Source organism: Geomonas propionica (assembly GCF_016458235.1).
GTDB lineage: Bacteria > Desulfobacterota > Desulfuromonadia > Geobacterales > Geobacteraceae > Geomonas > Geomonas propionica.
Genome location: NZ_JAEMHK010000006.1, coordinates 229,426 through 272,046, shown reverse-complemented (window position 1 = coordinate 272,046; position 42,621 = coordinate 229,426). Strand labels below are relative to the sequence as shown.

Below are 42,621 nucleotides of genomic sequence, written 5' to 3'. Positions count from 1 at the left end.
CGAATGAGCAGGAAGGCTGTCTTCACCCGTGCCTTCAGTGGTTCTACGGCGACCTTCGCCTCGGAGATCACGGATGTCTTGAGAGACTTGACGAGGTGGCGGCGGCTCCCGAAATGGGATCGGATGTCGGTGGGAATCGACATGAAAAAGTAGAAGTGTGATCCCCTGCGGTACAGGTATTCGGCTACGGAAACCATGAGTCCAGCCTCCCCAAAGTTGTACAATTGATAGTACGCATTGGAAAGCTGGACTGCATGTCAGCCTGCAACCAACTGGAATCACTATGTAAAATTGGCCGTCAGATCCCGAGCGTCAAGCTACTTCAACCGCACCAAAGAGCGCTTCTTTCCGGACGGGTTCGAGAAGGGGTGGCCGATCAAGTGATGGCCAGGCGCCGTTGACAACTGACAACTGACACTCGAGTGCCTGATACGAGAGGAGCCGCCATTTACCAATGGCGGCTCCTCTTTTTTCGGGATCAGATTATGCGTTTATCGGGTGACGGGATTTATTTCAGCAGCGGCTCCAGCCTCTTCAGATCAAAGCCTCGCACGATGCTGCCGTTAATGATGAAGATGGGAGTGGCGTTCAACCCCAGATCCTTGGCGATCTGTTCGTGTGCCTGTTGCAACGCGATCCCCTCGGGCGTGATCTCCGACAGCTTCCACTTGTCGAAGCTCCCTGTCGCCACCTCCTGGTAGACCTTCTCCTTGTCCTTGGCGGAGAGGATGTACTGCACCTTTCCCTTGGATTCGGGATGGCTTTTCAGCGGGATGAAGAAGACGTAGCGGGTGACATCGCTGCGCTTTTGGAAGTAGGCCTCGGCCTTCTTGCAGAAGGGGCAGTCCGGGTCGGTGAACTCTACGACCATGATCTTGCCGTTGCCGACCTTGACGGCCTTGCTGAGGTCCAGCTCCTTGGCGGAAACCAAGGTGGCCAAGATCAGCACAAGGAGGGGGGCGACGAGCCAAAGGCCCAGTCGCTTCAACGTTGCACCGCTTATTGTTCGCATCACTATCCCCTTACCTGAAAACCGGTGAACTCGCCGGTGTATTCACCCTTTTTTTCGATCAGTTCATCCACCCTAGCCAGCTCCGGCCCCCGGCGGCACCACTGTACCATGGCGAGCACGTCCGCTTCCTCGCCCTCGAAACAGGCCTCGACCGAGCCGTCGGAGAGGTTGCGCACCCAGCCGCCTACCCCGAGCTGCTGCGCGGTACGGGCGGTGTGGTGACGAAAAGCCACCCCCTGGACCCTGCCCCGCACGATGAGGCTCGCCCTTATTTTCATTTTTCCCCCAGCTCCTTGGAGCGGGCCACGCAGACGTCGACGGCGTTGATGGTGGCGGCGCGGAAGCCGTCGCGGTCCAGCGAGTGCATGGCGGCGATGGTGGTCCCTCCCGGCGAAGCGACGTTGCTCTTCAGTACCGCCGGGTGCTCGTGGCTCTCCAGGAGCAGTTTCGCGGTGCCGTAGACGGTCTGGGCGGCCAGTGCGGTTGCCACGTCGCGGGTAAGGCCGTGTTTGACCCCGGCGTCGCTGAGCGCCTCGATGAAGGTGAGCACGTAGGCCGGCCCGCTTCCGGAAACGCCGGTGACTGCGTCGAGAAGTTTCTCGTCCACAACACAGGTGGTGCCGACCAGGTCGAAGATCCTGCGCGTGAGCACCAGGTCATCCTCGGTGGCGTTGTAGCCGCGGGAGATCGCCGATGCTCCCTGGAGCACCAGCGCCGGTGTGTTGGGCATGACCCGGACCACGCGCGCGCCGGAGCCGAGCATGCCCTCGATGGCGGCGCTTTTCACCCCGGCCATGATGGAGATGAACAGCTTTTCGGTGAGACCTGCGCCGAGGGCGCCCAATATCTGGGGCGCTACCTGGGGCTTGACCGCCAGGATGATGGTGTCGCTGATCCGGCACAACTCCGCGTTGTCCGCGATCACCTGTACGCCGTAGCGTTCGGCGAGCAGTTTGCGGCGCGCTTCGGACGGTTCGGACACGGCAAGTTCCGCAGCCGGCACGCCTCCGGCCAGAAGCCCCTTGATGATCGCCTCCGCCATGTTGCCGCCGCCGATGAACCCTGTTCTCTTCTCCATGTCCTCGCCTCCCTTTCCTGAAGGATTTAGTTCAAAGATAGGTAATAAATCCGGCACCAAATGTCAATAGAATTGATTTCTTTTAATTATCCAGTTTGTGGTGCGAGTGCCGGTTGTTGCCGGCTGTTATTGGGTTAGACTGAGACGCGGAGGTGCGACGTGTTCAAAGGCATTACCGGCAACGTGCTCGTGCTGGGACTGGTGAGTTTCTTCACCGATGTCTCCAGTGAGATGATCTACCCGCTGCTCCCTCTGTTTCTGACAGGCCAGCTCGGGGCGGGCCCCGCTTTTCTCGGCGCCATTGAAGGCGTTGCCGAATCAACAGCCTCGCTCCTGAAGCTGCTTTCCGGCATCGTGTCAGACCGGGTGCGCAGGAGAAAGCGCCTGGTACTGTTGGGGTACTCGATATCGAGTCTCATGCGCCCGCTTATAGGGAGCGCGACCTCGGCCCTGGCCGTGCTGCTGATCCGCACCGGCGACCGGGTCGGCAAGGGGATCCGTACCTCGCCCCGCGACGCGCTCATCGCCGACTCGGTCGATCCCTCGCTGCGCGGCAAGGCCTACGGCTTCCACCGCTCCATGGACCACGCCGGCGCCCTGGTGGGACCGCTTCTGGCCACCTTCCTGCTCGCCTATTTCGTCAAGGACCTGCGCCAGTTGTTCTGGCTGGCCGGGATCCCGGGGCTCGTCGCCGTGCTCCTGATCGTCTGGAAGGTGAGCGAGACCGAGCACTCGCCGCTGCCAAAGACGGGGCTGCGGCTTGCCATGCTGCCTCCCGGCAGGCTGAGAAGGTACCTGCTGGTCCTGTTCCTTTTCACCCTGGGCAACTCCTCGGATGCCTTCTTGCTGCTCAAGGCCGGCGCCGTCGGCACGCCCACCTATCGTCTCCCGCTTTTGTGGGCCTTCTTCCACCTGGTGAAGATGCTCTCCTCGATGCCTTTCGGCGCGCTCTCCGACCGCATCGGCAGACGGTCCGTGATCGTGGCCGGCTGGTGCGTCTATTCCCTCTCGTACCTGGGCTTCGGGATGGCGCATAGCGAATGGCAGATCTGGCTCCTCTTCGCCGGGTACGGTCTGTTCTTCGGGCTCACCGAGGGGAGCGAGAAGGCGTTCCTGGCGGACATGGCACAACCAGGAGAGCGCGGGGCGGCCTTTGGCTGGTACAACTTCGCGGTCGGCGCCGGCGCCCTGCCCGCCAGTGTCCTCTTTGGCTTCATCTGGCACAGCTTGGGCTCCGTAGCCTCCTTCCTGTACGGCGCTTCCCTCGCTGCCGTCGCCGCGCTCCTGCTGCTTTTCCTGGTCAAACCTGCCCCTGCCTGCCCCGAACGCGGTTGATCTTTGCGTCACTGTTACCGTTTCATCACGTACCAGCGGCGGCAGTCATCGTTCAGTTTCGGGGTTGCGAAAACCGAGGCTCCGTGACAATTGGATGAACCTCTCTCTCAACTGAGCTAAGTTCTCTCAGCACCCTTCTTGATCCCCGTCTAGTTCCTATAACAAAATCTACTGCTGTTTTCGATTTTTCCTAAAGTCACCATAACCGCTGCCGAGAAGTATCCCTGTGTCACAAAGAGCCGCTGATACAGAAAGCTGAGTCAATATCCCGGCTTGAGAACACTGTCACAGTCATACTTTTGTCACCATCAGGCTCCCAACAGAGGTCCATTGTCTGCAACTGATAGAGCCATAAGGGATTTTGTGTCATGGCCCAAAGGTTGCACAACTGGTTGAGCGAGGATGTACTGCGCGCGAGTATTCAGGGCATGCGCGAAGCCCTCGTACTGTCATAGGCTCCGGCTGCGGATTGTGTTAAATATGTTTAATTTTTATTCGTCTGATTGGAAAAAAATTTATGGTCAAAGCAAATAAAACCGGCATGAACTTGCGTAATGAAATTTCTGTTGTAACTTTGGCAACAGTGCAAGTTATGCCAATGTCCCAATTGTTAACTTCTTTTAGTGATAGTTAATGTGACAGTGGCCGCTGTGCTGCTCTCACCACACAGACCCGACCCAAAGTTTTTCCTGATTATATAACAGTAACAACCAGTCTGATAATGCAGGTATAGCGCATCCGGTTTCCTTCTGTCGCAACTCGACCGGGGCCGCGGCGCGTCCTGCGCGTGCAAGCTAAAAACACCACGAGGAGGTATCCGCAGCTTTTCCAGAAACAGGATCAAGAGACGTTGGAGATGCAATAACGAATGGAAAGGAGGTTGAATTAATGGGGATCAAACGGGTTCCACTAGTACTTCTGTGTATGTCCCTGCTCCCGGCCAGCGCCGGTTTGGCCGCGGAAATACATGGCAGAAGTTCCACCCAGTTCCAATCATTCAATAACCAATTGTTGAATGACACTCGTCAGGTTGAGCTGGCCGAATATCTGCGGTTCTCAATCACCAACATCGACAACGATGGAAAGTTCTCGATCCAAGGCTACGGCAGGGGATCGCAGGATTTCACCAATGGTGAAGGGCTGAACGGCAGGCTCTACTACCTCTATGGTGACTACCGCGGGTTGTTCGACAAGATCGACTTCAAGATCGGCCGCCAGTTCGTGAACCTGGCGGCGGGCAGCGCCATCATAGACGGCGCCCAGGTAGACCTGAAAAACGTGGGACCGGTGGCCTTCACGGTCATGGGAGGCCACGAGGTGGTTTACGGCCTGAACGGCGAGTTCGGCGACGCGAGCAACACCGTGTTCGGCCTGAGCGCGTACCTGACCGGCTTCAAGACCACGGACGCGGAGTTGAGCTGGTTCCGCAAGCTGGACGGCAGTAACGTCACCAGGGACATCGTCGGCGGCTCCTTCAAGCAATACGTGCTGAACAACCTGAAGGTCTACGGCAACGCCAAGTACGACACTACTGCCGAAGCCTTCAATGAGGTGCTGGGCGGGCTGAAGTACTTCCCCAGATCCGACCTCATCTTCACGGGCGAGTACTACAAGAGTTACGCCACCTTCGACGCCACCTCGATTTACTCGGTCTTCGCGATCAACGATTACCAGGAGGCGGTGTTCAGGGCCGACTACATCATGAACGACAAGCTGTCGCTCAACCTTGGCTACAACCGGCAGTGGTACGGCGATGACGGCCACGCCAACGTCTACGAGGCCGGCGCCAGCGTCCGCCCCATCGAACCGCTCAAGGTGAGCGTCGAGTACGCCAATCGCAACGGGTACTACGGCAGCACCAACGGCGTGATCATCGATGCGAGCTACGACGTGACCAAGGAATCCCAGGTCGCGGGCGGCTTCACCTACGACGTCTACCAGCGCGACTCCCTCACCGGCGAAGAGACGGCCCGCAGGTACTGGCTGGGCAGCAAGTACAAGCTCGCCAGCAACATGGCGGTTTCGGGCCGCATTCAGGACGACGTCAATGCGCGCTACAACAACAACGTCTCTGGCCGGCTGACGTTCGATTACAACTTCTAGAAAGGGGGTGCTACTGTGAGGAAATTGTTGTTTGTTTGCATGCTGTGCTTGATGTCAGCCTTGTATGCCCAGCAGGCGTTGGCCGAGAAACAGCAGCACAAGGAATATGCGGAGATGAAGGTCTCCGAGTGCAACGATTGCCACAAAGGCGACGGCGTTGCGCCAAACCACGACGGCGATTGGCTGCGCAACCACCGCAACCTGGCCAGCAAGGCCAACAATAACTGCGGTCAGTGCCATACCCAGTCGTACTGCCTGGACTGCCACCAGGGCGGTGGCATCAATGCCGATCTCACCAGGTCCACCTTCGGCCGGGACTACGTCCCCAAGAGCCACAGAAGCGACTTCGTGAACCTGCACCCGCTTAAGGCCCAGGACAACCCGCAACGCTGCCTGCGCTGTCATGACCAGAAGTACTGCAACTCCTGCCATGCGCGCTTCCCCAAAGGGAGCATGAGGATCAAGTCGCACCTGATGCTCGGCCCCAACAACCAGCAGTACGCGCCGGCCTTGGGCGAGCATGCCATCGAGGCGCGCCGCAACCTGCAGTCCTGCCAGACCTGTCATCCGGAAGGCGATGTCTGCATCCAGTGCCACGCCAGCGGCAAGACCAACCCGCATCCCCGCAACTGGAAAAGTATCAGCTCTAACTACAGGGACAAGGCCGGCAACAAGGTGTGTCTGAAATGCCACCTGCCGGGAACTTTTTAATCGCGTGTAACCAATCAACGAAGGAGGATTGAGCATGAGTAAAAGGGTATTCAAGTATTCAGCCGTAATCGCCTCGCTACTGATCACCGCCGTCTTTGCCGGCTGCGGTACCAGCAACAAAGAGGGGAACCTCACTCTTGGTGATGTCGCCAAAGTAAGTGAGACCGCATGCGCACAGTGTCACGGCTCTTCCATCAATAGCCAAAGTGGCATGCCCATCTACTCGGAGTACGTCCAGTCGAAGCACTTCCTCAACGGTGTCGGTGAAGTGGTCGGCTGCCAGGACTGCCACGGCGGCGGCGCTCAGCATAACGGCGTCGGCCCCCTGCCGTACGACGGCAAGGACGGTCGTCTCAACCCCGACCAGGCAGGTAAGTGCTTTGGTTGCCACAAAAACTCGTTCCTCGGGCTGTTCAACGCGAATAAGGTGCCTACGGCGATTCAGAAGGCCCATTTCTACAACATCACGGGTGCCGGCACCCATGATGCGATGTACGTGACCAAGAACTTCGAGAACGGCTGCACCGCCTGCCACGAGCCGCACAACCCGCTGCTGGGCAAAGGTGCGGCCGAGCGCAGTGCTTGGGCGACTTCCGGTCACGGCAAAGTTTCCAACGCACCGTTTGCCGACGAGGATTTCAAGGAGAATACAAGCTGTATCCGCTGCCACACCTCGACCGGCTACGTCAACTTCCTGAACTCCGGTTGGACCCTTCCCACCACCACCTGGGCAACCGCCGGGGACAACGGTCGTGAGGTCCTGACTTGCCGCACCTGCCACGTGAACGACAGCTTCGCGGTCCGTGGAACCACCGCATTCAAGATCCCGTACAACAACGGTAACTTCCCGAAACAGCTGCCGAGCATCGGCGAGAGTAACATCTGCGTCGCCTGCCACTCCGGCCGCGAAAACGAGGACACCATCGCCGCGGTTACCAACTTCACCAATGCCACCTTCAAGAACTCGCACTACAAGGCCGGCGCTGCCCTGATGTACCTCTCCGCGGGCTTCAGAAGCTTCACGTCTCTTGACACCGTGGTCGGTACCAGCACCTACCGGAAGACCCTCTATCCCGACAGCACCTCTGTGCCGGCCTACGGTGTTACCGGCGGCGTGACCTCGACCCATCGCAAACTGGGCACCACCGCAATCAACGGCGATGGCCACAATACAGCCTTCTTCGTTCCGGGTGTGCTGGACGACAACGGTCCGTGCGTCACCTGCCATCTCAACGCTAGCGGCGTAGCCGATCGCCCGGCTCATGGCCATACTTGGAAGATCAACCAGGATGCCGTCGCCCAGGTGTGTATCAATTGCCACGCATCCGAAACGACTGACAACGTCACCGGCTTCGCTAGCCAGGCTGCCCTGGACACCTTCCTCGAGGAGCAGGCCTTGGTGTCGGAGAACGCGCTGGGCCTGATCCAGAACCTCCTGCTGACCAAGTACAAGATCAGCTACAACCCTGATGTCTACCCGTACTTCTATGACGAGAACCTGCCGCTGGTCAATGGCAGCAAGCAGCAGGTAAAAGACTGGACCCGTGGGCTTGGTAACAACGCCGCCGGCAATCTGTTCGGGAAGAGGTTGATGGGTGCCGCGTTCAACCTGCAACTGATCGTCAAGGATCCTGGCGCCTTTGCCCATGCCCGCACCTACGTGCGTCGCCTGATCTATGACTCCATCGACTGGCTCGACAACAATAAGCTGGACTTCTCCGTAAGCGCTACCGCTACCGCCTATGATCCGGTTCTTTACCAGAAGGGTGCGCAAGCTTTCACTGGAGATGTGACCCTGCTAACAACGACCCTTTATGCTCCCACTACCGATGCCATGACGTACCTGCTTGGTTATAGCCGCGGCACTGGCAAATGGAACAATCCTGAACGTCCGTAGGTAGTTCAACGAAGGTTGTAAAACCCGCCCCGCCTCGCAAAGAGGCGGGGCTTTTCCATTGGTTGGCGGGTGCTGTCCTCGCCGTCGCGGCACCACGAGGCTCAAGAAGCGAACCATGATGCTCCATCTCCACAAAAACCGCATCGCACCGACTTGCATCGTCTTTTCCGTGGTGGCGCATCTGGTCTTGCTACTTCCCTTCTGGAAATACGGCAGGTACGACTTCGGCAACCCCGTTAGGCCGTTGCAAGCGGTGATGGTTGATCTGGCCCAGGCAAGCCCAAAGGCCGGGCTCGTGCGTCAGCCAAAGATGGCACAGGCCGTGAACGTTGCTCAGGTGCAGGCGGCAACAGCGACTATGGAGGATCACCCCAAAGGCGGCAACGCTTTTGAACCGCAGCGGGAACCGATACCTTTCGCAGCACCGAAAGGGGCCGCTGAGCCGACGGTACCACGTGTCCCCGAACCACGCGCGGAGAAGACAATTGCAGAGGTAAAGGACGCCGGCATGGGTGCGCCGGTGCACGTCCTGCGGAAAACGTCGGTTGCCTACCAAGTTCAACCGCCATTGCGGCAGGTTGATGAGTTCCTGGCGGCGGCCAAGGAGCGGCTCACATATCAGATCAGCATGTTCAACCTGCCGGTGGGGAGCGCCGAACTGGAGGCGAAAAGGGAGAACGGGGAGGTGCGCTTCACCCTGAAGGTGAAATCTTCGCCTGCGCTGTCGGGGATCTACCCCGTCGACGACCTGGTCGAGACCCGCCACATCGGGGGTAATTACATCCTGACCCGGATCCAGCAGCGGGAAGGGAGCTTCCGAAGCGACCGTGGCTTCACCCTGATGCTCCGTGACAAGAAGGTGTTCTGGATCGACCGTCTCACCAGCCGCAGCTCGAACGAGACCATCCCCAGTAGTGATGTGACCGACATCATCTCCGGGCTTTATTATCTGCGCAACCGCCCGCTGGAGGTGAGCGAGACGGAAACACTCCACGTCTACGACAGTGACACCTATACCGACCTCCCCATCCAGGTGCTGCGGCGCGAGCGGATCGATCTCCCCGGTTTCAGAAAGCTCGATACCATTGTGATCAAGCCGCTGCTGAAGACCGAGGGGATCTTCAAGAGGACGGGAGAAGTCACCATCTGGCTCACAGATGATGTTCACCGGGTGCCGGTTAAGGTGGAAACGCAGATCTCGCTTGGGAAGGTGACTGTCGCGCTGATAGCTTCTGACACTGAAACGGACGGAGCTGCCTCTGAAGCTGTCTCAGCAAAGGCTGACACAGAGTAAATAACCCGTGAACCTGTCATACCTTTTTGTTACACTATCGGCATGAGAGTTCCGATAGTTGCCGTTTTGACAGTCCTCTTTTTCACAACTCCGTCACCGGCGGCAGAAATTGGCGCGCCGAAACTCTCCAATCCCTTCGATTCCCCTATCCTTTCTAAGCCATCCGTGCCCGCCGCCTTCTTCGACACCACACGCTTTTTGAGCAACGCGGGGCTTACCTATGCCGCCTCCCCGGTCCTTATGCTGGAACCGGAGTTGGGGATAGTCTACCGCGGCATCGAACAGGAAATGCACGGGGGGCTCGAGCAGTCGACGCACCGGCTGCATGCACGGGCAGGATGGAAGGTTTCCCTTTCCGAAACCCTCTATTTCTCTGCCGCCGCCAAATTTTCCATCTTGACCATCGAAAACACAGGTGCGAGCACCGTGGATGAACTGGGTACTCGGCCGGGGAGTGGCGGGCATGTGGGCTACGACTTCAGCAACCCTGCCCGGGCGCCGCTGCGATGGACCGGCGAGGTGGGGGTACGGTTGTCGCCGCGCACGGACCTGATGCTGTACTATGACCAGGACCCCGTCACGGGGTGGTCTTCCACGGGACAGCACCAGGAAGAGCGCGTCGGCACCCGGTTCATCTTCAGGTTCAAATAGCGGACTGGCTCCGCCAGGTGCCTGACCCCTTAAAGGAGGACGTGTGAGCCAGCTCCTATCCATCGACCAGGGCACGACCAGCAGCAGGGCCACCCTCTACGGCAGCAGCGGCGAGGCTCTCGCCACCTTTTCCCAGCCGCTCACCCAGCACTACCCGAAGCCGGGGTGGGTGGAGCACGACCCGGAGGAGATCTGGCGCGGCCAGCTCGACTGCATCCGCGAGGCGCTCGCAGGGGCGGCACAGGGGGGCGTGGCCGGCATCGGCATCACCAACCAGCGCGAAACGACGGTGATCTGGGAACGCGCCACCGGCAAGCCCTTGCACCGGGCCATCGTCTGGCAGGACCGGCGCACGGCCGAGTTCACGGAAAGTTTGAAGCGGGAAGGGGTGGAGCCGATGGTACGGCAGCGGACCGGGCTGCTGCTCGATCCCTACTTCTCGGCCAGCAAGCTCTCCTGGCTTTTGGACACCGTACCGGGACTCAGGGGGCGCTGCGAACGGGGGGAGGTCTGCTTCGGCACCGTCGATTCCTGGCTCATCTTTAGGTTGACCGGCGGCAAGAGCCACGTCACCGACCTCTCCAACGCGAGCCGCACCATGCTCTTCAATATCCAGACCCTGGAGTGGGACGAGGAGCTGTTGCGGCTTTTCAAGGTCCCACGCGCCATGCTCCCGGAGGTGCTCGGCAGCGCCGCCCACTTCGGCAGTACCAGTGCCGATCTCCTCGGAGCGGAGATCCCCATCACCGGCGTGGCGGGCGACCAGCAGGCAGCGCTGTTCGGGCAGGCGTGCTTCACGCCCGGGATGGCCAAGGCGACCTTCGGCACCGGCGCCTTCGTGGTCATGAACTGCGGCGCCCGACCGGCGGGCGGGGAGGGGGTCCTCTCCACCATCGCCTGGCGGCTCCCGGGGGAGCCGGTGCAGTATGCCCTGGAGGGTTCCATCTTCATCGCCGGGGCCGCGGTGCAGTGGTTGGAGGAGGGGCTGGGGATGATCGCAGGCCCGGCGGAGGTCGAGGCGCTCGCCCGCAGCGTGGCCGACACCGGCGGGGTCTACTTCGTGCCCGCGCTCTCGGGGCTTGGCACCCCCTACTGGGACCCGTACGCCCGAGGGGTAATCGCCGGTCTCACCCGCGGCAGCGGCAAGGCGCACCTGGCGCGCGCCGCCCTGGAGGCGATCGCCTTTCAGACCCTGGATGCCATCCGCGCCATGGAAGGGGCGAGCGGCATCCCGCTGAGCGAGCTGCGGGTGGACGGCGGAGCGACGCGCAACGACCTCCTCCTGGAGATCCAGGCCGACCTTCTGGGCGTTCCGGTGCTCCGGCCCCGTTGCACCGAGAGCACCTCGCTTGGGGCGGCGTTCCTGGCGGGAATCGGTGCCGGGGTGCTGGACACGGAGCAGATCGGGAGGCGGTGGGCTCTGGACCGGCGTTTGGACCCCGCCCTTGCCGCCGAGCGCCGCGAGGAAATGTATCGCGGCTGGAAAAAATGCGTGCAACTGTCGCTTGGTTGGGCTAAGTAAGAAGGGCGCTGGAAGATAGGCGTTAAAGACAAACCGAATTTAACGCAAAGACGCAGGGTCGCAAAGAAAAACCGGCTCAGCAAGCCAAACCCAGTTGGGAATCAATCCCGGTGGAGGCAGCCGCAGTCCAAAAGATTTTCCTTTGCGCCCTTGCGGCTTTGCGTTAAAAAACCGATTTTGCTTTTGGAGGCTGTGAGTGACGGACCGCAGCGCGAATCTGGAGATACTGAAAAGCGGGCGCACCTTCGACATGCTGGTGATCGGGGGGGGCGCGACCGGGTGCGGCATCGCGGTCGACGCCGCCAACCGCGGCCTGTCGGTGGCACTGGTGGAACGGGGCGACTTCGGCTGCGGCACCAGCAGCAAGAGCACCAAGCTGATCCACGGCGGGGTGCGCTACCTGGAGTCGGCGGTGCTGCACCGGGACCGGGTGCAGTTCAACCTGGTACGCGACGGGCTGCGCGAACGCAACATCCTCTTGAAGATCGCCCCCCATCTGTGCCACCGGCTCACCCTGGTGACCCCCCTGTATGGCCTGGTCCAGGTCCCCTACGTCTGGGCCGGCCTGAAGCTCTACGACTTGCTGGCGGGAGAGGCGGGCCTTGGCCACAGCCGCTTCGTCGGTCGCGGCGAAATGCTGCGCCGCTTCCCCATGATCCGCGGCGAGGGGTTGAAGGGGGGGGTGCAGTACTGCGACGGGCAGTTCAACGACGTGCGCATGAACGTGGCCCTGGCCCAGACCGCAGCGAGGGAAGGGGCGGTAATCGGCAACTACGTGGAAGTGGTGGCGCTCATGCGGGAGAAGGGGAAGGTGGCGGGCGCCCTGGTGCGGGACCCGCTGGTGGGGGCCTCCTGGCAGATCCGGGCCCGCTGCGTGGTGAACGCCTGCGGTTCCTCCGCCGACATCGTGCGCCGCCTGGACGACCCGACCGCCGCTTCGCTGCTCAGGGTTAGCCGCGGCATCCACATCATCCTGCCCGGGCGCTTCGCCCCCGACGGTGCCGGGGTCATGGTGCCGAAGACCGATGACGGCCGCGTGCTCTTCATCCTCCCGTGGGAGGGGGCGTGCCTGGTGGGGACGACCGAGGAGCCGGCCGAGGCGGGCGAGGTGCCGGTGGCCAGGGAGAAGGACGTCGACTACCTGCTGCGCCACCTCCGGCGCTACTTCAAGTTGGGCGCGAAGGCCAGCGATATCACCGCCTCATGGGCGGGGCTGAGGCCCCTGGTGCACGACCCGTTCACCGCCGACACGGCCGAGCTTGCCCGCGACCATGTGGTGAGCTGTTCCCCGACCGGGCTTATCACCATCGTCGGCGGCAAGTGGACCACCTACCGCAAGATGGCTCTGGACGCCGTCGATTTCGCGGTGAACAAGGCGGGACTGACGCCGCAGCACCCCTGCCGCACCGACCGGATCGTGCTGCAAGGGGGGGAGGATTTCACCGAGGCCCTGCTGCAGGAACTGGAACGAAAACACGGCTTCCCCCCCGACGTGACCCAGCACCTGCACAGCTCCTACGGGGACCAGGCCCTTAAGGTGGCACAGTACTGCCAAGGGGCGCTCAGCGGCAGGCTCGTCCAGGGGCACCCCTACCTCAAGGGGGAAATTCTCTACGCGGCGCACCATGAGATGGCGCTGCGTGCAGTCGACTTCCTGGAGCGGCGGGTACCCTTGGCCCTTTTGGACCGCAGGGGCGCCCGCGCGGCGGCTCCGGAGGTGGTCGCGCTGATGGCCGCGGAACTGGCCTGGAATTCCGAGCGGCAGAGGCGCGAGCTCGAGGAGGTTGCCGACGCCCTGCGCGAGGTGTGAAGGGGCTGGCTCCGTTCCGGTGCCTGTCCCTCTGGCTGAACGCTCCGTTCGGCTCAGCCACCTTACTAAAGCCCTAAGGGGACAGGCACCTGGCGGAGCCAGTCCCCTCCTACGGAGGACACGGATCGCCAGTAGAGCGAAAAAGGGGGCTCCTGTCTTTGGACAGGGGCCCCCTTTCTCGTTTCCGGTTTCGGGTACTGCTAGATGTGGCAGGCCGCGCAGAGGCGTCCGGTGTTGGTCACCGTGACCTGGGTGCGCCCGGTAGTGAAGCCGACGAAGCCCTGGTAACCGAAATTCTGGGGGTTGGGCGTCGTCGGGGTGGTGCCGGTGATCCTGGTGCTGCCGGCGCCGGCGTTGATGGTCGGCGGAGACCCGTTGCCGTGGCAGACGGGGATGATGCATTCCGCCGCGCCGTAGGTCTGGACGTACGGGGCGTGCGCGGGGAGGATGGTGGGCATGGCGATTCCCGCCCGGACCGTGAACCGCGGCGGGAACCAGTCTAGCGGGTGGACGGAGAAGGCGTTGCCGGCGTGGCAGCTCGAGTCGACGACGCCGGGTTGGTCGTCGAAGCAGGAAGGGCCGGAGTTGGCTACGCCACGGTAGTCGGTGCCGTGGCAGAGGCTGGTGGCGCAGCTTTGCGTCGCGGAGCGGGCCTGGTCCGGAAAGGTGGTCGCCAGGGCTCCCGTGGTGAGGGCGCTGATATCGATCCCGGTGGCCGCCACCCGCTGCCTGATCCACTGACCGTGCAGGGCATAGTCGCGCCCATCCCATTCCAGCGGGTGGACGTCGACCTGGTTGCCGAGGTGGCAACTGGTGCAGGCGACCTTGGAGATGCCGCCGCTGAAATCGGTGCCGTGGCAGGGCGCGCAGTCCTCGAGGTGGCCGATGGCCGCTACCGCATGCCGGGCCGGCACCCAGTCGGAGGGATGGGCACCCTTGTCGGGATCGAAGTTGGCGTGGTTGTTGTTATCCCCGCAGCCGACAAGCGACAGGACCAAAAGGCACCAAAGCATGGCAAGAGCTTGAGTTGGTCTGTTTACTTGTGACATGTTTTGCACCTCTCATTGTTTTGCCGCCCGTGGCATTTCAGGCAGGAAGCGGGGTTGATCCTCCCCTCAACCCTGTGACGGCTGAGGTAGTCGCCCCGGTGAGGCAGCGACAGTTCGGGCCGGTCCTTGTACTTGTCGCTGGGCTTGATCTCTTCCTTGTGCGCGTGGCACCGGACACAAAAGGACTCCTTGTGGCAGGTGTTGCAGGCTTCGCGCTGCTGGGCCGCGTAGATCTTATGCTTCAGGTAGAAGTCCTGGGTCTGGTGGCTGAGCGCCGTCCACTGGTCGGTGTGGCATTCGGCACACCGGGGCAGCCCCTTGACCTCTTCCGGATGGACGCGGGCGATGCTGTTGGTATTGGCGCAGGCGTAAAGGAAGGAGAGCATGATTCCCACTATCATTAGATACGCTGTATTTTTCACTATTTCCCCTCCTTTCCAACGCCGAAGGCATAGCTGAGCCTGATCAGGCCGCGCAGTTCGTTGTCGAAGTCCGCACTGCGGATGTAGTCGACGTCGGCTGCGACCCTGAGGTTTCGGCTGAAATCATACCCGGCGGCAGCCGCCAGGGAAAAGGTGTTCTCGCGCCCGCTGATGCTGCCGTCGAAATCGACGTCGAAGAAGTCGAGGGTGAGGTCGGCGGGACCGAACTTCTGCGTGGCCCAGGCGCGGTACTGGTTGTAGCGCAGCCGGTCGGTCGATCCGTCCATGCGATGGAAGGACAACCCGGCGGCCAGCCCGGTGGTGGTGCTGAAATTGCCGGTAACCCCGTAGTAGTCCGCTCTGCCGGCCAGGTCGTACTCGTAGCGGTTGTACTCGGCGGAGAGGCCGATGTTCTTGGTGGCGTTGAAGCCGACGCTGCCGCCGACGTTCCACATCTCTTCGTCCGGTGCGATGAATCCGTTGGTGAGGCTCAGCGTGTTGGTGGTCACCTGGTAGAAATAGTCCTCGTAGTGGACGTTTTGCAGCGATGCCGAGACCCGGAGTGCCTCGGTGGGGGTGAAGCTGGCCGTGTAGGCGTGCTCCATCCACCCTTTGGTGAGCGAGTTGTAGGTGGAGCGACCGGTGATGTCCACCATGGCGACCGGGTGCAGCCACAGGTCCACCCCCTCCTCCTCGCGGATCCCTTCGCCGTTCACCTGGTTCCTCAGGGCGCTCACCCCTATCGAGTAGTACTTCGGCATGGAGTGGGCGAGGCGCCCACCGTAGATGAGGTCGCCGCCGTCAAAATCGGGCTGGGTCACCACCGGGTTGCCGACATACGCCGCCCCGGTGAAGCCCCCGAGCAGGTCGGTCCTCAGGTAGAGCCCGTCGATGCGCTCGGTCCCCACCCCCTCGACCACCCACTGCCGCCCCGCGTTGGCGGTGAAGTTGCCGCGGTTGGCGCGATAGCTCAGGAAGCCGTACTGGATGTCCCCGTCGGTGCGGTGTTCGAAGCTGCGGTCACCCAGGTCGACCCGCCCCCAGCCGCCGATCTCCAGCGAGATCGCGCCGGGGCCGGCGGCGTCGCTGGCGGATAAGTTCAGGTATTCGTAGAGCGGGAACAGGTTTTCGTCGAATACCCCCTCCCTCATGCGCAGGATGGTCTCTGAATTCCCGTTTATCGCGGTGGCGTCGGCACTTTGGTGGCCGAGGACAACCAGCGAGCAGGCCAACAGGATGCTCGCCACCGCCTTGCATGCGCCTGGGGGCGCCGGTGTCGTTTTTCTCTCTTTGATTTTCAAGACATTTCCTCCTTTCATGGTTCGATCTGGTTACCGTGGGGAAATGCAGTTGCAAATGAAACCGGGGGCGCTAGCGCCCCCGGCAGGTTACAGGTAGAGCATCACCAATTCAGGAGCAACTTCACCATGCGTGCCGCGGAGCTGCCCGTGGTGAGGCTGGACGGCACCAGCGCCGGGCGGTTCTGCCCATGCATGATGATCACGTCGGCCACCCTGCCCTGGCCGTGGCACAGGGTGCACTGCTCCGTGGCCGACGGCAGGGTCGAGCGGGCGACGCCCATGTTGGTAAAGGACGGTCCGGCCAGGGCCGCGCCCAGTTGCGCGCCGTTGGCGTTCATGTGGGCCTTGGCGAGCGGGGTGTCGTGGCAGGAGACGCAGGCCGCGGTAACGGGCGCCACTACCAGGTCCTCATTGTTCGGGACGGTGGCACGGGCCGCGGTGAGCGTTGCGGTGGTCGGGGTGGCTACCGACGCGGCACTCCTGGTCACCTCGGTCGAGGGCAGCACTCTCGGGCGCAGCGCCTCGATCACGTCAGGTGTGTAGCTCTGCTGGGTGACGTGGCAGGCGTCGCAGTTGCCCAGCATGTTCGGGAAGGTGACTTCCTCGCCGGCGATCAGGGTGATGCTGGCGCTCGGCCCGTTACGCACGTCGCGGATCGGGTTGGTGCGGGTCGCGCCGGCATGGATGCCGTGGATCAGATCCTTGAAGTTGTTGGAGAACTCGGGGAAGGTGAGCGCGTACCCCGGGGTCGCCTTGTTGAAGGCCGGATCCCACGTGGTCAGGATGCCGAGCTGGATCTGGGTGAAGGCGAAGCCGGCGAGCTTGGCGTCGCTGATGGTGCGCCCCGATGTGGTGAGGTTCGGGTTGTGGCAGGTCACGCACACCTGGGTCTGGTAGACGCGCTGGCCGCCGTGGGCCTCGAAGAATTCGTGGCAGTTTTTGCACTTGTCGGGATCCACCACGGTGCGGCGCATCGCGTCACCGGTGACCGGGATGATCACCGCGCGGGTGTGGCGGCCGGCGATGGAGGCGTCGAAGCCGGTCTGGGTCCAGTAGCTTTGCATGGCGACCGCGCGCATCTGGGCACCGGCCGGGAAGGCCGATGCGGAGTTGATGGTGGCGGTGTAGAAGCCGCTGCTGTCGGGGCCGGCGATGTTCCCTATCGCCGCGTTGGCGGTGTTGAGCAGCGTGGTGATTGAGACCGTGTCAGGCTGCGCCGCCACCTTGCCCAAGTTGTTGTAGTCCGCCGGTACCGCACCGGCGGTTTCCTGCTGCGGTTTCGCGTAGGCAAGGATGAAGCTCGGCCCGCCGGTGAAGCCGGCGAGGGAGGTGGTGAGCCCCGCGGCGGGGGTGGCCAGGGTGACCGGCGTGCCGTTGCCCAGGATGCGGAACTTGATGGTCAGGTTGTTGCTGCCGTCCACGGTTGCGCTGGAGAGCTGGTATTCGAAGCTGGTCAGGCCGGCGGGAGCGACCGGGTTGAGCGGGCTCACCAGGGCCTGTGCGTGCGATTCGGTGATCGCCGTCGGCGTGTGGCAGGCGTTGCAGCTCGCGTCGTTGGTGTAGACCGGATGGGCCGGGCCGGTGGTGTTGGTGCCGGTGGCGAAGTCGATGTTGTCGTGGCAGCTGCCGCAGGCCTTGCGGTTCGGCATGGTGCGCCAGTTGTCCCCCTGCGGGGTTACCGCCAACTGCTGCGCCGTCTCGCCGCGGTGGCACTTGCGGCACAGGGCTGCACTTTCAGGGTAGGCGATCTCGTTGAACTGGATCCCGGCGTAGTTGTAGCCGGTCTCGGTCAGGTTTTCGCCCATGTGGATCTTGTGGATCAGGGTGACGAACTCGCCCAGGATCTGCGCCTCGCCGGTGGTGGGGTCGGTGACGCCGGCATCGGCGGTCACGTAGGTGGTGCCGGTGAAGGCACCCGCGGTGGCGGTCGAGATGGCCCTGCCGTAGGCGCGCTGGCTGGTGTGGCAGAGCACGCAGTAGCGGGTGTCCACGCGGCCGGCGTGCGGCGTGGTGATGCCCAGGCCCCACCCCTGCTGGTTGAGGTCGGTCGGGTCGCCCGGGTTGCCGTGGCACTCGTTGCAGTACTTGGTGAGCACGATGTTGCGCTCGGCCGCACCGGTCGTCGACGAGGTCACCCTCGCGCCGGTGGCGGGGATGAAATCGTACACGATGTTGATGGCGTTCTTGTAGATCAGCTGCGGCGAGGTGTTGACGATGTTGCCGCCGTACTCGATCACCAGGCGGTGGGTGAGGGTCGGGTCGTAGGTCAGGTCGCCCAGGTCGTTTCTGCGGTTGTTGCCGCTGAAGGTCATGGCGTTGACCTGGCTCTGCACCAGTTTGATGTCACGCGCGAAGGTGTAGCGGAACTTGCCGTCGCCAAGGGACTCGAGCTTCCCTTCGCGATCCCTGGTCGGTCTGGTGGCGGTGGGGGCCGAGCCGTCGGTGGGGGCGGTGGTCACGATGTAGCTGACCCAATGGGACGGGGTGCCGTTGCTGGCGGGGATCAGCTTGGCGATGGTGAAGGCCAGGTTGCTCAGCTGACCCGAGGCGTTCCTCCTGCCGATTCCCTCCACCGGCTGGCCGCTGGCGGTCTTCAGCGTGAAGGTGACCACCGGCGGGCTCTGGATGGTGACGCTGTTGACGGTGCTGTTTTGTTGGTCGAAGGTTATATTGGCCTGCTGGTCTGCAGTCGAGGAGCTGAGGTTGGTGAATACGCCGCTGCCCGCAGGGCCTTGTGCGCCCCTGGGACCCCGGTCCCCTTCGCAGCCGCCCAGCAACAAAGCTGTGGCCGCGGTCGATGCAACCAAGAAAGCTGAGAACCGTTTCAAAAGCTTGTCTTGCATAAATCCTCCTTGTCTCTGGGTGTCGCATGAAGGCTGCTTCTGGACCCGGAAAGAAAGCCACGCAGATACTGCTTAGGGGGGGATCTCGGTAACGGCGGGATTTATGAGCTGTCGTAGTCCGTCACGATCATGTGAACACCTCCTGATTATTATTAGAGATTTCAAACATAAGGTAGAAACTTAGCAGTTGTTCATGAAATAGCAAGGGCGGCACGCGTTTTTTGTAACGGCTTTGAACCTGCGGCGTGATGAGGGGCGTGCGTGTTTCGGGGTGTCGGAACCGACGCTATTGCGGGGCAATAACACCTTGAATCGGGTGGGTCCGTGGGATAGAATGCAAGGTGGCTGGCATGATTTATGAAGAAGGGGGTGGGTGTCGAATTTGACGTTTCAGGTCAGACAGGGAAGTGCTTCCAAACGGAGAACCGAATGGGCATCACGGTGATATTTGAAAACGGGGAAGAAAAGAAAGTCCCTACCTATATGCTTGATTACCTGATCCGGGAAAATAAGATCGTCGCTTTTCAGAGGTCTTCCGGGTGGGTTCACATCGGGCGTGACCCGATACGGAAGTCGCAGCAGCCTCTCACCCGGGCGGGAGAAAGGTGGAGCGACTTCCTTTTCAAGAGAAAGCAGGCATGACGCTACATCTCGTGGCCTAGGCCACCCTCAGTGCCGGGCACCGCTTGAGGCATTCCAGTCGTTTCGCTCCGGCTGCCTCGAGCGGGACCCGCTCCATCATCAACCCCACCTCTTCGGCAAAACTAATGGCACTGCGTACCGTCCTGGCGTAGGACTCGTCGTCCTCGGGCTGGGTTTCCGGAAGATATACCCTGGTGCGGTGGCTTTGCGTGCCGTAGATGGCTGCGAAAACCTCCTTCCCTTCCCCTTTGCGCAGAGAGCAGACGTACCCCTGGCAGCTTTCCTGTCCCCCGGTTCCCTCGGGAGAGAGGTAGGCGTTGTTGATGGAGTGGTGCAGTTCCAGGACCTCCGCGGCCGGGCAGTCGATGGCGTCCAGGCCGGTTTCCAGCAGGAACCGGACCGGTTCTCCGTCGTCGCTGGCCGAGAAGAAACCGCCCTGCAGGTCCCCCAGGGGTACGAAGGACGTTTCCTGCTCTCCGAACGAGAAGCTTCGGGCTGCTTGGGCCGGTTGGGCCGGCTGGGGGATCTTCGCAGCGTCAGTGGGTGTATCCCAGGGATGTCCCGCCTGTGGCGGCGCCTGCGACTCCGAGAATGGGGGGAGCGTCTCGGTGCCGGTCGGGCCGGGCTCGGCGCCGGCATCCTGAAGTCCCGACAGGACTCGCGCCGGCAAGGATTCCTCCTCCGGCCTTTCGGATTCCGCTTCCGGCCTTGCGGATTCCGCTTCCGAGCTCTCGGATTCCGCCTCCTGGCACCCTTCCAACACAGCGATCCGCTGCAGGGCGGCATCCCTCTCGGCCTCCAGTCGCTCGAGTTCCTGCCCCAACTGCGTCGCTCTCGCCTCGGCTGCCCGCGCCTGCTCCTCTTCCATGGCGGCAAGGCGCGCCAGCGCGGCGTCCCGGTCCGCACCAGCCTGCTCCAGGTCCTGGCGCAGCCGTTCCAGGTCCTGACGCAGTCGTTCCAGGTCGGGATCGGCTCCCTTTTTTTCGTTGCGAGTCGCGACCCGCTTCAGCGCCGCATCCCTTTCCGCGGTCATGCCCGCCAGTTCCCGACGCAGGGCGTCGAGTTCTTGCTCCTGCTTCCGTGCAGACTCTTCCAGTGCCTCGGCCCGTTGCAGGGCACCGGTCGCCTTGGTGGCCGCGGCCTCAAGTTCCCGGCGGGCCTCCTCTAGTAGCGTAACGGTTTCCTTGTGCTGCTGCGCGGCTGTCCCGGCGTCTGCCAGTGCCGCGTCTCTTTCCGTCATAAGCCGGGCGATGTCCTGCCGGGTCTGGGCCAAGCTTTCCAGCATCGCGCTGTGCGCACGTGTCAGGTCCGCGTTTTCCTTGGTCAGCGCCTCCAGCGGAAGGCCCTGGTCTGCGTAACGCTTTTCCAACTGGGCGATCACAGAGTCCTTTGCCGCCACCAGTTCGTCGGCCTGTCGTTGCTGGTCGCGCAGCGCGTCTCTTTCCCGGGCCAGTTCCTCACCGGACTGGCGCGCGGCGGCCAATTGGTCCGCCGTCTCGTGGTGCTGTGCCGTGAGCCGCTGCAACTGCGCGGTCAGGGTGTCACGCTCGGTTGCCAGGGCTAACTGCTCGCGCTGCTGTTGGGCCAACGCCGCGAGCAGTTCGCCGCCCTGGCTCTCTTCCGCCGCTGGCGCGGCCATCGCGGCGACGACGGGCACCGGAGCGGGAGTGATTACAGGCGCAGGGATGGCCACAGCCGGTTCGGGAGCCTCGCACGCGTCTTTGCCGAGGATGGGGAGGACCGGGGCGCCCGCCAGGCCGTGCTTGAGGCCTCCGGTTCCCTTGCTCCCGGGAAGGCGCAGGACCTTGGTGTTGCGCACCACCACCTCGCGCATGGCCGGGCTGTAGCTGAGATCGACCTGTTCGGGGGCGAACCCCATGGCCTTGGCACAATTCAGCCCTTTTTGGATTTCTCGGGGATATTCCTGCTCGTTTTTACCTTTGCCGGGGGTGGAGTAGACGTAGATGCGGTGATCGTTCACCACCAGCGCGAGGTAAACCTTCACCAGGGTCTTTTTTCTGACGGCACAGAGGTAGGCCTCCATGGTGTCGGAGCGTTTTTCGGATCTGCGGGGAATGGGGGCGGAGCGGTAGAGAGCGAGTACATCCGCTTCGGATACTTCGATACAGCCTATGGTACTATCGAGTGCCAGCATAAGACCTCCAGTATCCGCTGCTCGGTTACCGAACAAAAAAGTCGGGTTGCCTAATATGATATTTCGGCAACCCGGCTGTCTTCGTGAGACCCAATGGGCTTTCCGCCCCACCCTCGCGAGTGGTTTAGTATTATCGTGTATCGATTCTGTATGAGGGGGCGCCGGCGCGGGCTGGCTGCCTATGTGTAGGGCATTGAATACATTACACTATTGAGGGGCGTTATAGCAACTGGCATTTGCTGAAAGGGCATGTCGCCGGTTACAGTCGGCAACCGCCTGTTTGCAACGGCGACGGAAGGGAGGTTTTGCAAATCCTGCCGGACGGCAAGTTGACTTTCATGTGGAGCTGCATAGAATCGTATACAGAAAAAACGGCTCCTTTTTAATGGGGCCGGGGGCACGTTCTTCATGATAAAATGATTGATATGACACGAAAATAACTGCGAACTGGATGTGTAACTGGAATCTTCATTATTTTGTTGTGGCAGGGCAGGGGGATTTCATGGCGAACATAGAGCACGATGACAATGGGTTTACCTGTGAGTGCGGCTTGCGTAACGAGTACCCCGGTTACGTGCAGGCCCACTGGAGCGTCAGGTTGTCGTATTCCTGCGCTTGTCAAAGGCAGTACATCCTTTACCGGGGCACCGTGGTGAAGACCTCCCGCGAGTCCGCTGAGATTTCCGACAGCGAAGCCTTCGGCGACTGAGCCGTCACGTCCCGTCCCCGGTCCAGCCTCTGCATGCCTCCCACTTCAATGCCCTTCCCCTCTTGGCTGCCAAATTGCAACGACAGGATGCGATTGTTCCATCCCGCAGTATAACGACAAGAAATCCGTGTTTCCGGTGCTCAAGGCGGTGCGCGGTGACGGTGCGCTGACTTTCCGCGTCAAAAAAGTGCCCGCTGCGGCGCCTCGATGTGCCGGGGCAGGACCGAGACGAGTACAAACAATGGCCATAAATTCTTTACAGGTAACATCTCCCATCGCGTCGCCGCGTGAGGCGTGTGTGGAAAAGAAGGCTTCTTCGACCCCTTCGGGATTCGAGTCCCTGCTGCAGTCCGCCAGCGGACCCGCCGGTAGGGAAACGGTATCGCCCCGGGTCGCGGCCGAAATGCTCCGAGTTCAGATGATGCAAAGTACCCTGACCCTGGCAGTCTCAGATGCGAGGTCCGATGCCGCTTCCGGCCAGGCCTTGCGGTCGGTACCTGCCGCTTTTGACCTCGGGCTCGGCCTCCCCACCGCCTACCGCGGGACCGCCGCCCTTGAGACGGCAGAGGTGGAGGGGGAGCCGGTCCCGTCGGCGCTTCCCTCGCTGACAAGCCACGCTGCAACCGAGATCGACCATATCAGCCAGACCGCAGCACGTTACCTTGGCACCCCGTACCGGTTCGGCGGGGACGGAGCGGATGGCATCGACTGCTCTAGCTTCGTGCAGCAGGTATTCCACGCCAACCAGATCGACCTGCCGCGTACCGCCCGGGAGCAGATCAACGTCGGCAGTAACGTCGCTCCAGGCGAGCTGCGCAAGGGAGACCTGGTCTTTTTCCAGACCTACGCGGAGTACCCGTCCCACGTCGGGATCTATCTTGGCGACGGCAAGATGATCCATGCCTCCTCCGGCAAAGGTGAGGTCACCATCTCCGACATGAACAGCGACTACTACCGCCCGCGCTACCTGGGCGCCAAACGCGTCATCTGAGCCAGTTCGCAGTCACCCGGGAAAAATAAACTCCTCCGGAAGCGTATAGCATGCACCCTACGAAGCGCCGCAGGTGAACTCACGTTCCCCCCTTTGCGAAGGGGGGACAGGGGGGATTTGCAGCACTTGCCAAACTCAAAAAGAAAAGCCCACCGGCCTGACCCGGTGGGCTTTTTAATTAGTGGGGGAATCGGCGTCACTGCGCGTGGCGCTTCACCCACGGGACGTAGCGGTCCATCCACCCCTGCAGGAACTTGACGGTATCGGGGCTGGTAACATCGCCGGCCGCGTCGAAGAAGCCTTCTTTCACCTGGATGAACACCTCCGGCTGCCCCATGGTCGGCACGTCGAGGTAGGCCAGTGTGTTGCGCAGGTGCTGCTGCGCGAGCGCGGTGCCGATTTGACCGATGGAAGCGCCCAGGATGCCGGCGGGTTTGCCGGTCCAGGCGCTGGTGCCGTAGGGGCGCGAAGCGTTGTCCAGCGCGTTCTTCAGTACCCCCGGCATGGAACGGTTGTACTCAGGCGTAACGAAGATCAGTCCCGCCGCCGCCTTGACCTCACTTTTAAGGCGTACGACAGACTGCGCCTGTTTGTCGTCGTCGTCCTGGTTGTACAGCGGCAGGTCGCCTATCTCCAAAAGCTTGAATGAGAAATCAGCAGGTCCGAGCTTGATCAACGCGTTGGCGAGCTTGCGGTTGATCGAGTCGCGGCGCAGGCTCCCAACGATGACGGCAATCTGGTACTGACTCATAACCTTCTCCTCCCTTGATAGCGTAATTATCACAGCTATGACTATAGCACCGTGTCACGGCTTTGCTATCACGGGCGAGGTCTCGTATCAGTCCGGCACCTAAAGTAGCTCTCCAGGAACCTGTTTCTGACCACGTGGGGGAGATGGGCTAGTGGGCGGGTATCTGGAACTTGAACAGGGTACCCTGTTGCGTGGAGGAGGAGAAGCTGACCTTCCCTCCCAGTATCTTCTCGCCGATCAGTTGCATGGAGAAGGTCCCTACGCCTCGACCCGGCCCCTCCTTGGTGCTGAAGCTGCGCTGGAAGATCCGGCACTGCACCTCGTCAGGGATCGCCTTTTCGTTCCAGACGCAAAATTGCAAGGTATCCTGTTCCTGTTCGAACCAAAGCTTCACCTCGCCATGCTCCTCCGTCGCCTCCAAGGCGTTGAGGACCATGTTCGCCATCACCCGCAACGCCAGTGACTGGTCGGTCTTCACCGTGAGCAGGGGGAGCGAGTCGGGCAGCAGCATCGACTTTTCGCTAGCCGCGTCGTGCTTGGAGAAGATCCCTTTCAGTTCGGCCAGAAGTTCAGCCGCGGTGGTGTCGTCGCGGGACGGGCGGTACTCCAGGAAATCGTTTTTGAAGAGACATCTCTGGATCTCCAGTTCCTTGTGCAGCCTCAGGGCGGCGCGATATATCATGGAGGCGAATTCGGAGTGATCTTCCCTGACCAGGTACTGGCTTGCGCCCAGCAAACCGGTGAACATGTTCCCCATATCGTGGAAGAAGGTTCTCTCCAGCGCGGCGCGCAGGTGTTCCAGGGTCACGTCGTGCAGAAAGAGCAGGATGAACTTTCGCCCCTCGAGCGTCAGGGTGCTGGCGCGGACCATGATCGCGTATTCGCGGGTCGTGTCATCCTTTTGGGTACTCAGCGAGCACAACTCTTCCACCGGTCCTTCGCCGTTGAGTGCCGCTACCATGGCTACCACCGCACCGCAGGTGCTGCAGTAGCGCGTGGTCCCACAGCCGTTGGGCCCGTCGCTACTGTGAACGCACCCCATCACCTCGCCCAGGCGAAGCCCCAGTACCGAACCCGGGTCATCGACGCCCAATGTCTTCAAGAAAGAGTCGTTGAGGCCGACGACCTGGCGGTGCTCATCCAGAACCGCAATCAAGCCGCCGATGCTATGCAGCAGTTCCTGGATGACGGGGCTGGTGGTGACCGTTGTGATTTCTTCTTGTAATTGGTCGTTCGTGGTGCGTTCGGCGGGAGCGAAGTAGGTATCCACAGCAGCCTCCAAGGGAGTAAATCCGATCAGAACAAGCTGTCTATGCCAAAGGGAAGGTGGTGGGTGTAGGATCTGATGGGAAAACAATGGAGTTAATTTAATATTTTTTAGTTCGTTATGTCAAATTGTTCTTTTAGGGGCGTTGTTGTGAGTGGGGGGAAGTCCTGCTGTGAGAACCGTGGTGATATGCCTTTCAGGGTTTTACGGCTGCCAGCGGTAACGGTCGAGCGGGATTCGGTCGCAGGAGTCGAAACGGACCCCCTCGGCCTCCAACCGCAGTCGCTGCAGTTCGTCATGGCCGCCGCCGGAACGGGGACTGATCTCCCCCTTGGCGTTGATGACGCGGTGCCAGGGAACGGAAGCATCGTTGAGCGCGCTCAAAGCGTAGCCCACCTGGCGGGCATGTCCCGGCAGGCCGGCCAGCAGCGCGATTTGCCCGTACGTCGCCACCTGTCCCTGGGGGATTTGGGAGACGACGGCATAGATGTCTTGGTAGGTGGATGAGGTCATCGCGACTGAGAGCATTTTCTGCGGATGCTCGACCGGTTAAATTTATGCCTCTTCCGCTTGCATACCTCAAGCAGGATAGTAGTATTCGACGAGGCGGAAGAATTGTGCTTCTCTAATTAAACTTCGAGTTGGCGAAAAAAGGAGGTGCGATGTGACTCCTCAGGCCGAGAGAGTACTGCGGGATTACCGGACCGCGGGGGCAACGAAGTTTCATGGAATCAACCAGAGTGTAAGAAATGCCTTAGCCGACAAAACGAGGTTCCCTGATTCATTCTGGACGACGCATCAAACAGTGCTGGAGGCGTATCTCGCGGCATCGGAAAGGCACGACGCACTTTATCACGAGTCGATGCTTGGGAGCAAAGTCGTTATTGCGGAGCGTGTAACGAGCCAGGCGAAACTGGTTGTTTTGATGGATGAAGTGGCTTCTTTTCTGGAACTGGCGGCACTGCGAACTCCTGAGATCCTCATCGTCTCAGGTTTCCGTCTTGCCAAAGAAAGAAGGGCGCACACCAGGTCGAAGGCAACTGCCACAACTCAGACCGTGCAGGAAGAAGTCAAAAACAGCATTCCCGCCTAACTTTTAACTTCCGCCACCAGGGCCAACGGCCCGGATATTTAAACCGGGGGGATGTCATCTGGCATCCCCCTACCTTTCCGTTTCATCTTTTCATTCATCTTCTCCTCTCCAAGCGCAGGCCATCTGCCATCTGTTCCGTCCTATTCGATGCTCCGCAGTTCACCGCCGCCGTCACGTGAGTCACCTGACGCGGCAGGCGAGTCACTCAACGCGTCGAGCGAGTCACCCAACGCGATGAGCGAGTCACCCAACGCGATGAGCGAGTCACCCAACGCGATGAGCGAGTCACCCAACGCGATGAGGGAGTAACCCAACGCGATGAGCGAGTCACCCAACGCGATGAGCGAGTAACCCAACGTGATGAGCGAGTAACCCAACGCGATGAGCGAGTAACCCAACGCGATGAGCGAGTAACCCAACGCGATGAGCGAGTAACCCAACGCGATGAGCGAGTCGCACTTGGGTGCCTTGTGCAAAGCGGGAAAAATAAACTTGAACGGGAACCGACGTTAATTTAGAGTGCCTAACTGCAGAGGTTCTTGACCATCCCCAACCTACCCCTCAAACAATGGGCCGATGGAGACAAGTGCGACTGCCCGTCCCTTAACCGAGGGTGGTAAAGACGGAACCAGGAGGGACTAGTTTTCTTGGAAGCGATTTTTGAGCTGGTTTTCGGTCTACTGTGGGAGCTGTTCGCCAACCTTGTCTTTCAACTGCTGGTGGAGTTGGGCATGCGGTCGCTCGTCGAGCCCTTCCGGAAAAGCGATCGCAGACATCCGGTGTTGGCCTTCTTCGGAACCATTTTACTGGGCAGCCTGGCGGGGGTGGCGAGCCTCTGGATTGTGCCCAATCACATCTTTCATCTAAAACACCTCCAGGGGTACGGCCTCGTGTACGCGCCGCTTCTCTGTGGAGCGACCATGGCCGGCTTGCGGCGGCTAAAGGAGTCCAGGGGGCGGCAAGTCTTCTTCCTGGACAGCTTCACCTACGGCTACACCTTCGCGCTTTTCATGTCGCTGGTTAGATTTTATAGAGCGGGTTAAAAGGGAGGATGCTGAAGAGCAGGTCAAAAAGTAGCCTGTCCCCTTTTTACCCTCTTTTACCCCAAGTATTGAGCAGTAGAAAGAGGAGGTAAAGTGGACAAGATCGACTGTTTGAAGCAGTTAAAGCACCTCTATGGTCCGTCTGCAAAGAAAGTCGAAAGTGTGGAAGTCCCTGAGATGAATTTCCTCATGATCGACGGTGCAGGGGATCCCAACACGGCGCAGGAATTCAAGGATGCCGTAGAGGTCCTGTTTTCGCTTTCTTATACGCTTAAGTTCATGCTCAAAAAAGGAGAAGCGGGCATCGATTACGGCGTGCTGCCACTCGAGGCTCTCTGGTGGTCTGACGATCCTTCTGCATTCACGACAGGTAAAAAGGACCTTTGGAAATGGACCGTGATGGTTATGCAGCCGGATTTTATTACGTCCGCGTTGGTTGACGCAGCGACAAAGGAAGTGCAACGGAAGAAAAAGCTAGTGTCTCTTTCTCTGGCAAGGTTTGAAGCCTTCAAAGAGGGGAAGGCCGCACAGATACTGTATGTCGGGCCGTTCACGGAGGAAGGGCCCACAATTGAGAAGGTCCATTCCTTTATAGAAAGCAGTGGCAGCGAGAGGAGAGGAAAGCACCACGAGATCTATTTAAGCGATATCCGGCGCGCTGCGCCAGAAAAATGGAAGACTATCATCAGGCAACCAATGTCGTCATGAAATTCATCGATTTTAAAAGAAGAGTACGGGCACAGCGAGCGCTATTCAAGGTCAGCTTAAGCTTAAAGAATTGCAATAGAAACAGCGGGAAGTGTGATACGCATCGGAGGGCGTGGGGCAGGGCATGAGTTGTTGCCAAGGACGGCCGCAGTTACAGTGCAATATTGCCAGACTGAGAACCTTTGCCAATCCCCATCCAATACTTGGAGATACACATATGAAGAAAATATCCATTATCTATCTGATCCTGGCTTCCTTGCTAGCGGGCTGCACTAACTACATGTATGGCGTACCCCAGGAAATGTGGAACCGGATGAGCGAGCCGGAGCGGATCGAGGCGATACGGGTGTATGAGCAGGAACAGCGGGAACGCCGCCAGGCTGCGGAGGAGCGGGCTCGGCGCCAAGCTGTGGAACGTGAGCGGGAACGGGCACGCCAGGCCGCGCTGGAGCGGGAACGGCAGGAGCGCATCGATGCGATACACAGGGGGCAGGGGGCTTTCGGGGAGCTGATTCGGGTTCGCTTGCAGGGAGGAGAGATCAAGATCGGCGACCGCCACCACCACTACGAACCGTTGACGTTCACCATCGCGGACGGTGAAACCCGCAGGATCGGCGTTGCCGACTACAAAGGGAGAGAGGTCGATCTCACCGTAACCTATGCCGGCGGTGCCCTCAGCTTTGAAGGACTGCGTTTCCCCTATGACCGGCACTGGGCGAAGGGTGAACTCTATACTGACACCGGCACCTCGGGACCGCTGGCGTTACGGGGAGTGGATGTCTTCATCCAGGTTCACGACCGCTCTTCCCGATTCGAGCGGGAGGTGCCGCGGCTGGTCATCATGCGGGATGAACCGCCGGTGGTAATACGTGAAAGGGAACGCCTGGCACCTCCGCCTACGATCATCGTCGAAAGGGAACGCCTGGCACCTCCGCCTACGATCATCGTCGAGAGGGAGCGGCCACGGCCTCAACCGGTAGCTCCCGCTCCCCCTGCGCCGGTGCGTCAACCGGCCGCCCAATCGACGGTACGACAGCCTGCCGCCCAAGCGCCGGCGGGTCCGCCGCGCACCGTGGCAGTCGCCCTCCTCTCGGGGGAGGTGAAGGTGCAAGGCCAGAAGCAGCCGGTGGAGCAAGCCACCGTGCGCATCGCCGAGGGCGAGAGTCGGGACCTGACGGTAAAGTCCGGGGGGGAGACTCGCACGATCTCGATCCACTACCAGAATGGAGAGGTCTTCATCAACGGGACCCCTGGAAAGGGTCGCACCGAAATGCGTCTTCGTTTCGACAAGGATTGGAAGACGGGGAAGGTCTACCGCTTCGATCTTAAGGGGAAAGTGTCCCTGGAGAAAGTGGAAATAAAGGTGACAGGGGTCGAGTAAGTAGGAGCTTTGACTCCGGCCGAATGCTAAAATAATGACTAGTCCCTCTTGCCTATAAGTCCGTAGGCCATAGCACAAAAAGGAGACCGCTATGAGCAATGAAGAGGTTCCTGAAACGAAAGGTGTTTCGGTGAAGTTACTTGCAACGGTGGATCTCGGCCCAGAGATCGAGGGGATGGAAGGGCGCCAACTCCGAATGCGCATGGTTACCATCGAACCCGGAGGTGTCTTCGGCCCGATGCACGATCATAAAGACAGACCGGGCACGGTCTATATACTGCAAGGAACAATAACGGATCATCGAAATGGGGTTGCGACGGAGTACGGACCGGGAGTTGGCTGGCCCGAGGATAAGAACACCACGCACTGGCTTGAGAACAGAGGGGGGATTCCTGCGGTTGAGATTTCCGTCGACATAGTCAAGCCGCAGTGAGCTTAGACGCGACCACCTGTGGCTCAATCTGTGGATCATATGCAAGAAGGGGCAGCCGTGAGGCTGCCCCTTCTCTTTTTAAACAGGTGATGAACGGCTCTGACCTTAGGTCAAGTTCCACAGGAACATCTCCCACATCTCTTTCCAGCTCTTGCCGATCTCTTCGACAACGGTCGGCTCGAAGCCGCAGTGCATCATACACTGGGCGCAGCGCGGGTCCTTGCCGACGCCGTACTTGTCCCACTGGGTCTTCTCCATCATCTCGGCGAAACTGCCGTAGTGCTCGTCGGTGATCAGGTAGCAGGGTGCCTTCCAGCCGCGCGGGTTCCGGGTCGGGTTGCCCCAGGGGGTGCACTCGAGCTCCTTTTCCCCTTTCAGGAACCTCAGGTACATGGGGGTGGAGAAGAAGCGGAAACGCTTGCTCATCTCGTACACGGACTCGAACTTCTTCTGGATCTCGCGACGCTCCAGGAACAGCTTCTCACCCACGGCCTCGTAGCCGAATCCGGGGGCGACCAGGAAGCCGTCGACGCCGATATCCTTCAGGTGGGAGAAGAGCATCTCGATCTCGATCAGGTCGGTTTCCTTGAAGATGGTGGTGTTGGTGCAGAGCCGGAAGCCGAGCTGCTTCGCCTTCTTGATGGCGGACATGGCGATCTTGAAGGTGCCGGGGCGCTCCAAGATGCGGTCATGGGTCTCTTCCATGCCGTCCAGGTGCACGTTGATCACGAAGTTGGGGTGCGGCTTCAGGGTGTCCAGCGCCTTCTCCAGGAGCAGGGCGTTGGTGCAGAGGTAGATGTGCTTCCCTCTCTTCAACACAGCGTCGATCAGCTCGAAGATGTGGGGATACAGGAACGGTTCCCCGCCGGTGATGGTGACGACCGGTGCCGGGCACTGGTCCACGGAGTCCAGGCACTCCTGGAGACTCATCATCTCCTGGATGGTGTCGGCGTACTCCCTGATGCGGCCGCAGCCGGAGCAGGCGAGGTTGCAGAGGTGGGTCGGCTCCAGCATGAGGACCAGGGGATACTTCTCCTGCTTCTTCATCTTGTTGCCCATGATGTAACGGGTGAGATCGTAATTCAATCGCATCGGAAAACGCATTGTAGAGGTATCCTTCCGGCTGTTCTTTGGTTGATGGCTGATAAAGACGGCTACGGGACAGGCCGAGGAAATGAAGCTTTCGGCCTGTCCCGCGTCTAGCTGTCTGACTGATAACTAAAAGCGCTGCTACTTCACTACGGTTAGTTGCGGATGGACGCTGCCGGCTCCCTTGAGGAAGGCCTGGCAGGTGGCGGCGATGCCGGCGCCGTCGAGCCCGAGGTCGGCTCTGAGCTGGCTTTGGCTTCCCTGCTCGACGAAGCTGTCGGGGATGCCGATCCGCTTCACCCGCACGCCGGTCAGCCCCGCATCGGCCACCGCCTCGAGGACGGCGCTGCCGAAGCCCCCCATAAGGGCGTTCTCTTCGACGGTGACGATGCAGCCGGTGCGCCCGGCCTCGGCCAGGATCAGCTCGCGGTCCAAAGGCTTCACGAAGCGGGCGTTCACCACCGAGGCGAAGATCCCTTTCTGCTTCAAAAGCGCGGCGGCTTCCAGTGCCGGGTAGACGGTGGAGCCGACGGCGACCAGGGTCAGGTCGGTCCCCTCGACCAGCAGTTCCCCCTTGCCGACCTCGAGCGCCTTCAGTTCCTTGTCCATTGCCGCGCCGAAGCCGGCGCCGCGCGGGTAGCGCAGGGAGACGGGTCGGCCGAGGTAGATGGCGGTTTTCAGCATGTGCTGCAGTTCGTTCTCGTCCTTGGGCGCCATCACGGTCAGCTCGGGGAGGTGGCGCAGGTACGACAGGTCGAAGGCGCCGTGATGGGTCGGGCCGTCGTCGCCCACCAGGCCCGCGCGGTCCAGCGCCAGGGTGACCGGAAGCTTCTGCAGGCAGATGTCGTGGAAGACCTGATCATAGGCGCGCTGGGTAAACGTCGAGTAGATGGCGGCGACCGGGCGGAACCCCTCCGCGGCAAGCCCTGCCGCGAAGGTAAGCGCGTGCTGCTCGGCGATGCCGACGTCGAAGAAACGGTCCGGGAACCTCTCGGCGAACGGGGTGAGGCCGGTGCCGTCGGGCATGGCCGCGGTGATGGCGAGAATCTTCTCGTCCTTCTCCCCGAGCTTCACCAGGGTGTTGCCGAAGACGCTGGTGTAGGAGGGGGGAGCCTGCTTGCTCGTGGTGGCGCTGGCCGGCTTGGTGGGGGCGACGCCGTGGAACTTGTCCGGCATGTCCTCGGCCGGGCCGTACCCTTTCCCCTTCTTGGTCATGACGTGCAGGAGGATGGGGCCTTCCAGCCGCTTCACGTTTTCCAGCACGCCCAGAAGTGTCGGGATGTCGTGGCCGGCGATGGGGCCGACGTACTCAAAGCCGAGCGCCTCGAAGAGCGTTCCGGGGGTGAGGAATCCCTTGAGGGAATTCTCGGCCTTCTTGGCGAAGTGCAGGATGTTGCCGCCGATGGCCGGAATCCCGGCCAAAAGCCCCTCCATCTCCTTCTTGAGGCTGCGGTAGTAGGTGCCGGTCATCTTCCTGGAGATGAAGGAGGAGAGGGCGCCGACGTTCTTCGAGATGGACATCTCGTTGTCGTTTAGGACCACGATCAGGTTTTTCTTCAGGTGTCCGGCCTGGTTCAGCGCTTCCAGGGCCATGCCGCCGGTGAGCGAGCCGTCGCCGATCACCGAGATGACCCGGGCGCCGTCGTCCTTCAAGGTGTGGGCCACGGCGAGGCCGAGCCCTGCCGAGATCGAGGTGGAGGAGTGTCCGGCGCCGAAGGCGTCGTGGGGGGACTCGGAGCGTTTGGGGAACCCGCTGATCCCCTTGTAGCAGCGCTGGGTGTGGAAGCTGTCGCGTCGTCCGGTGAGGATCTTGTGGGTGTAGGCCTGGTGGCCGACGTCCCAGACGATGTTGTCCTTCGGGGAGTCGAAACAGTAGTGCAGCGCGATGCTGAGCTCGACGACACCAAGGTTTGAGGCCAGGTGTCCGCCGGTCTTCGCAACCGAATCCATGAGGAAGCCGCGCACTTCGTCTGCGAGCAGCACCAGCTCCTCGGCATCAAGCTTCTTCAGGTCGTCGGGACCGTTTATCTTGCTGAGCAATGTGTACATGGATCTCCTTGAGAACCCGTAACGATTAAAAAAACATGAAATCAAAACCGTTGGCCACGGAGAACATCTGAGAACTTCGGAGAAAACCCTTCACAAGGTTTAAAACCATCAGACTCGGTCTTGGCCTTTCTCAGATTTCCTCAGATTGTCTCCGTGGCTAACGGTTTTGGACATAGCCGTTGTCCTTAAACCACTTCACCGCACGCTCCAGGGCGTCTTCCACGGGAGTCTGCGGTAACCCGAGCTCGGCCTGCGCCTTGCCGGAATCGAAATACATGAACTTCCTCGCCATCTGCACCCCGGCCAGCGGGATGAGCGGCTCGCGCCTGGTGACCAGGGAGAGCGCGTGGTTCGCGTAGGCAGCCCACAGTATCGGGTAGTAGGGGAGCTTCACCCGCGGCGCCTTAAGCCCCGTGAGCGCCGAAAGCATCTCGAAGATCTCGGCGAGGGTCAGGTTGCGGTTCCCCAGGATGTACTTCTGTCCGATCCTTCCCTTTTGTGCCGCCAGCAGGTGGCCGCGCGCACACGCCTCGACGTCGATCAGGTTCAGCCCGGTGTCGAGGTAGGCGGGCATCTTGCCGTTCAGGAAATCGACGATGATCTTCCCCGTCGGCGTCGGCTTCACGTCCATCGGCCCGACCGGAGTGGACGGGTTCACGATCACCAGCGGCAGCCCCTTCTCCAGGTAGGACTCGGCGGCGCGTTCGGCGAGGAACTTGCTCTTCTTGTAATCGCCGACCATGTCGACGAAATCGACCGCGGTCTCCTCGTTGCCGGGGGTGCCGTCGCCGGGGTTGCCCAGGGTCCCCACGCTGCTGGTGTAGACAACCTTGCCGACGCCGGCGGCCAGCGCCGCGGAAAGGATGTTGCGGGTGCCCAGCACGTTGGCATCATACATCGCCTGTGGCGTCCGGGTCCAGAGCCGATAATCGGCGGCGGCGTGGAAGAGGAGGTCACATCCGGCAAGCGCCTTGACCAGTGACTGGCGCTCGGAAAGATCCCCCTCGTGCAGTTCCAGGTCGAGCCCGGCCAGGTTGCGACGGTCGGAACCGGGACGCACCAGCACGCGCACCTGCCATCCATCCTTCAGGAGCTCGCGCACGATGCTCGCGCCGATGAAACCGGTGGCTCCGGTGACGAAGGCTCTCATGGCCAACCGCTACTCCGTCCCGCCGGTGAGGGTGCGGTAGGTCCCCAGCGCCATGAGCGGGAAGCAGTTGCGGTAGATGTGGTACTTGATCATGAAGTACTTCGGGAACCCGGTCCCGGTGTACTGCGTCTCGTCCCAGGTCCCGTCCTGCTTCTGGGTGGAGATCAGGTACTGGATGCCGCGCACCACCGTGGATGAGTGCGCCTCGCCGGCGGCCATCAGCCCCAGCAGTGCCCAGCTCGTCTGAGATGCGGTGCTCTCGCCCATCCCGGCGAGGGTGGCGTCGTGATAGGACTCACAGGTCTCGCCCCAGCCGCCGTCGATATTCTGGCGCGACTTGATCCAGTTGACCGCCTTCTTGATGTAGGACTGTTGCATGTCCTCGCCGATGGCGGCCAACCCGCAGAGCACGCTCCAGGTGCCGTAGAGGTAGTTGACCCCCCAGCGCCCCCACCAGGGACCTTCCGGCTCCTGGTTTTTCTTGAGGAACTCCAGGGCGCGCTGCGCCGCCGGATAGGTCTTGGGATAACCGAAGGTCCCCATCAGCTCCAGCATCCTGCCGGTGAGATCGGCGGTGGGCGGATCGATGAGCGCCTCCAGGTCGGCGAAGGGGATCTTGTTCAGGATGTGCTTGGTGTTGTCCTTGTCGAAGGCACCCCAGCCGCCGTTTTTGCTCTGCATCCCCAGGCACCAGTCGATGCCCCTTTTCACAGCGGCGTCCAACTCCTTACGGTTCTTCACCTCGATCCCCTTCAAGGCGATCATGACGAAGCCGGAGTCGTCGACGTCCGGGTACCAGTCGTTCAGGAATTCGAAGGCCCAGCCGCCCGGCTCGAGGTCGGGGGCCTTGATCTTCCAATCCCCGGGGCGTCTCACCTCGCGCTCCAAAAGCCACTGCGCGCCCTTCACCAACGAGGGGTGGTCGGACGGCACCCCGGCGTCCACCAGTGCCTTGAGGGCGAGCGCGGTGTCCCACACCGGCGAGACGCAGGACTGCAGCACGAGTTGCTCGTCGGACTCAATGCAGAAGTGCTCCAGCCCTTTCAGCCCCTGGGCCACGGCCGGATGCTCGTTGTCGTAGCCGAGGACGCTTAGCGCCAATACCGCGTTCAGCATGGCCGGCTGGATCCCGCCCCAGTCCCCGGACTCCTCCTGGTGCTCCAGCACCCACTCCTCGGCCTTGGTCATGGCGCGCTTGCGGAAGGGGCGGATCGGGCTGCGCTCGTACACCTTGAGCATGTGGTCCAGGCCGATGAAGAAGTTCTTCCAGGTAAAGATGCCTTCTTCCTTGGTGAAGGTGTAGTCGATGGCGCGCGGCGGTCGCACGAACAGTTCCTGCACCCTTTGCGCGGGGGCGACCTTGTGCACCGGCCGCTTGAACATCACGATGGAGAGCGGGATGATGGTCGCCCTGGCCCAACTGGAGAACTCGTAGATGTTGATATAGGCCCAGTTCGGGAGCAGGTTCAGTTCCACCGGCATGCTGGGCACGCCGAGCCAGTCGAACTCGCCGAAGAGCGCCAGGAAGATCTTGGTGAAGACGCGTGATTTGATCACGCCCCCCTTGGAGAGGATGAAGGCACGCGCCTTCTGCAGCGCCGGGTGCTCCGCGGGGTAGCCGGCGAGCTTCAGGGCGAAATAGGCCTCGACGGTGGTGGAGAGGTCGCCCGGACCGCCGTAATAGATGGTCCAGAATCCCTCCTCGGTCTGCTTGGAGAGGAGGTAGTTGCTCATCTTGCGCTGGCGCTCGTGATCGACAAGGCCAAGGAAGTGGAGCAGCATTATATATTCTGCGGTTATGGTGACATTGGATTCCAGCTCCGCCCACCAATAACCTTTGGGGAGCTGTTCGCGGAAGAAGAAGTCGCGGCTACCTTCAATGGCGAGATCGAGAGCACTCTTTGCCTTGCCAGGCTTACTCTTCCAGAGAGCGGGGGGAAACTGGTGCACCGTTGCCCCTGCCTTGTGTTCGACGTTCAACTCCGGCTCACTAACGGTGCCGTTGAATGAGGTGAGTGCATGTGATATGGGGTGTTTGAAGGGGGAAGTCACCACATACTCCTTTCTGCCGGATTGGTGAGTGTTAACTCAGTGTAGCTGCTTTGTATATAGTTACAAGGATGGAAATCTACCATGAATTTGACAAAAGGTACACTGTTTTTTCCTGATGTCCGTTTTTTTTCCTAATGAAAACAGGGATTTGCTCGGTGCAGTTGATTGTGCGTTCCGTGTATGCTAGGTTGCAGGGGCTTAATTTAATGTCCGGAAAAGGCCAATGATCTTATGAATGAAGCCCCTAAAGCAAGCCTCCTGTTCTCCCTCGCGGCGCGCCGCCCCTGGCTGGTGCTGGCCGTGGCGCTGGTTGCCTCCGTACTCTCCATCTGGCTCACCACCCAGCGCATGGAGTTTCTCACCGGCCGCGATGACCTGATGCCGCAGAACACCTCCTTCAACCGCGACTACCGTGCCTTCCGCGCCGAGTTCGGCAGCACCGAGGACATCGTGGTGGTGATCGAGGGGGACGACGCCGAGAAGGTGGGGAACTTCGGCAGCCGACTGCACGACACGCTCGCCAAGGACAAGAGGCACTTCTCCGACGTCTTCTATCCCTTTGCACTTCCCTATTTCCGGGACAACGGACTGTTGTTCATGTCGCTTGAGGACATAAAGGAGCTGCGCCGCAACCTGACCCTGGCGGCGCCCGCGTTGCGGGCCCTCTCCGCCTCACCCTCGGTGCAAACCCTGTTCACCTACATGACGGGGAGCATCGACCGGTACCTGGCCGGCGACGAGAAACAGCTGCCGGGCATTTTGTTCATGCTGGACAAGTTGGGCGCCGGCTTCACCAGCTTCGGGACCGGCAAGGGAAGCGTCCCTTCGATGGAAAGCGTCTTCATGAACCCTGATTCCGCCTTCGCGCGCGCGGGACGCCAGCAGATACTGACCGCGCTCCCGGTGCGGGACATGGCGGGCTTCGTCCCCGCCAAGGCGGCCATAGCCGTGGTCCGCGCCGAGGTCGCCCGTCTGAAGGCCCTGCCCGAGTTCAAGGGGGTGAGCGTGGGCCTGACCGGAACTCCGGTGCTGGAGCATGAGGAGATGACCACCAGCGAGAAGGACATCACCCTTGCGACGGTGATCTCCCTGGTGCTGACCGTGGTCCTGCTTCTTTTCGCCTTCCGGGGGGTACTGAACGTGACTGCGGCCATGGTGTCGCTGCTGGTTGCCATCTCGCTCTCCTTTGGTTTCGCCACCCTCGCCGTCGGGCACCTGAACATACTCTCCATGGTGTTCGCCATCATGCTGATCGGCATCGGCATCGAGTACGGCATCCAGGTGGTGCTGCGCTACCAGGAAGAGCTGCAACTGGGGGCGGGGGAAATGGTCGCCCTGGAAAGAGGGCTAACCAGGAACGTCTGGGCCATCGTCATGGCCGCCGCCACCGTCGCCGCCGCCTTCCTCACCTTCGTCTTCACCGACTTCCGCGGCATCGCCGAACTGGGCATCATCGCCGCCGGCGGGGTGGTCATCTGCGTCCTGGTCACCTTCACCGTGCTCCCCGCCCTGCTGGTGCTGCTCGCCCGGTACCGCAAGGCGCGCAAGCCGGCAGCGGTGGCACGGTTGAGCGAGCACGGGGTAATGGCGCGGCTCCTCTTCGGCCGCCCCAGGCTGGTCATCGGCCTCACCCTGGCGCTATGCGTCGCCTCGCTCTATCCCCTGTCCAGGATCTCGTTCGATTACAACCTGATGAACCTGCAGGCCAAGGGGCTGGAGTCGGTCACCTATGCCTACAAGCTGATGAGGAGCAAGGAGAACAGCGGCTACTTCGCCGTGGTCACCGCCAACAACGCCGCGGATGCGCAGGCGAAGACCGCCCGGCTGGAGCGGCTGCCGAGCGTCGACCACGTGGTGAGCCTCAACACCCTGGTGCCGGACCACCAGCAGGAGAAGCTCGCGGAACTGGCCGCGCTGCAACGGGAGCTTGCCGACGTGAAGCCGGCACCCTACGAGGAAAACCTCTCGCTCATGGAGCTCCCCAAGGTATTCGAGGCATTTAGAAACGCCGCAGTCGCGCTCAAGGAGCGGCTGGAGAAGGAGCGGCGCCCGGAGGCGAAACAGGCTGCGGCCTTCGTGGCCACTCTCGACAAGTTCTTCGCCGGGTTGGAGAAGGAGCGGGACAAAAACGCGGTCGGGATGCTCCAGGATTTCCAGGGTGGGATGTTCAAGGAACTCCCGGCCAAGATCGAACTCCTGAAGCAGAGCCTGGCGGCGAAGCCGGTCAGCGAGGCGGACGTACCCAAGGAGCTTCGTTCCCGGTTCGTCGGCAAGACCGGGAAGCTCATGCTGCAGGTGGCTCCCAAGGGGGAGATCTTCAACCGCGATCCGCTCAAGGCCTTCCTGGACGAGGTGAGGAGCGTGGACCCGCATGCCACCGGGGAACCGGTCATGGTCTACGAGTCGATGACCATCATGCGCGACTCCTACCGACTCGCCTTCATCTACGCCTTCGTCGCCATCGTCGGGATTCTCCTCTTCGCTTTCAGGAGTGTGAAGTTCGCGCTGATCGGGCTGGTGCCGCTTTTGGTGGGGCTTCTCTTCATGGTGAGCGGCATGTGGCTCTTCGGCATCAGCTTCAACTCCGCCAACATCATCGTCATGCCGCTGGTGTTGGGGATCGCGGTCGATTCCGGGATCTACATCATCAACCGGTATCGGCGCGAGGAAGGGAGTGCGGCGGGGGTGATACTGAGCTCCACCGGGGTCGGGGTGTTGCTGAACACCCTTACCATCATGGCGAGTTTCGGGGCGCTCATGGTGGCGCGGCACCAGGGGGTGTTCAGCATCGGCGCCGTGATGTCGCTGGGGATGGTCGCCTGTCAGATCGCGTTCATGGTGACGCTGCCGGCGGTGCTGACGCTGGGGGCAAAAAAGTAAAGACCTGACGCCAATGCCACGAAGCGCAACGCGAGAACTCGCCTCCTCCCCTTTGCGAAGGGGAGACAGAGGGGATTTCGCCTTGGGCTTTATGAGATGTTGCTGGTGCCGCAGGGGCAAATCCCCCCTGTCCCCTCTTTCGCAAAGGGGGGGACTCTGGGGTCATGTGCGGTGGGTAGAGCAACATCCTCCATGTGGCGCGTTTTATGTTTTTAAGAGGAGCAATGTATGGAAACGCTGCGCGGGGCGGTGCCGCTGTCGCATTACTTTCTGAGGGAACGGGTGCAGCCCGGAGACGTTGTGGTCGACGCGACCTGCGGCAACGGCCTCGATACCGCCCTGCTCGCGGAACTGGTCGGGCAGGAGGGGACGGTCTGGGCCTTCGACGTCCAGCCCCGTGCCATCGCGGCGACGCGTGAGCTGCTGCAGCAGGAAGGGCGGCTGGCACAGGTAAGGCTCGTCGAGGCGGGACACGAGCGGCTCGCCGAATTCGTAACGCCTGGGGTGCGGGCGGCCGCCTTCAACCTGGGCTACCTCCCTGGCGGTGACACCACCTTCATCACCGATCCGGCCAATACCATCTCCGCCCTTGGTCAGGCGGCGGAACTGCTGGCACCGGCCGGGATCATCACTATCGCCCTCTACACCGGTCACGCCGGCGGCCCCGAGGAAGCGGCCGCGGTAGAAGGGTGGGCCGCCGCACTGCACCCGGGCCGGTTCAACGTCTGGCGACACCGGCAACTGAACCGCCCCGAAACGGCACCGTACCTGGTGCTGGTGGAAAGGATCCGCTGATGTTGCACGAAGTCCTCCCGTTCCTTTCCGTTACACCTGCTCTCGCCTACGCCGCGATCACCTATTACTGCGGCCGCAGCTTCTTCGCGGCGCCAGCGCCCCTTGCCGAGCACGCGCCAGCGGTCTCCATCCTGAAGCCGGTGCGGGGCGTGGACGGCGACAGCTTCGAGAATTTCTCCTCTTTTTGCCGCCAGGACTACCCCTGCTACCAGATCGTTTTCGCGGTCGCCTCGTGCGATGATCCCGTGATACCCATCATCAGGCAGTTGGTGCGGGCCTACCCGGAGACGGATATCGAGCTGGTGGTCGATCCGGCCATCCACGGGGCGAACTACAAGGTCTGCAACCTGATGCACGCCTACGCCAAGGCGAAGCACCCGCTGCTGGTGGTCTGCGACAGCGACATCAGGGTGGGGGACCAGTACCTGCGCCAGGTCTGCGCCCCCTTTGCCGACGCCGAGGTCGGGCTGGTCACCTCGCTGTACCGCAGCTCGCAGGTGGCGGGCACCGGCTGCGCCGTCGAGGCTCTGGGCTTTTGCTGCGAGATGATACCCAACGTGATGGCCGCGCTGAAACTGGAGGGGCTTTCCTTCGCGCTGGGGGCGTCGATGGCGGTGCGCCGGGAGGCACTGGAGCGGATCGGCGGTTTCGAGGCGCTGGTCGATTACCTGGCCGACGACTACCAGTTGGGCAACATGATCCATCGGGCCGGTTACCGGTTGGAGCTCTCGCCGTACTTCGTGGAGAGCATGATGCGCGGCGACGAGAAGCTCTCCGAACTCCTGTCGCGGCAACTGCGCTGGGGGCGCACCATGCGGGTCTCCCGGCCTGGCGGGTACCTCGCTTCCGGCATCACGCTGCCGTTCCCCGGTGCGGTTCTCGCGCTGCTGCTCGCCGGCTTCACCAGTTCGGGGTGGCTGGCTGCCGCGCTGCTCTACCTGGTGCGGTCCGCCGTTTGCACCGCCTATAGTCAACTGCTGGTCAAGGATCGGCTTCTGCCGTGCTGGCTCTGGCTCCTGCCGCTGCGGGACGCGTTGTCATTTGGCGTGTGGGCGCTGTCGCTCGTAGGCAAGCGCGTGCGCTGGCGCGGTGACCTGTTCCTGCTGGAGAAGGGGGGAAAGATCGTGGCGCTGGAAGATAAAGGCAAAGGGGGGGACGCTGGTTCGAACTGATCCCTTGTAGTGCATCTGCCTTAGGTTTGCCCCCAAAGTCTCCTTCGTGTTCTTCGCGGATACTCAGCGTTCTTTGCGCAACCGCTTTTAAAAGCCGTTACGCAAAGAACCACGAAAAGTAGGCGCAAAGAGCGCCATGAAATCTATCTTCTTTATTTACGGAACAGCCAGAGGATGAGGGAGAGAATCAGCGAGATGATGATGCTGGTGGCGAGGGGAAAGTAGAAGGTGAAGTTTTCCTTCTTCACGTAGATGTCGCCCGGCAGCCGCCCCAGCCATGGGATCTTGCCGGCGAAGGTGAAGAGCGCGCCGATGGCGGCGATGATCAAGCCGAGGATGATGAGTGATTTTCCGAATGAAGGCATGGCTTAGTCTCGAAGGTATGTTCTTACGGGAGGCGAAAGTAAAAGGGGACAGGCACCTGCGGAGCCAGTCCCCTTTTTAGCTGTTGCCGGGCTTGTTATTTCCTGACGTAGCGTTCCTTCTCGCTGTAGATGCAGCCACAGTATTTCTGACGGTACAGACCCATCTCCTTGGAGAGATTGATCCCTTCCTGCCAGCCGGTGCGGAAGTCCTCGTAGTGAAATTCGACGCCGTAGCGCTCGCCCAGCTTGACACCGAACTCGCTGATCATCTGCTGGTTTTGATAGCGGCTGTAGAGCAGGGTGGAGGTGAATTTCTTGAACCCCAACTCCGCCGCGGTGCGCGCGGCCTCCTCCAAACGGGAGCGGTAGCAGTAGGCGCAGCGCCCCTCTGGTTCACCAGCCACGTTGGAGAGAAATTCCTCCAGGAGGTATTCCTCCCGGTAGAGCACCTCCAACTCCACCAGCTTCGCGTAGGTCTTCAAGGCCTCCATGCGCAGCTTGTACTCGGTGAACGGGTGGATGTTGTGGTTGAAGAAGAGCCCCGTGACATCGAGCCCGGCGGATCTTAGTTCCTTCACCGGATAGATGGCACAGGGCGCGCAGCAGATGTGCAGAAGTATCTTCATGCTCTGCCCTTACGGACGTGCCCCGCCGGGGCCGCCCAGCAGCCAGGTGATGGCGTCGGCCTTGACCTGGGCGAAGGCGGCCGAATAGTCGACAGTCGGAAGCCGCGCCGTGATGTAGTACCCGCCCAGGATCGGATTGCTGAGAGATACCTTGCCGGTGCTGCTGTTGACCGCCAGGGTCGCGTTGTTGATGGCAGCTTCGACATCGTTATCGAGCACACCGTTGTTCAGCCAGTCGATGG

The 42,621-nt window shown here is 61.3% G+C and carries 39 protein-coding genes and 1 riboswitch (1 of these 40 only partly in view); of the genes, 19 read left to right on the top strand and 20 right to left on the bottom strand.

Translation table 11 applies throughout. The features are described from left to right. From JFN90_RS10400 to proC, 4 genes are all read right to left on the bottom strand, one after another. The coding region (locus JFN90_RS10400; RefSeq protein WP_199395053.1) for a DUF6538 domain-containing protein at positions 1-197 on the bottom strand (197 nt) is incomplete at its 3' end. A 311-nt stretch (positions 198-508) separates the two neighbouring features. Further along, positions 509-1,012, bottom strand: coding sequence for a DsbC family protein (locus JFN90_RS10395; RefSeq protein WP_199395052.1), 504 nt, complete (start codon positions 1,010-1,012; stop codon positions 509-511). Positions 1,013-1,014: 2 nt separating this feature from the next. Beyond that, a complete protein-coding gene (locus tag JFN90_RS10390; RefSeq protein WP_199395051.1) occupies positions 1,015-1,290 on the bottom strand; it encodes an acylphosphatase in 276 nt (91 codons plus the stop codon). Further along, positions 1,287-2,090 (bottom strand): pyrroline-5-carboxylate reductase, encoded by an 804-nt coding sequence (gene proC, locus JFN90_RS10385; RefSeq protein WP_199395050.1) that lies wholly within the window; start codon positions 2,088-2,090, stop codon positions 1,287-1,289. Before proC ends, JFN90_RS10390 begins: the two co-directional genes overlap by 4 nt. 159 nt (positions 2,091-2,249) lie before the next feature. On the opposite strand from proC, the gene JFN90_RS10380 reads away from it, so the two are divergent. From JFN90_RS10380 to JFN90_RS10345, 8 genes are all read left to right on the top strand, one after another. Next, entirely contained in the window at positions 2,250-3,425 is a 1,176-nt protein-coding gene (locus JFN90_RS10380) for an MFS transporter (RefSeq protein WP_199395049.1), read from the top strand. A gap of 888 nt (positions 3,426-4,313) precedes the next feature. Then, on the top strand, positions 4,314-5,528 hold the full coding sequence (locus JFN90_RS10375; protein ID WP_199395048.1) for a hypothetical protein: 1,215 nt from the start codon (positions 4,314-4,316) through the stop codon (positions 5,526-5,528). Positions 5,529-5,543: 15 nt separating this feature from the next. Continuing rightward, positions 5,544-6,239 (top strand): cytochrome c3 family protein, encoded by a 696-nt coding sequence (locus JFN90_RS10370; protein WP_199395047.1) that lies wholly within the window; start codon positions 5,544-5,546, stop codon positions 6,237-6,239. Positions 6,240-6,273: 34 nt separating this feature from the next. Next, positions 6,274-8,136, top strand: coding sequence for a hypothetical protein (locus JFN90_RS10365; RefSeq protein WP_199395046.1), 1,863 nt, complete (start codon positions 6,274-6,276; stop codon positions 8,134-8,136). 115 nt (positions 8,137-8,251) lie between these two features. After that, positions 8,252-9,430 (top strand): DUF3108 domain-containing protein, encoded by a 1,179-nt coding sequence (locus JFN90_RS10360; protein WP_199395045.1) that lies wholly within the window; start codon positions 8,252-8,254, stop codon positions 9,428-9,430. A 165-nt stretch (positions 9,431-9,595) separates the two neighbouring features. Next, entirely contained in the window at positions 9,596-10,081 is a 486-nt protein-coding gene (locus JFN90_RS10355) for a hypothetical protein (RefSeq protein WP_236018935.1), read from the top strand. A gap of 43 nt (positions 10,082-10,124) precedes the next feature. Further along, positions 10,125-11,603, top strand: coding sequence for a glycerol kinase GlpK (gene glpK, locus JFN90_RS10350; RefSeq protein ID WP_199395043.1), 1,479 nt, complete (start codon positions 10,125-10,127; stop codon positions 11,601-11,603). A 196-nt stretch (positions 11,604-11,799) separates the two neighbouring features. Next, the gene (locus JFN90_RS10345) at positions 11,800-13,413 is read left to right on the top strand and encodes a glycerol-3-phosphate dehydrogenase/oxidase (protein ID WP_199395042.1); all 1,614 of its coding nucleotides are present in this window, start codon (positions 11,800-11,802) and stop codon (positions 13,411-13,413) included. 200 nt (positions 13,414-13,613) lie between these two features. Here JFN90_RS10345 and JFN90_RS10340 read toward each other — a convergent pair whose 3' ends face one another. The 4 genes from JFN90_RS10340 to JFN90_RS10325 all read right to left on the bottom strand — a co-directional run bounded on the left by JFN90_RS10340 (position 13,614) and on the right by JFN90_RS10325 (position 19,028). Beyond that, on the bottom strand, positions 13,614-14,462 hold the full coding sequence (locus JFN90_RS10340; protein ID WP_199395041.1) for a cytochrome C: 849 nt from the start codon (positions 14,460-14,462) through the stop codon (positions 13,614-13,616). Continuing rightward, the gene (locus tag JFN90_RS10335; protein WP_199395040.1) at positions 14,450-14,884 is read right to left on the bottom strand and encodes a cytochrome C; all 435 of its coding nucleotides are present in this window, start codon (positions 14,882-14,884) and stop codon (positions 14,450-14,452) included. Before JFN90_RS10335 ends, JFN90_RS10340 begins: the two co-directional genes overlap by 13 nt. After that, positions 14,884-16,185 (bottom strand): porin family protein, encoded by a 1,302-nt coding sequence (locus tag JFN90_RS10330; RefSeq protein WP_199395039.1) that lies wholly within the window; start codon positions 16,183-16,185, stop codon positions 14,884-14,886. The genes JFN90_RS10335 and JFN90_RS10330 overlap by 1 nt, the downstream gene beginning before the upstream one ends. Before the next feature lie 101 nt (positions 16,186-16,286). Continuing rightward, the gene (locus JFN90_RS10325) at positions 16,287-19,028 is read right to left on the bottom strand and encodes an OmcA/MtrC family decaheme c-type cytochrome (protein WP_199395038.1); all 2,742 of its coding nucleotides are present in this window, start codon (positions 19,026-19,028) and stop codon (positions 16,287-16,289) included. Between the two features lie 429 nt (positions 19,029-19,457). Between JFN90_RS10325 and JFN90_RS10320 the strand changes: the two genes are divergently transcribed. Then, a complete protein-coding gene (locus tag JFN90_RS10320; protein ID WP_199395037.1) occupies positions 19,458-19,670 on the top strand; it encodes a GSU3473 family protein in 213 nt (70 codons plus the stop codon). 16 nt (positions 19,671-19,686) lie between these two features. Here the strand turns inward: JFN90_RS10320 and JFN90_RS10315 are convergent, their stop codons facing one another. Then, positions 19,687-21,825, bottom strand: a complete 2,139-nt coding sequence (locus JFN90_RS10315; RefSeq protein WP_199395036.1) for a coiled-coil domain-containing protein — start codon at positions 21,823-21,825, stop codon at positions 19,687-19,689. 62 nt (positions 21,826-21,887) lie between these two features. Further along, positions 21,888-21,964: riboswitch (cyclic di-GMP riboswitch) on the bottom strand. Between the two features lie 363 nt (positions 21,965-22,327). Between JFN90_RS10315 and JFN90_RS10310 the strand changes: the two genes are divergently transcribed. Beyond that, positions 22,328-22,534 (top strand): hypothetical protein, encoded by a 207-nt coding sequence (locus JFN90_RS10310; RefSeq protein ID WP_199395035.1) that lies wholly within the window; start codon positions 22,328-22,330, stop codon positions 22,532-22,534. A 298-nt stretch (positions 22,535-22,832) separates the two neighbouring features. Next, complete coding sequence (locus JFN90_RS10305; protein WP_328755535.1) at positions 22,833-23,525, top strand: C40 family peptidase; 693 nt, start codon at positions 22,833-22,835, stop codon at positions 23,523-23,525. Between the two features lie 196 nt (positions 23,526-23,721). On the opposite strand, the gene JFN90_RS10300 is transcribed toward JFN90_RS10305, so the two are convergent. From JFN90_RS10300 to JFN90_RS10290, 3 genes are all read right to left on the bottom strand, one after another. Then, a complete protein-coding gene (locus JFN90_RS10300; RefSeq protein WP_199395033.1) occupies positions 23,722-24,276 on the bottom strand; it encodes an NADPH-dependent FMN reductase in 555 nt (184 codons plus the stop codon). 148 nt (positions 24,277-24,424) lie between these two features. Further along, positions 24,425-25,546 carry a sensor histidine kinase gene (locus tag JFN90_RS22525; RefSeq protein ID WP_199395032.1) on the bottom strand — a complete coding sequence of 374 codons (1,122 nt, stop codon included), beginning with the start codon at positions 25,544-25,546 and terminating at the stop codon, positions 24,425-24,427. Positions 25,547-25,747: 201 nt separating this feature from the next. Beyond that, complete coding sequence (locus JFN90_RS10290) at positions 25,748-26,071, bottom strand: MGMT family protein (RefSeq protein ID WP_236018934.1); 324 nt, start codon at positions 26,069-26,071, stop codon at positions 25,748-25,750. Positions 26,072-26,207: 136 nt separating this feature from the next. Here JFN90_RS10290 and JFN90_RS10285 point away from each other — a divergent pair, with 136 nt between their 5' ends. After that, entirely contained in the window at positions 26,208-26,636 is a 429-nt protein-coding gene (locus JFN90_RS10285; RefSeq protein WP_199395031.1) for a hypothetical protein, read from the top strand. A 140-nt stretch (positions 26,637-26,776) separates the two neighbouring features. On the opposite strand, the gene JFN90_RS10280 is transcribed toward JFN90_RS10285, so the two are convergent. After that, positions 26,777-27,112, bottom strand: coding sequence for a hypothetical protein (locus JFN90_RS10280; protein WP_199395030.1), 336 nt, complete (start codon positions 27,110-27,112; stop codon positions 26,777-26,779). A 171-nt stretch (positions 27,113-27,283) separates the two neighbouring features. Between JFN90_RS10280 and JFN90_RS10275 the strand changes: the two genes are divergently transcribed. The 4 genes from JFN90_RS10275 (at position 27,284) to JFN90_RS10260 (ending at position 30,201) form a co-directional block, all read left to right on the top strand. Next, on the top strand, positions 27,284-27,679 hold the full coding sequence (locus tag JFN90_RS10275; RefSeq protein WP_199395029.1) for a hypothetical protein: 396 nt from the start codon (positions 27,284-27,286) through the stop codon (positions 27,677-27,679). A gap of 93 nt (positions 27,680-27,772) precedes the next feature. After that, positions 27,773-28,387: a GyrI-like domain-containing protein gene (locus tag JFN90_RS10270; protein WP_199395028.1), complete on the top strand. Its 615-nt coding sequence runs from the start codon at positions 27,773-27,775 to the stop codon at positions 28,385-28,387. Between the two features lie 217 nt (positions 28,388-28,604). Next, entirely contained in the window at positions 28,605-29,768 is a 1,164-nt protein-coding gene (locus tag JFN90_RS10265) for a hypothetical protein (RefSeq protein WP_199395027.1), read from the top strand. Between the two features lie 91 nt (positions 29,769-29,859). After that, the gene (locus tag JFN90_RS10260; protein ID WP_199395026.1) at positions 29,860-30,201 is read left to right on the top strand and encodes a cupin domain-containing protein; all 342 of its coding nucleotides are present in this window, start codon (positions 29,860-29,862) and stop codon (positions 30,199-30,201) included. A 105-nt stretch (positions 30,202-30,306) separates the two neighbouring features. Here JFN90_RS10260 and hpnH read toward each other — a convergent pair whose 3' ends face one another. From hpnH to shc, 4 genes are all read right to left on the bottom strand, one after another. After that, positions 30,307-31,305 carry an adenosyl-hopene transferase HpnH gene (hpnH, locus tag JFN90_RS10255; protein ID WP_199395025.1) on the bottom strand — a complete coding sequence of 333 codons (999 nt, stop codon included), beginning with the start codon at positions 31,303-31,305 and terminating at the stop codon, positions 30,307-30,309. 126 nt (positions 31,306-31,431) lie between these two features. Then, positions 31,432-33,339 (bottom strand): 1-deoxy-D-xylulose-5-phosphate synthase, encoded by a 1,908-nt coding sequence (gene dxs, locus JFN90_RS10250; RefSeq protein ID WP_199395024.1) that lies wholly within the window; start codon positions 33,337-33,339, stop codon positions 31,432-31,434. Positions 33,340-33,496: 157 nt separating this feature from the next. Continuing rightward, the gene (hpnA, locus tag JFN90_RS10245) at positions 33,497-34,489 is read right to left on the bottom strand and encodes a hopanoid-associated sugar epimerase (protein ID WP_199395057.1); all 993 of its coding nucleotides are present in this window, start codon (positions 34,487-34,489) and stop codon (positions 33,497-33,499) included. Positions 34,490-34,498: 9 nt separating this feature from the next. After that, entirely contained in the window at positions 34,499-36,541 is a 2,043-nt protein-coding gene (gene shc / locus JFN90_RS10240) for a squalene--hopene cyclase (RefSeq protein ID WP_199395023.1), read from the bottom strand. Between the two features lie 231 nt (positions 36,542-36,772). On the opposite strand from shc, the gene JFN90_RS10235 reads away from it, so the two are divergent. The 3 genes from JFN90_RS10235 to hpnI all read left to right on the top strand — a co-directional run bounded on the left by JFN90_RS10235 (position 36,773) and on the right by hpnI (position 41,388). Further along, the gene (locus JFN90_RS10235) at positions 36,773-39,421 is read left to right on the top strand and encodes an MMPL family transporter (RefSeq protein WP_199395022.1); all 2,649 of its coding nucleotides are present in this window, start codon (positions 36,773-36,775) and stop codon (positions 39,419-39,421) included. 228 nt (positions 39,422-39,649) lie between these two features. Next, positions 39,650-40,216, top strand: coding sequence for a tRNA (mnm(5)s(2)U34)-methyltransferase (locus tag JFN90_RS10230; RefSeq protein WP_199395021.1), 567 nt, complete (start codon positions 39,650-39,652; stop codon positions 40,214-40,216). Continuing rightward, positions 40,216-41,388 carry a bacteriohopanetetrol glucosamine biosynthesis glycosyltransferase HpnI gene (gene hpnI, locus JFN90_RS10225; RefSeq protein ID WP_199395020.1) on the top strand — a complete coding sequence of 391 codons (1,173 nt, stop codon included), beginning with the start codon at positions 40,216-40,218 and terminating at the stop codon, positions 41,386-41,388. The genes JFN90_RS10230 and hpnI overlap by 1 nt, the downstream gene beginning before the upstream one ends. Positions 41,389-41,540: 152 nt before the next feature. Here hpnI and JFN90_RS10220 read toward each other — a convergent pair whose 3' ends face one another. From JFN90_RS10220 to JFN90_RS10210, 3 genes are all read right to left on the bottom strand, one after another. Beyond that, on the bottom strand, positions 41,541-41,753 hold the full coding sequence (locus JFN90_RS10220; protein ID WP_199395019.1) for a DUF2905 domain-containing protein: 213 nt from the start codon (positions 41,751-41,753) through the stop codon (positions 41,541-41,543). A gap of 95 nt (positions 41,754-41,848) precedes the next feature. After that, positions 41,849-42,379, bottom strand: coding sequence for an epoxyqueuosine reductase QueH (locus JFN90_RS10215; RefSeq protein ID WP_199395018.1), 531 nt, complete (start codon positions 42,377-42,379; stop codon positions 41,849-41,851). Between the two features lie 9 nt (positions 42,380-42,388). After that, positions 42,389-42,621, bottom strand: the 3' portion of a protein-coding gene (locus JFN90_RS10210; RefSeq protein ID WP_199395017.1) for a cytochrome C. 1,606 nt of this gene lie beyond the right edge of the window; only the last 233 of its 1,839 coding nucleotides appear in the window; the start codon falls outside the window, past its right edge — the gene reads right to left on this strand; its stop codon occupies positions 42,389-42,391.

Bases quoted from the DNA above. Each gene is read 5' to 3' on its own strand.
- JFN90_RS10325 (WP_199395038.1), bottom strand. From the start codon at position 19,028: ATGCAAGACAAGCTTTTGAAACGGTTCTCAGCTTTCTTGGTTGCATCG.
- JFN90_RS10310 (WP_199395035.1), top strand. From the start codon at position 22,328: ATGGCGAACATAGAGCACGATGACAATGGGTTTACCTGTGAGTGCGGC.
- JFN90_RS10365 (WP_199395046.1), top strand. From the start codon at position 6,274: ATGAGTAAAAGGGTATTCAAGTATTCAGCCGTAATCGCCTCGCTACTG.
- JFN90_RS10260 (WP_199395026.1), top strand. From the start codon at position 29,860: ATGAGCAATGAAGAGGTTCCTGAAACGAAAGGTGTTTCGGTGAAGTTA.
- JFN90_RS10215 (WP_199395018.1), bottom strand. From the start codon at position 42,379: ATGAAGATACTTCTGCACATCTGCTGCGCGCCCTGTGCCATCTATCCG.
- JFN90_RS10390 (WP_199395051.1), bottom strand. From the start codon at position 1,290: ATGAAAATAAGGGCGAGCCTCATCGTGCGGGGCAGGGTCCAGGGGGTG.
- JFN90_RS10290 (WP_236018934.1), bottom strand. From the start codon at position 26,071: ATGCTCTCAGTCGCGATGACCTCATCCACCTACCAAGACATCTATGCC.
- JFN90_RS10360 (WP_199395045.1), top strand. From the start codon at position 8,252: ATGATGCTCCATCTCCACAAAAACCGCATCGCACCGACTTGCATCGTC.
- hpnH (WP_199395025.1), bottom strand. From the start codon at position 31,305: ATGCGTTTTCCGATGCGATTGAATTACGATCTCACCCGTTACATCATG.
- JFN90_RS10375 (WP_199395048.1), top strand. From the start codon at position 4,314: ATGGGGATCAAACGGGTTCCACTAGTACTTCTGTGTATGTCCCTGCTC.
- JFN90_RS10395 (WP_199395052.1), bottom strand. From the start codon at position 1,012: ATGCGAACAATAAGCGGTGCAACGTTGAAGCGACTGGGCCTTTGGCTC.
- dxs (WP_199395024.1), bottom strand. From the start codon at position 33,339: ATGTACACATTGCTCAGCAAGATAAACGGTCCCGACGACCTGAAGAAG.
- JFN90_RS10220 (WP_199395019.1), bottom strand. From the start codon at position 41,753: ATGCCTTCATTCGGAAAATCACTCATCATCCTCGGCTTGATCATCGCC.
- proC (WP_199395050.1), bottom strand. From the start codon at position 2,090: ATGGAGAAGAGAACAGGGTTCATCGGCGGCGGCAACATGGCGGAGGCG.
- JFN90_RS10300 (WP_199395033.1), bottom strand. From the start codon at position 24,276: ATGAGTCAGTACCAGATTGCCGTCATCGTTGGGAGCCTGCGCCGCGAC.
- JFN90_RS10265 (WP_199395027.1), top strand. From the start codon at position 28,605: ATGAAGAAAATATCCATTATCTATCTGATCCTGGCTTCCTTGCTAGCG.
- hpnI (WP_199395020.1), top strand. From the start codon at position 40,216: ATGTTGCACGAAGTCCTCCCGTTCCTTTCCGTTACACCTGCTCTCGCC.
- JFN90_RS10340 (WP_199395041.1), bottom strand. From the start codon at position 14,462: ATGTCACAAGTAAACAGACCAACTCAAGCTCTTGCCATGCTTTGGTGC.
- JFN90_RS10320 (WP_199395037.1), top strand. From the start codon at position 19,458: ATGGGCATCACGGTGATATTTGAAAACGGGGAAGAAAAGAAAGTCCCT.
- hpnA (WP_199395057.1), bottom strand. From the start codon at position 34,489: ATGAGAGCCTTCGTCACCGGAGCCACCGGTTTCATCGGCGCGAGCATC.
- JFN90_RS10315 (WP_199395036.1), bottom strand. From the start codon at position 21,825: ATGCTGGCACTCGATAGTACCATAGGCTGTATCGAAGTATCCGAAGCG.
- JFN90_RS10235 (WP_199395022.1), top strand. From the start codon at position 36,773: ATGAATGAAGCCCCTAAAGCAAGCCTCCTGTTCTCCCTCGCGGCGCGC.
- JFN90_RS10230 (WP_199395021.1), top strand. From the start codon at position 39,650: ATGGAAACGCTGCGCGGGGCGGTGCCGCTGTCGCATTACTTTCTGAGG.